The following is a 57,671-nucleotide window of genomic DNA, read 5'->3' as shown; positions in this document are numbered from 1 at the left end:
GGCACGATAGATATGTGCATCGCCGTAAGCAAAGGTAGTGTAGCTCAAGCCATAACCGAAGGGGAATAATGGTGCATCCTTGAAATAGCGATACGTTCTTCCCTTCATGGAGTAATCTTCAAAGTCGGGCAGCTGAGCGGTATTCTTATAGAATGTAATCGGCAGGCGGCCTGCAGGATTGTAGTCTCCGAAGAGGACATCGGCCACGGCTGTTCCGCCGGCCTGTCCCGGATACCATGCCTGAAGAATGGCTTCACATCTCTCGCTTTCGGGTGTGAGTGCTACGGCAGAGCCCGAATAGTTGACGAATATCACCTTCTTGCCTGCGTCTACCAGTGCTTTCACCAGTGAACGTTGAATTTCGGGCAATTCGATGTCTGTGCGGTCGCCTCCCTTGAATCCGGGAACCGTAACGGGCATTTCTTCACCTTCCAGTGCGGGGGAGATTCCTCCGGCAAAGATGACTACATCGGCATCTTTCACTTTATCGACAGCTGCTTGCAGATTTAAAGATGCATCGCCACCGGTATGCTCGCAGCCCGGTTCGTAAATCACCTGGCCGTCCGGTAATTTGGCGCGAATACCTTCCAATAAAGTGACGGTGTGGGCGGGGAAACCATTATAATTACCCCATTGCATTACTGAATCGTTGGCATTGGGTCCCATTACGGCTACTGTCAACTTCTTGTCCAGCGGGAGAATATTATCTTTATTCTGCAAAAGAACGATGGATTCTCGTGCCATGCGCAATGCCAGATCCTGATGAGGCTTACTGTTTACTACTGAATAGGGGATAGGCCAGGCATTGCTGCTATCCATTTCGCCGAGTTGGTATCTGGCAGTGAGCAGGCGTAGCAACGATGCGTCGATACGTGCTTCATCGATCAAACCTTCTTTTACGGCTTCCGTCAGATGTCCGAATTCCGGTCCGCATTCAAGGTCGGTTCCATTCAATACGGCACTGGCAGATGCATGCGCGGCATCGGGATGAGTCTGGTGGGCATTGGGACGATAGAAATCGGAGATTGCCCAACAGTCGGAAACTACCAGACCTTTATATCCCCACTCATCACGCAATATCTGCATCAGCAGGCGGTTGCTTCCACAGCAGGGGTCTCCTTCGAAGCGGTTGTAAGCACACATCACTTCTCTTACATTTCCTTTTTGCACAAGGTCCTTGAATGCCGGCAGGTAGGTTTCCCACAAATCACGCGGGTCGATATCTTTGGCATCGAAACTGTGGCGGTTCCATTCCGGACCGGAGTGCACGGCAAAGTGCTTGGCACATGCGTGGAGTTTGTCGTATTCGGCATCTTCGGGCCCTTGCAAACCTCTGACAACGGATACTCCCATGCGGCTCGTCAGATACGGGTCTTCACCGTAGGTTTCTTGTCCGCGTCCCCAGCGCGGGTCGCGGAAGATGTTTACGTTCGGAGTCCAGAAGGTCAATCCTTGATAGATCTTCAGACCGCCATTCTTGGCAAACTCTGCAGACTTGGCTCGAGCTTCATCCGATACGGCTGTGAATGTCTGGTAAAGCAAATCGTCGTCGAACGATGCACCCATGCCAATGGCTTGTGGAAAAACGGTGGCTATGCCTGCACGGGCTACGCCGTGCAATGCTTCGCTCCACCAGTCGTAGGCTTTAATGCCCAGTCGCGGGATGGCGGGTGAACTGTTTTGCATCAAGGCTACTTTCTCTTCCAGGGTGAGCTTCCCTAATAAGATTTGCGCACGTTGCTCTGCCAAAGTGCGTTGTCCGAATACAGCGGTACTACAATATAAGACCGCTGCCAATAGATAGAATTTCTTTCGATTCATGTGGTTTTTCTTTTGGTATAGTGGTTATGAAATATTTCTGCTGTAAATTTACTCTATAATTTGTATTTATGAAAGAATCTCTACCATATATCTTACACAAAAAAAGGCTGCATCAAAATGAATTTGACACAGCCTTCTAAAAGTTTTAACCCGATATTACAGTGGAACGTATTCTACAAACGCCTCCATTGCTTCGTAAGATGCAAGACCGAGACTATCATACAGTGCAGCCGTACCGCGGTTGCGGTCTTCACTCCGTTGCCAGAACAGACGTTCGTCATTGCCCAGGAACGGTGCGCTTTCCATCTGCGACTGGTGTTTCAGGATAGAATTACGTTTGGCACGCAATTCTTCCGGACTGATAGGCACAGCCATCTCGATATTTTCGATTTCCCATTCTGCCCACGCACCACGGTACATCCAGATGCGGCAGTCTTTCAGCCATTTGGCATCTTCTTCTTTCTCCAGATCGACGGCGGCAAATACGGCATCCGTACAAACGCGGTGTGTGCCGTGCGGGTCGGCCAGGTCACCGGCAACGAAGATTTGGTGAGGCTTCACTTCGCGCAGCAGGTTGCGTACAATCTCAACATCTGCTTCGCTGATAGGATTCTTCTGAATTCTGCCTGTTTCGTAGAATGGCAGGTCGAGGAAGTGTACATGATCCAGCGGGATGTTGTTATAAGTACAAGCGGTACGTGCTTCACCACGGCGAATCAGGCCTTTGATGGTCAGGATGTCGCGCGTATCCATATCACCGTCTTTCTTTTCTTTCAGGAACTTGCGGATTTCGGCATACTTGTCGCTGATAACCTGGTCTTCGCTGTTGTTGAAGAGCTGGTTGAATCCGTTGATGAAATGCATGAAGCGGGTTACTTCTTCATCGCCTACGGCAATATTGCCGGAAGTTTCGTAAGCCACGTGCACGTCATGCTTCTGCTCTACCAGGCGGCGGATAGTGCCACCCATGGAGATAACATCATCATCGGGATGCGGAGAGAAGACTACGATGCGTTTCGGATACGGTTTGGCGCGTTCGGGACGATAGGTATCGTCTGCATTCGGCTTGCCACCCGGCCAACCGGTGATGGTGTGCTGCAGGTCATTGAATATCTTGATATTCACGTTGTAAGCAGAACCGAACAGTGCCAGCAATTCGCTTAAGCCGTTTTCGTTATAGTCTTTGTTGGTCAGTTTCAGAATCGGCTTGCCGGTCAGTTGGCATAACCAGACGATGGCGCTGCGGATCAGTTTGTCGTTCCATTCGCAAGACGTTACCAGCCAGGGGCGTTGGATACGCGTCAGGTTGGCGGCGGCGGACAGGTCGATGGCGACGTGCGCATTGTTATGGGTTTGCAGGTAAGATGCCGGGATGGTATCGGTAACTGCGCCTTCCACACATTCTTTCACCATTTTGGATTTTTCTTCACCCCATGCCATCAGATATACTTTCTTGGCGGAGAGGATGGTGGAAACACCCATCGTGATAGAGCTGATAGGCGTGCTTTCGATGCTGCCGAACATCTTGGACGCTTCGTTGCGCGAATCGTTATCCAGCAAAATCAAGCGGGTGGTAGAGTTCAGGCGCGAACCCGGTTCGTTGAAACCGATGTTACCTACACGTCCGATGCCGATCAGGGCAGCATCCAATCCTCCGAAACTCTCGATGCGTTGCTCGTACAGACGGCAGTATTCGAAGATGGTATCTTTGGCGATGGTGCTGTCCGGGCTGAAGATATTTTGCTTATCGATATCTACATGGTCGAGCAACATTTCCTTCAAGGCGTTGAGGTTGCTGTTGATGGCATCCGGAGCCAACGGATAGTATTCGTAGAGGTTGAATACGATTACGTTACGGAAACTCAGTCCTTCTTCCTTGTGCATGCGGATGAGGGCGGAATATACGTTGCGGGGAGAATTACCGCCTGCCAGTGCCAATACACAGAAACGTCCGGCTTTCTGTTTGTCACGGATTAACTGTGCGATGTCAAGCGCAACCTGGTTGGCGCCTTCTTCGGCGGATTCATAGATATCTGTCGGAATTTTTTCCAGTCGGGTCAATACCGACCGTTCAAATGCATTCTCAGGTCGGTAGTACCTGGGGGAGACTCTGTTGAGAGTGATTTGAGAGCTTAGATTGGTTTTCATAAAATTTTGGTATTAATAAATGATTAAAGCATTTCGCTGTTCTATTGAACAACAAATATACGAAAAACAATGTTCATTCGTATACTTGTTGAAGATAATTTAAGAGATGGTATAAGTTTCCGGTACAAGTTTGCCCATTGCCCATACGGCTCTTATATTCAGTTTCTCGTCCATCACGATGATGTCGGCATCTTTTCCTTTTTGAAGAGAGCCTTTGCGGTCGTATACGCCCATGATCCGTGCCGGAGTTTCGGAAGCCATGCGCACGGCATCTGCCAGCGGAATATCGGCTTTCTGTACTACGGTGCGTATCAGGCGGTCCATCGTTGCAACGCTGCCGGCAAGGGCGGAGTGGTCGGCGAGTTTGCAGACTCCGTCTTCAATGATGACGCGCGGGTCGAAGGCTTCCTGACTGTCGCTTGCGGCACATGCCAAGGCGTCTGTTATCAGGCAGGTGCGTTCCACACCTTTTATTTTATAAACCAGTCGCAGGATGGTAGGAGGTACGTGAATACCATCGGCTACTACTTCGACAGTCATATCATCCAGTAAGTAGATGCTCTCTACCGTGCCTTCGTATTTGTATTCACGGCGTTTATGGAAACCGGGCATAGCATTGTAGAAGTGGGTGGCATGGGTATATCCGGCTTCATAGGCCGTACGGATGTCTTCGAACTCGGCCTGCGTATGGGCTACTGATGCCAGGATGCCTTTGGCGGTGATATACTTGCCGAACTGCATGGCTCCCGGCAGTTCGGGGGCAGCGTCCCAGCGCTTGATGCAGGACAGGTTCTCTACAATAGGAATATACTCGTTAGGGTCGGGATTCTTGATGTTTTCCGGAAGTTGTCCGCCTGCCATCGCCATATTCAGGTAGTGTCCTTCCAGGTGCAGACCGAGAATCGGGCTGTCCTTCTCTGCCATCAGTTTGGTGCAAGTCTCTGCGGCTTGTTCTATCATCGGGACTGTGGACGAGGAAAGGGTGGGGAAAATGCTGGTGGTTCCGTACTTCATGTGGGTTTTGACGGCTGCGCGGAAAGCATCTTCGGTGCATTCCATAAAGTCGCGTCCACCACCGCCATGGGCGTGGATTTCTACGCCTCCGGGCAGTACGTACATGCCTTTTACGTCTATTAATTGTGCACCGATTACGGCGAGGTCACAATTGGTCACTTCAAGAATCTTTCCGTCTCTGATAAGTACAGAGCCGTCTTTAAGCCATCCTTGTGGAGTCAGGATGCGCGCGTTGATAAGTTGGGTCAACATAGGATTTAGGGGTTAGAGTTATTAAATTAATCATGTTGTCTTTTGACGTTGTTTCAGAGGACAAAAATAGATACTTTTTAGGGAACATGCACTCCTTCTTTTTAGGTATTTTCATTAAATACTCTAAAAATGGATGTTTAATGTTTAAGTAACAGGGTTTCTACTGTTTTGAATTTGCTATGAACTTCTAACTTGTGCAAAGATATGGCATAAGGCAAAGGTAACTTTGCAAAAAATACCAATAAATAGCATTATGAGAACAATCGGAAATTATGATGTGAAAATTTTCACAGACAATGTAGAAAATGAAGCCATTGAGCAGATAAGACAATTGATGTCCATAGGAATTTTTAGTGATTGCAAAATTCGGATTATGCCGGATGTTCATGCCGGGGCCGGATGTGTCATTGGGTTTACCGGAGATTTAGGAGGTAAAGTCATACCCAATATCGTGGGAGTGGATATAGGTTGTGGTATCTTGGTACAACCGTTTTTATGTACCGGGCAGATTGACTTTCATACCTTGAATGAACAGATACTGCATCTGATTCCTTCAGGTAGAAATATTCGAGACGGAAAAACAGTTCCGCTACCTCAGCAATACATGGAGCGGTACAGCGAGGCCAAGCGTATTATCATGCAGTTGCGGTGCTATCGTGAGTTGAAGGAAACCAAGCGGCTCAATAAAGCTATTGGTACATTGGGCGGTGGAAATCATTTTATAGAGTTGGATAAGGATGACAACGGTCTGTACTATCTCGTAGTGCATACCGGTAGTCGTAACTTGGGTAAGCAGGTGGCGCAAGTCTATCAGAAATTGGCTGTGAAGTGCCAGTCCGGATGGGATGAGATGATAGAGCAGCAGAATCGGATTATAATGGAGTACAAGCAGGCAGGGCGGAAAGATGAGTTGCAAGAAGTAATCCGCAACTTACACAACTCCTTTAAAATGCGTAAACCTTCCATTCTTCCGGAACTTTCTTATTTAGAAAATGAGTTTCGTGAAGACTATCTGCATGATATGCGGCTTTGCCAGCAATGGGCACGAATCAACCGCCGCTTGATAGCCGATTTGCTGATGGACTTCCTCACCGGACAAGGCTATGTAGAGAATCGGGGCGAATCATTCGAAAGTGTCCACAACTACATAGGCGATGATAATATCATCCGCAAAGGAGCCATTTCCGCACGGATGGGTGAGCGGTGCATCATCCCTCTCAATATGCGCGATGGTTCATTAATCTGCATTGGTAAAGGTAATGAAGACTGGAACTATTCTGCTCCTCATGGAGCGGGACGAGTGATGAGTCGCAGCCGGGCATTCAAAGAGATAGATATGGAAGATTTCAAGCTGTCTATGGAGGGCATCTATAGCGAAACCGTTGTAGAGGATACCAAAGACGAATCCCCTATGGTATACAAGCCGAAGGATGAAATCCTCCGAAATATTCAGGATACTGTTACAGTGGTGAATGTCATCAAGCCGGTATTCAACTTTAAGGCAGCAGAATAGGACTCATTCATTTCGATATAAAATGAAAAATAGAAAGGCACGAATAAATCAGTCTACTTTGAAAGAAGATAAAGACATAGTCGAGTTTATGACTCAATTATATATAGATAGTTATCTCAATGCTTACAAAGTAATCATAACAGGTGGATGCAATTTTGAAGATTATGACTATATGTCTGAAAAGCTCAACGAACTGTTTTGGTGTTCGGATATTTTTGAGGAACACTCTATAAAAATCATTTCTGGGACGGAGAAAGGAACGGAAATGCTTGCCATGCGCTATGCTGACGAGCATGAAATGACAAAGGTTCTTTTCCCCGTCAATAGAAAAGAATATTCACAGATGGCCGTCATGCTTCGAAACAGGGATATGCTGACTATCGCAACGCACCTCGTTGTCTTTGGGGACAGCGAATCCGATGAGACGGGACTGATAATAGAACTGGCTAAAGAAAAGGGCATTCCGGTTTGGGTGTTTTAGTTCCTGATCACTTTTGCAGTTACCATATTGCGTGAACGTAAGCGTCATAGGGTTATGTACCACTCGTGTGAATTTTTTCAGGTTGTAACGTGAAATGAGGCTTGTGTAGCAGAACTCTGTATGATAAAGAGAATGATAACGAACAACTTTAATGGTATGAAATCAAAATTAAACAAAAAGACAGGCTGGCAGGAAAAAAGACGGAAAGAAAAAAGTAGCGAAGACTATGCCGATATAGGCGTGGGAAATGTATGGTCTACCGATATAACACTAGCTAAAATCATAGCCGACCACCTGAGGGCGTTTCTTAAAGCGACTCAAGGACCGGGCGCATGTCCAGGTGTATTAGCTTATCAATATGGTATAGAAAAAGGATATAACGAATGGCTTAATATAATCAGAAAGATGATATATGCCTTCGAGGAATATCAGCAAATCGAGTTCGCCTTTCCTGAATGCGATGATAGTAACAATGAGGAAGACAAGGCTTCAATCATTGCCGATTTCGAAGCTTCTCGCAACTATAAAAAGGAACGCATCAGGGAGGGGATGCAACTTTTCATTGATTATTATCCTTACTTGTGGGTATAAAAAAGGGGCATTAGAATTGGGCACAATTCGAACCTGGAAGGTAATCAATAGGAGGAATGTGTTCCTTTCTACACATTCCTCCTTTGGCAAAACTATATATCAGAAAGAAGTGGCTTCTTTATTCCTTAATTTACCACAAATTATTTAATTCTTGTTCATTAAAAGAGCCAAACCACTCATGGAGTTTATGCTTGGCTCTTACCTGCATTTCTGGAGTAACATTTGCCCAAACGGCGTGTAATGCCCAAATGAGAGCTGCTAAATCATCCGAATACCCAGCTACCGGGATTGCATCAGGAATTAAATCAATCGGCAAGATAAAATACCCTAAAGCACCGAATATTTTAGCCTTATCTGCCTTAGAAACAGTAGGGTCTTGTGACACATAATATAATAACAATACTACATAAATAACTTTTAAACCAGCTTTTTTGGCTACTTTCGCAATCTTGTCCCATAATTTAGAATCAGAATAATTATTCTGATAACTTTCATATCTTATTTTATTCATAATCATATGATTTTAGTTTATAATTTGTTACACTCTTTTGGCATTCTACAGTGCTGGCGCATGCCCTCCCTTATTGCTCCCTTTCGGATGTCTCGGACATGTGCCTCCTACCATCTGCATGATGGACGAAAACTCATGTCCACAATACTTACAGGTATATTTACTCTTTTCGCTGCCTTCGTACAGCTTGTGACGACCTTTGTTGGAGCCATCTGGATGGCGGGGGCAAGTGCCGCTTGTCAATGACTGCACTGTGGGAAACTTGTGCCCACAGTATTCGCAATAGAAATTTTTCTTTTCCATATCCGTATGATTATTAGGTTGAACGATGTTTATACATAATATATATGCTACGATGATTGCTGCCGTTTTCATAGAATTTCCCTCCTCATAAATGCTTGAATCACCTCATGCCAATATTCGGGTGTAAAGGCAGCGGATGGATGGGTGACAGGAAGCACACCGACTGTATGTCCTCCGGACAGTTGATACTCCCACGTCTCGAAAGAATCACCGTTGGCAAGTATCAAGTCAGGCAGTTGATGCCCGCGATTGGGCAGATTGTTATAAAGTCGTTGTCCCCAAGCAATCATACAATTCGGACGATATGCCTCCAATATCTCGAAGAAGGCACCTTCGGATACCGCAAACTCTTCCGCTGTAGGGGCTTGGCGAGCACTGCTGATGGGAACCTGTACATAGTTGTAGAAGAGAAGGCTATTCCATAAATGAATGCGTTCTGTCTCCGAGAGTGGTTTGCCTGCCAGAGCTCGTTCGAACTTAGTATAAGTATTCTTGTAAGGTTCATGTTCACTTTGGGGATCAATGAAGTCTTGAATGATGCTGATGGTCAGTTCGGGAACGGCATCTGCCGGATGGGCACAGTAGTGGCTTTCACCCAAAATCATGATTCGGATAGCATGGGAATAGCTTGTATCTGTAAGGGAAATTCCCTTTTGGTATTGCTCTCCCACCCAGGGAAGAAAACGGACATATTTCATGATACTGTTTGTTTAATTATTCAAAATTAGCTATTACTCTTATATCGGTCAAGTTCATAATGGTCATTTGGCCGAAAGGCGAAGGTAGGGGAGGAATAAGAAAAAAGGAACATGCACTCACTGTTTTCTTATTCATCTGGTTAGGTTCTGGAAAACCTGGAGTCTAAATAGGAAAAAGTAAAGCCCATGTCCCTTATGCAGGGATACGGAACATACTTTGACCAATTATTATAGACTCCTTTGTATAAATTTTCCAGATTTAACCAGGTCCAATAATCCGTCAGTCGGTTTCGCAATATGTCATCAGCCAGTGTCGGCCGTTGCCTGTGCACTTGTAGCTTTCTGCAAAATAAACAATTTTTTGCTGAAATACCAAGCAAACGAGTTGGTTTCATATTCATGGGCTTTATTTTTTCATATTTTGATGTATACATTGTATTCTTTGGGGCAAAGCTAAGAGAACGATATGCCATAACTTTGCATAAGTGTTGTGGAATGTTGAGGTACGCATTAGGTTATTGGGAGTATCGGGATGGAGTGATATACAACTTGCCATTTTTAATTCGTTTGACCATGGTTTACTTTTCGTTTAACCATGGTCAATCGAAAAGTAAACCAGGGTTAAACGAAAAGATAACCTAGGTGTTTCGATTTGAAAAGACCATTTTCGTATCTTATAAATCCTGCTTTAGAAGATTGTTCTTAGGGATTAGCAACGTTGTTATCGCTAAATGGGCATTTGGTGTGAATTCAGTGCATTGAAAGAATCTGTCGGACTCACATCGTTTTTGATGTGAGAATTGAGGGATGATAGAAAGATTTTCTTTACTTTTAGCCAAATTTTTATGAGATGAGTATACAAGACATGTTTAGGCGATACATCTGGCTGGTAGATACCATCTACCGCGTCGGGAGAATTACTTTTGAAGAAATCAACGAACGCTGGTTGCGTACGGAAATCAGTGGAGGGAAGGAAATACCTCTCCGTACTTTCCACAACGACAGAGCGGCGATAGAGAGTATGTTCGACATCAACATTGAGTGTGACAGACGTAACGGTTACTGTTATTATATAGAAAATGCAGATGACATGAAGCGTGGTGGAGTGCGTAACTGGCTCGTCAGCACTTTTACCGTCAATAATCTTATCAGGGAAAGCCACAAGTTGAAGCAGCGCATTCTGTTTGAAGAGATACCTTCAGGCAGGCAGTATCTGGTTTCGATCATCGAGGCAATGCGCGACAGCAAAGTGCTTGAAGTGACGTATCAGAGCTTTTATCGAAACGAATCCGCCACATTTAAGATAGAGCCTTATTGCGTAAAGGTTTTCCGCCAGCGTTGGTATGTGGTAGCTCATAATCGGCAATACGACCAGATACGGATTTATGCTCTGGATCGCATCTTGAATTTGGATATAAGTGAGGAGAAATTTCTTTATCCCGAGGGCTTTGATCCGCAGGTTTATTTTGCCGCCAGTTTCGGAATTATCGTGGATGAAGAGACGGACGTGGAACGTGTTTGCCTCAAGGTATATGGCAGACAAGTGATGTATATTCGTGCGTTGCCGTTGCATCATTCGCAAAAAGAGACAGAAACTACAGAAGAGTATTCTGTTTTTGAATATCTGTTGCGCCCCACCGATGACTTTTATCAGGAGGTGCTTTCGCACGGTTCCAAGGTCGAGGTGCTGGAGCCTGTGTGGTTGCGAAATGATTTGGCGGAAGAAATGAAAAATATGTTGAAACTGTATGTGAGCGGGATGATAACTCTATCATAAACTTTTGTGTTTTCTGCCAGCCATTGGCTGAATGTCTCCTTTACTTTGTACGCAAAATAACGTATTGCGGAAAACATTTAAATAAAGAAAAGCAAGCAGTTTTCGATATTTTATTCATTTCATAACGTTTTTCAAGGAAAGTTTCTTAGTTTTGCAGCAACAGAACTGAGAGAACGTAAATAAAACGTGATCGAAAGGTCTTAAAATATTATTGAACGTCGTGGACGTGTTACTCTGAAAGTCGAAGTCTGGTAAACATCGTTAATTGTCAAGAGTAAATAAGTCCAAGCACCGTTCATACCCTGATGGGCGTGAATCTGCTTGCTTATTTCTTTGACAAAAGGTTTACCAGAGCCTGACTTTCAAGGGATAAGTGGAAGTGTGGTTCACGCTTTTTTGTGATATCAAAGAGATATATTGAATGAATTTATATAATTGAAATTATGGCACTTTATCGAATTACTGTGAAAATACACGCCCGTTCTGCTAATATGGTAATTGAACCGGGTATGAGTGTTGAAATGGCTACGATGCTTTCGCATCCGGTTACTAATCTGCAAGCTGCAGAACAATTGAATAATATTTTTAAAGCTACTTTTGGAGTAGATTTGAAAAAGATGGGATGTCTGAATTCTGGATATTTAAAGGTGGACAAAATCAAATAAAAATATGGAAAAGTTCGATACACATGAAATAGAGTTAGCTTTCAATGATTTGATTGCTGAATTGGAAAAAGTAAAACATTTGAATGATATTGCTGAAGCTCATAAAAGCAATGCTGAGTTATTAAGTCAGAAACTCAAAGAATACTATGATTTTTCAAAAGCAAAAGATATATCTTTAGCAAATACTTTAAATAGCTATGTAGAGAGAATTGCTATTATTCAACATGAAGTTGAAGGGCAGTTGACGCTTCTTAAAGATAAAATATCAGAATTGACTGATTCTAATTTAAGGGTTGTAGCTTCGGTAGAGAAGAGTTCAACTAATATTGATTCTGTGTTAACTAGTCAGACTCAGATGCTAGATGCTTTGAAGAAGCAAGAAGTAAATTTTGCTGAAGTTGTCTCTATGTTAATAAAGTTGAAAGATAGCCATCATGAAGACTTTGCAGCTTTACAAGAAAAGATGGAAGAAAAAGAACGGAATGCCCAACAGCAAGTTCAGGGACTGTCAGAACAGATAGAGGTAATTAAAAAAGGAAGTATCACAAATCGTATTTTGACTGTTACAGTGATGGCGTTGGTTATAATATTGTTGGTTCTTAATATTATTGGATAGAATGACTGTTGATGAGTTATCTTATTTGGTTTCTTCTTATCTTATAGTTGCTGATGGTGAGATTAATGATAAGGAATTGCAGGTTCTCAATGGCAGGCATAACCCTTCTGCTACTTTGACTGATGAACAGGCTAAAATTTTTGCTGATGATGAAACTAAGATTCCTATCGATAGGTTGCTACTTCAGATGCAAAATGTAACAGAAAATAATGTTAGAACTCTTTTTAAAGAATTGTTTGCTGTTGCGTATGCTGATGGCTTTTATGATCAGAGGGAAAAGAATTTTATCAATAGTATTGCTGCAAAACTAAATATATCCCAGTCTCTGTTAGTGCTGATAGAAAATGAGGTTCAAAGTAGAATCCAAGATGAAATTTGGGAAACAAGTGAAAAGGAATTTTCGTGGACTGATTCTTTGAAAGCTGCCTTCAAGGCATTGATATATGAACTGAAAGAGGATAAAGATGATGGCGAGGAATATGAATTACTTTCAGGGACTCGTTTTGTGAAGAAAGTTGAGTCTATAGCAAAAAGCTCTCAAGAAGATTTGTCGCTTGCAGAAGATTATATGATTCGATATAACTCTTTATTAAGTAACTATTTCTCGGAATTGCAAAAGAATATTGATGAAATAGAGAAAGCGAAGCGGAAAGATAAAGAGGTGACCGAGTTCATTAAAGTTGTAGAGCAGTTGAGTGATTCTATTAAGCAGAATTTGATAGATTCATTAGCTGGAAATTTGGAGGTTCTTAATAAGAAGAAGCGTACCATCAATTATTTCACGATTGCATTTATGGGGCGGACAAAGGCAGGGAAAAGTACTTTGCATAAAGTCGTTACTCATGAAGAGGAGGATGATATTGGGGTTGGTAGGTTGAGGACTACTCGATATAATAGAAGTTGGTATTGGGAAAATATCCGAATTGTTGATACTCCGGGTATTGGTGCACCTGGTGGGAAGAGTGATACTGAAACAGCCAAAACTATCATTGATGAGGCCGATTTAATTTGCTATGTTGTTACAAATGACTCTATTCAGGAAACTGAATTTGATTTTTTGAAACAACTAAAAGAAAGGAGTAAACCGTTATTTATAATATTGAATATTAAAGAAAATCTGGAGCATCCCATTCGCTTGAAACGTTTCTTGAAAGAACCTTTAAAATGGAAAACTGATCAGGGGGATAAAAACATTCAGGGACATTTTGATAGGATTCGAGAGTGTATAGGTGATAACTATGATTTTAACTTTATAGAAATTATTCCATTACAATTGTTGGCTGCGAAGTTATATTTTTCAGATAGCGAATTTTCAATTGAGGATAAGCAAGCTTTAATGGAGGGTTCTAATATCAAAGAGTTTATTTATAAGATTAAGCAGTCGGTATACAGAACTGGCAGTCTTAAGAAAACGCAGAATATAGTTGACGGGTGTGGCTATCAGATTTCTCAGATTAGAGAAACTCTGAGTGGCAAACATGATGAAATCAGTGTCTATTCTCAAGCGCTTGAAAAGAAAAAGAATGAATTAAAAGGATTTATTGGGAAAGAACGGGTGAAAGTTGCGAACGAAATAAAGGGGCATATTATTAATGCTCATAAAGAACTGAGAAATAACGCTCGGGTATTTGCTGATAAATATTATGATAGGAAATCAGATCTTGAAAAGCTGTGGAAAGAGGATGAAGATAATAAACGTGTATATAAAACTTTAGATCTGAATATACAAACGTCTGTCGGAGAATTTGTTAAGAATGTACAGAATCGGATTGAGGAGTGTTTTAGTGATTTGGCTTTCCAAATAAATCAAAAAGATATAAACAGTTCTTTATCCGGTGAGGGAATAACAGATTGGAAATTTGGAGCTAGAATAGTAAGCTCTCTACTGACATGTGCTGCAGGTATTTGGGGTGGGGCAGCTTTATTTGCTTTAACGAATTTTTGGAACCCGGTTGGCTGGGGAATTGCTGCAGGAGTAGTTGTTGCTGCACTAGGTGCATTATTGGTTGGTATGTTTACTTCCAAAGATACTAAAATAAAAAAAGCGAAGGATAAATTGTCTGAAGCTTTAGGTAAAGAGCTTGATGCTAATGAAAATAAGATGCTTGAAGATGTGCTTGGGGAGCTTAATAAAAACATTGATAATATCGAAAGTAAACTGAGTAACAGCTTCTCTATTTTATTAGATAATACAAGCTATATACTAGGTGCGTTGAAATCCATTGTTACAGAATCGGAGAAATACGAAAAGATATTTGGTGCTATCTTTGCTTATCGATTATTGCAACAGTTAGGCAAACAAAATAGAAGCAGTATAAAAGATGTCGGCATTGACCTTATTATGCAGCAGATTTCAGCAAAGCGTGTTTATGAAAAATCAATGATGACTGTACAATGTCCTTACGCTGTTGATGCCGATGAGAATGCAAGAGCTAATGAATTAACTCAATTACAAATAACCTTTATATAAAAATATGGAAACTACAAATTTGAAAATAGCAGAATTAAGCAAGAAGTTGCAAGAGTTGGTAAAAAAGACATATGATCTTTTGGATCGTACGGGTAATGAGAATATCAAGGAAGCGCTAAACAAAGAATTATCTGAGTTAAGAGAACGCGTGGAATTGAAAATTGCTTTTGTCGGACAATATAGTTCTGGGAAGTCTACTATAATTTCGGCTTTGACGGGAAATAGAGATATTAAAATTGATGCCAATGTCGCAACAGATGTTGTTTCGGAATATAAATGGAATAACATTGTTTTAATGGACACCCCGGGAATCCTGGCTGGAAAGGTGGAGCAACATGACCAAAGAACAAAAGATGCTTTAAAAGAGTGTGATTTGATTGTTTATGTATTGACCAGTCAACTTTTTGATGATGTAATCTTTGAGAATTTTATAGATTTAGCATATACGCAGAAGTTGAATGATAAAATGTTGATAGCAATCAACAAGATGTCAATGGAAGCTGGAGATTTCGATACTCTGAGGCAAAATTACTTAAATTCTATTCATTCTATATTTAAAGAGCGTGGTTATGAATTTAATTTTGAAGTAGTTTTTATTGATGCTGCTGATTATATTGAGGGATGTACAGAAGAAGATGATGATTTTATTCAGCTAAGTAATTTTAATTCTTTTATATCTACTCTAAACTCATTTGTTGCCGATAAAGGACTGATAAAAAAACAGTTTGATACTCCTGTTCGAATTTTGAAAGGACATGTTGCCGATATTGCCGTTTCTCAGGTTGACCCTAATTTGAAGATTCAAGCAGAGCATTTTTCCTCACGCATAAGAAAAAGCATGAGGGACATGGAACGCTCTTTAGCGTTGAAGCTAAATCAGTTTGAATCAGATAGTATATCTGACTCGATGAATGTATCATCTAAAATCGGTGAGATTTCAGAAACTGAGCTGGAAAATGAAGTAAATGGACTTTCTCGTCAAATTGAAGATAGAACCACTGAACTATTGACGGATATTGAAGAAATGGTAAACCAAAATTATTCAGATCTAATGTCTGAGATGGAGAATTTTGGGAGCAGGGAGTCTTTATTACTGTTTGAGAAGAATTTGGATGCAAGAATAAATTCTCCTTCTATATCTTTAGAGGAAAGAAAAAATCTGGAAAAACAAAAGACTTTCTTAAATTATTTGTCCGAAGGGGGAGCGAAATTAGCTCAAATGTCTGGAGTAAATAGTTTGAATGGAGGTATTTCACAGGCTGCAGGTAGCCAAGCACACACTATGATATATAATGTCGGGAAATTCTTTGGACATAAATTTAAACCTTGGGAAGCAGTGAAGACAGCTAGTACCTTGGGTAAAGTGGCAAAGTTTGGTATTCCTGTTGTTACAACACTTGCTTCTATAGGTTTAGATTTATATGCTAAGAATAAGGAAGAAAAGAGAACGAAAGAAATTGCGGCTGCCAAGAACCAGTTAAACGCTGATTTACGCTCTAAAATCAAATCAATAAGATGTGAAATAGAGAAGAATTTTAATCTTAGTGTAATTACAAATTATAAAGATAAATTAGAGGAAGTGGATCGTATGAAAATGGAAATTTCGAATAGTATGAGTAAGAATGAGAATATTAAAAAGGCTCTTTTAGAATTGGATGCTGAATATGTAGATTTTATTGAAATTGTAGAATAAATATAAGAATGACTATGGTTCCTGATTTTTTATATTGTAATTCAGATTATCCTCTTCCTGCAGCAAGCCTCCGTATTGAGGCTTGCATTGTCAGTGACTCCGACTTACCCTCGGGCAGTGGTGGTATTAACGGTGAAAGATATACCTATGGACAATTGCGGCATCAGCCTATTATTCCGGAATTAATGCATAATATAAAGAATCTTCAGTTGAAACAGTATGCAACAGAATGTAATTCTCGCAATGCGGTAGAAGGATTCAGAATGTTTAAAGTAGAAGGTGAATATTGCTTTTGGGGATTAAGGGTAGGGCCAATTGTAAAAGTACCATCTGTTGCAGAACTGAGGCAAATCTTATTAAGTAATGCGATGACGGTCGAAGCTGTGAGAAAAAAGCAAGTATCGGCAGGGATGATTCGAGAAATAACTTATGCTCTGCTTCGGCAAGAAGTAGCCCATAGTTGTGGAATGTCTGATAAGGAAGCTGCGCTTGCCATTGGTAATCAGTTGGATTGTGCGCCTCATGAAGATATTTCGGGTTACATATTTATGGTGCCAAACTGGGCTCATAAGTGGTTCAGACATGATGGGTATGTCTCAAAAATGCTACGGGAACTATAGATTGTAAAAGTATTATTTAGTTAGAAAAGAAAAATACGTTCTGCCCGCCGTTGGCCGAACCTCCCTCTACCTTTGCCTCCATAAATGATTGAAACATTAACTAAAGGAACATTTATGGAAATTCTGAAAGGTTTGATTAAAAGCCTCATTAATGGAGGCATTGGTGCTGTGGTAGGTGCAGCTTTTGCTGCAGCCTTCGAGTGGAAAATATGGATATTTGCTGTAATAGGCTATATCCTAGGGTGGTTGCTGCTTTCCAAATCGTTTTGGGAAGGGGTAAATGAAGCCAAGGAAGAGCTGGCTGAAGAAGATAAAAAGAGAGCGACAGAGAGTAAAGCGAAAGGAGGCAGGCATGATAAGTAAAAAGAGCGTTGCAGAATGGAGCTCCATTATTCTATGTTTGCTCCCCTCGCCATTCGCCATTATGTTGCTTTTGATCGTAGCGGGGGAAATGCGTGATTCCTGGCACATCACTAACTTCCTGGCAATAATGATATGCGCAATCATCGGGCTGATTGCTCTGTTGTTTGCTTCCTGGATATTGGGTAAGTTTATCTATTTTATAATCAAGTAGAAAGGAGGAAATGATGAGAGGGTGTCTTACTACCGTAATATTCTTGTTTGCGTTAAGCGGCTTATCTACGTTAATGCTTACTATAGCCTTTTTCTTGATTGCCATTATCGATCCGGGCGCACCGAGCCCGTTTGAATTGCAATGGTACACAGTGGTCATATTATTGGTTTATATTATTGTATTTTTGAAATTAATTATAAAAGGAAGCCGTATGCTGAGTCATTCAATCTGTGACTTCCTGTTTGGAAAGGAGGATGAGCTATGATTTTTAAGTATAAATTTTGTCTATGGTTGATTGATACACTTAGTTCCCAACCACTGACCTTACCGGAAATTCAGAAGAAGTGGATGAATGCATCAGCCAATGAAGATGGAGAGCCATTGGCAGTACGTAGTTTCGGACGTTATCGCCGTTTGGCAGAATCGCTGATGTATGTAGACATTGATTGCGACAAGAGCACTAATTTGTATAGAGTGATACGACCGGAGAGTTTTAAAAACCGCGATTTGCAAGAATGGCTGTTGAGTGCTTTCCGGATATCATGTCTGGCAGAGCGGGTAAATCAGCATGAAGAAGTTATGATAGAACCGGCTCCTCCTGCTGCCGGTTTGCTGCAGGAAGTGATGGATGCTATTGACAAAGAGTATCCGCTCCGCTTTGTATATAAATCCCACTATCAGGAAGAGAAAAGTATAGAACTGATTCCTGCCTTTGTACGTCTTTTCAAACAACGCTGGTATCTCATAGGAGAAGTCAAGGGAAAAGGTCATCCTATGACGTGTGCATTGGAACGTATGAAGCAAGTGGAAACGTTGGAAGGCAAAAAGATAAAAATCTCTCCGAAACTGCGGAAAACACTGAAACCGGAGACTTACTTTGAACACTGTTTCGGCATCATCCGACAGTTTGAACCGATAACGATCCGTTTCCGTGCCTTTTGGCCGCAAGATGCTTACATAAAAGATGTACCTCTCCATTCCTCACAAGTGGAGGTTGCGCATACCGAAGATTATACGGACTTTGAGATTTTTGTGCGTCCTACTTATGATTTGAAGCAAGAATTGCTGTGGCATCGCGACAAACTGGCCGTACTTTCTCCTGAGTCGTTCCGACAAGATATGATATCCGTGCTTCGTGCCACTCTTGGTGGTTATGAAACGGGAGTAGGTCATGCCATTGATGAATAAGGCTGATATTTGTTCTTCAAAACATTTTATTCCTTATCTTTGTTCCATCTTTAAACTACTTACTTAAAAAAAGCATGCGTATGAAGAACTGGAGAATTGAGGCAATCATTATTTCTATTGGTATCATCATGCTGGGCGTGATGATAAAAAATGGTATCAACGACTTTAAAGACAAGGATCGTATTGTGAGTGTAAAAGGCCTGGCAGAGATGGAAGTGCCTGCTGATAAGGTGATCTGGCCATTGGTATATAAAGATATCGGCAATGATCCTGCTCTTCTTTATGTAAATATGGAGCAGAAGAATAAAGCTATCGTGACGTTCCTTGAAAAGAATGGTATTGCAAAGGACGAAATAGATATTGCTCCTCCGGAAGTAATTGATATGCAGGCCGAGCGTTACGGAAACCGCGATATACCTTATCGATACAATGCAACTTCCGTTATCACGGTCACTTCTAAAAATGTAGATAAGGTGCGGAAACTGATGTCCGAGCAGGCTGAACTCTTGAAACAAGGCATCGCCATCACCGGTGGTGATTATAAGTATAATGTATCATACGAGTTTACCGGTCTGAATGACATCAAGCCGCAAATGATTGAAGAGGCCACTAAGAATGCACGCGCCGCAGCCGAGAAGTTTGCCAAAGATTCAGATAGTAGCTTGGGGAAAATACGGAATGCCTCGCAGGGACAGTTCTCTATTTCCGATCGTGACGCTAATACTCCTTATATAAAGAGTGTACGCGTAGTCACTACTGTAAACTATTATCTGAAGAGATAAAGAAGCGGTCCGCATCTTTCCATGCGGGGAATTTCTGCCTGAACTCTTTGAGTGCAGTGAGATTGAGTGTGGCTGTAGCAACGCCTTCTTCATTATCGGGTACACTGGCCAGGAGTTCGCCTTTGGGAGAATAGATAACGCTGCCTCCACTATGTGGAAGTTTATGATTATCCGTACCAACACGGTTTACTCCGCAAACGTAGCTTATATTCTCCAATGCGCGGGCGGGCAATAAGATGTCCCATACTCTGCGACGGGGAACAGGCCAGTTGGCAACATAGATAAGAAGATCGTATTCATTGTCTACATTGCGGCTCCATACCGGGAAACGGAGGTCGTAACAGACGAGCAGAAGGATATTCCAGCCGCGATAGGATATGATAGGGCGTTTGTTGCCGGAGGTGAAATGTTCCGTTTCACTGCCCATGCGAAAAAGATGGCGCTTGTCGTAATAATAAGTATTACCTTCGGGGGTGAGAAAGAAAGCACGGTTGTAGTAAGATGGCTGCTCATCGGGTGAGGATGATGTTTTGCAAGCAATGTAACTGCCGGTAATGGCGAACTGAAACTCTTCAGCCCATCGGCGTAGCGTTGTTATAGTTTCTCCCGTCACCGGTTCGGCCAGATGTTCCGTGTCCATACTAAAACCGGTGGAAAATGTTTCCGGTAAAACAACAATCTCCGTTGTCCCGCGAAGAGTTTCTAACTTTTCGCGGAGGCGACGGAGATTTTCTTGTTTGTTTTCCCAAACGATGTCTGTTTGCAGAATACTTATGCGCATAACTTTCTTATTAAACTTCTCCTAAATCAAAGTTTTTGGGATTCTTTCCTCTGAAGTTCTTGTAATAAAGCTTTATTTCATGCATATCTTTGGCCATATCTCCACTGGGCATAATGGCTTTAGTGCATGAAATAGTTTTTGAGGGATAATCGATCCCGACGAGCACAATAGGCACTTGCGCCTTGAGTGCTATGTAATAGAAACCTTTTTTCCAATTAGGATTAGCCTTGCGGGTTCCCTCCGGAGTGATGGCGAGATGGAAGTGCTTGCTGCTTGCAAATTTTTCGGCCATCTGGTCCACTAAGGATGATTTGCGTCCCCGATTTACGGGAATACCGCCAACTGCCTTGAATATCAGTCCCAACGGAAAGAAGAACCATTCCTTCTTCATCATGAAGCTGGTTTTGCGTCCAATGGCTCCATAATACAATTTGCCGATAAATAAATCCCAATTAGAAGTGTGGGGTGCTGCACAAACTATGCACTTATCATAGTTTTCCACCGTCACATTTGTTTTCCAGCCTAAAAGGCGATAATAAATGAAACTATAAAGGGCTTTCTTCATTTTATTTCAATTTGCCCATTGCTTCAATAATTTCGCCTACTTTTGCGTTGAAATCAGAAAGGAATTTCTTGTAGAAACCTTTTACATTTCCCGGCTCGGTATGACTGATGCGGCTTACAAACTCATCTTGCATCTTCAGAATCTCTGCCATCAGCTCATCTGCTTTCTCTTTATCGGTTCCGGGGACATACATACTGTGGACAAGGCATTCTGTGAAAAGTTCGCCTGCAATATAGTTGATATTCTTCTTTAAATTCTTTCTACTTGCCATAATCTTTACATTTTAAATGAATACTGTGAATTATATCCGGTAAAGATACTGTTTTTTATTGTTACTATGGAAGAAAAGGACGTTTTTATGTGTTTTTAATGAGTGAGGGAGTGTGGAATTATTCTACAATTTGTGGATGCATTCTACAGGATAGTTAGGATTATCGGGGATAATATTAGGATTGACCTCTATTACTGTTGCTTGATATATAGTATGTTATGTAAAAAGTGGTTGCAGTATCAACATGTTTGGCATCTGATTTGTTATTTACAAATAGAAACAGGGTTAAATTTAATAAACGAACAAGCATGAAACTGGTTTTATCTAAAAAAGAAATGAAGCTAAGCAAGAAGAGGATACTGATAATAGCAGCCTGTCTGGTTGTATTGTTGGTAGGCTATTTTATTCTGACTTGGCCAAAGAAAGTCCAACCCGAAGCTCCTACCGTAATAGTGGAGCCTGCGGAGAAAGGCGATGTGGAGATATATGGCGAATATGTAGGCCGTATCCGGGCGCAGCAATTTGTAGAAGTACGTGCGCGTGTAGAAGGATATCTGGAGAATATGCTTTTTGCAGAAGGAAAGTATGTGACGAAGAATCAAGTCCTTTTTGTTATCAATCAGGATCAATACCGGGCTAAGGCTGATAAAGCCCGCGCACAATTGAAGAAAGATGAGGCGCAGGCGTTGAAAGCGAAGCGCGATCTGGAACGTATCCGCCCGTTGTATGCACAAAATGCTGCCAGTCAGTTGGATTTGGACAATGCCCAGGCTGCGTACGAAACGGCAGAGGCTTCGGTCGCTATGAGCCAGGCCGATTTGGATCAGGCGGAACTGGAGCTGGGATATACACTTGTCCGCTCTCCGCTGTCAGGACATATCAGTGAAAGAAATGTAGACTTGGGTACTTTGGTAGGACCGGGTGGAAAGTCATTATTGGCAACAGTGGTGAAGAGTGACACCGTATTGGTGGACTTCAATATGACGGCGTTGGATTACTTGAAAAGTAAGGAACGGAATATCGATATTGGTCGCCAGGATTCTACACGTTCCTGGCAGCCGAATATCACGATTACTTTGGCTGACAATGCTGTTTATCCTTATAAGGGTTATGTAGACTTTGCAGAACCGCAGGTTGACCCGCAGACCGGAACTTTCTCCGTACGTGCAGAAATGCCGAATCCTAACAGCGTGCTGCTTCCGGGGCAGTTTACGAAAGTGAAGTTGTTGCTGGATGTGCGCGAAGATGCGATTGCTGTTCCTCAAAAGGCAGTCACTATTGAAAAAGGTGGTGCTTACATCTTTGTGATGCGCCGGGACTCTACGGTTGAGAAGCGCTTCATCGAACTAGGACCTGAATTTGGCAATAATTGGGTGGTTGAGCGCGGCTTGGCTGCCGGTGAACAGGTGGTGACGGAAGGTTTCCATAAGCTTACTCCGGGTATAAAAGTACGTGCGCAGGCTGCTGTTCCTAAAGAAGACGAAGAACAGAAATCAAAGGAGAACAACCCTTCAAAGTAATGATGTTATGAAAGTAAGTTTCTTTATAGACCGCCCGGTATTCTCGGCGGTGATATCGATTGTGATTGTAATTATCGGTATCATTGGCCTGACGATGCTGCCGGTGGACCAATATCCACAGATAACGCCGCCCGTGGTGAAAATCAGCGCTTCCTATCCGGGAGCAAGTGCGCTGACGGTTTCGCAAGCGGTGGCAACCCCTATTGAACAGGAAATAAACGGTACTCCGGGGATGATTTACATGGAGTCCAACAGTTCCAACTCCGGAGGCTTTTCGGCAACGGTTACCTTCGATGTATCAGCCGACCCCGATCTGGCTGCCGTAGAAATACAGAATCGTGTGAAGCTGGCAGAAAGCCGTCTGCCTGCCGAAGTTATTCAGAACGGTATTTCCGTAGAAAAGCAGGCTCCCAGCCAGTTGATGACGCTCTGTCTGACTTCCAGCGATCCTAAGTTCGACGAAATCTATCTGAGTAACTTTGCTACTATCAACGTACTCGACCTGTTGCGTCGTATTCCCGGTGTGGGACGTGTTTCCAACATCGGTAGCCGCTACTACGCCATGCAGATATGGGCACTTCCCGATAAGTTGGCTAACTTCGGGTTGACCGTGCAGGACTTGCAGAATGCCCTGAAAGACCAGAACCGTGAATCTGCTGCCGGCGTTTTGGGACAGCAGCCGGTGAAAGGACTTGATATAACGATTCCTATCACAACCCAAGGACGTCTGAGTTCTGTGAAACAGTTCGAAGACATCGTGGTCCGTGCCAATTCTAACGGGTCCATCATTCGCTTGCGCGATGTGGCGCGTGTTTCTCTTGAAGCTTCTTCGTATAGTACGGAGAGTGGTATCAATGGTGAGAATGCTGCTGTTCTCGGCATTTACATGCTGCCCGGAGCAAATGCGATGGAAGTGGCCAAGAATGTGAAGGAAGCTATGAAAGAGATTAGTGCTAATTTCCCGGAGGGAATGAGTTATGAGATCCCTTTCGATATGACTACGTATATTTCCGAGTCTATCCACGAAGTGTATAAGACTTTGTTCGAAGCACTGATTCTGGTTGTGCTGGTAGTATTTCTTTCCTTGCAAAGTTGGCGTGCAACGGTGATACCGATTGTTGCGGTGCCTATTTCCCTGGTTGGTACCTTTGGTTTCATGCTTATTTTCGGTTTCTCGCTGAACATGCTGACTTTGCTCGGATTGATTCTTGCCATCGGTATTGTGGTAGACGATGCCATCGTAGTGGTGGAAAATGTGGAGCATCTTATGGAGACTGAAAAGCTCAGCCCTTACGAAGCAACCAAGAAGGCGATGAACGGATTGGCAAGTGCTTTGATAGCTACTTCGTTGGTACTCTGTGCCGTGTTTGTACCGGTAAGCTTCCTGAGTGGAATTACCGGACAACTGTATCGTCAGTTTACCATTACCATTGCAGTGTCCGTATTACTTTCCACGGTAGTAGCGTTGACGCTTAGTCCCGTCATGTGTTCGCTTATCTTAAGACCTGATAGCGGTAAGAAGAAGAACATCGTTTTTCGTAAGATAAATCAATGGTTGAATCTGGGCAATCATAAATATATAGGTGTCATCAGCCGTGTCATCAAGAATCCCCGTCGCTTGATGAGTGCGTTCGGGTTGGTACTGGTTGCCATTTTTATTATACACCGTCTGGTGCCTACCAGCTTTTTGCCTACAGAAGACCAGGGATATTTCAAGATAGAGTTGGAATTGCCCGAAGGCGCTACGTTGGAGCGTACCCGCGTAGTGACCGACCGTGCTGTGAAATACCTGGAGAAGAATCCGTTTGTGGCTTATGTACAGAACGTAACGGGGAGCAGTCCGCGTGTAGGAAGCAGTCAGGCCCGTAGTGAATTGACGGTTATTCTTAAACCGTGGGAGGATCGCAAAAGCATTTCCATTGATAAAATAATGGAGAATGTGGAGAAGGATTTAAAAGAATATCCTGAGTGTAAAGTCTATCTTTCCACACCACCGGTCATTCCGGGGCTGGGTACTTCGGGTGGTTTTGAATTGCAGCTCGAAGCACGTGGAGAGGCTACATTCGATGACCTGGTGCAGGCAGCAGACACGCTGATGTACTATGCCCAGAGAAATAAAGAACTGACGGGACTTTCATCCTCTTTGCAATCCGAAATCCCCCAGCTTTATTTCGATGTAGACCGTGATAAAGTGAAGATGCTGGGAGTACCTTTGGCTGATGTGTTTTCTACGATGAAGGCTTATACCGGTTCTGTCTATGTAAACGATTTCAATATGTTCAACCGTATATATAAGGTGTATATTCAGGCGGAAGCTCCTTATCGTGAGCACAAGGATAATATCAACCTGTTCTTCGTGAAGGCGAAAGACGGAGCGATGATCCCGCTGACTTCGTTGGGAAATGCATCTTATACCACAGGGCCGGGCAGTATTAAGCGCTTCAATATGTTTACCACTGCCGTCATTCGTGGTTCTGCCGCTCAAGGCTATAGTTCCGGTCAGGCCATGGAGGTTATGGAACAGATTGCGCGAGACCACTTGCCGGATAATATCGGACTGGAATGGAGTGGCCTTTCATATCAGGAGAAAAAGGCCGGCGGACAGACAGGATTGGTGCTGACATTGGTTTTCCTTTTCGTATTCCTCTTCCTGGCTGCCCAGTATGAAAGTTGGACGGTGCCTATCGCCGTGTTATTGTCGTTGCCGGTTGCTGCTTTAGGGGCATACTTGGGTGTGGCGATATGCGGATTGGAAAATGATATTTATTTCCAGATAGGCTTGGTGATGCTGATGGGACTGGCAGCAAAGAATGCCATCCTTATTGTCGAGTTTGCCAAGGTGCAAGTCGATAAAGGCGGAGATTTGGTACAATCAGCCATTCATGCAGCCCAGCTTCGTTTCCGGCCTATCCTGATGACTTCTCTTGCCTTTGTATTGGGCATGCTTCCTATGGTATTGGCAAGCGGACCGGGTTCGGCAAGTCGTCAGGCCATCGGTACGGGTGTCTTCTTCGGAATGATATTTGCCATTGTGTTCGGTATCGTGCTCGTGCCATTCTTCTTTGTCATGGTTTATAAGACAAAGGCAAAAGTGCAGCATAAGATTAAGAAAGACTGAATTTAAAGAACAACATCATGAAAAAAAGAAATATATATATCCTCTTGTTATTGAGCATGTTTGTTTTTACATCCTGCAAGATAGGAAAAAGCTATGTCCGTCCGGAAATGTCATTGCCGGATAGCTTGGCACAGCAACAAGACAGTATGAGCATTGCCGATGAACAGTGGCAGGTGGTTTATACGGACAGCACCTTGCGCAGTCTGATAGCACGTACGCTTGAATATAACAAGGATATGCTTATTGCTGCGGCACGTGTCAAGGAGATGGCGGCACAGAAGCGTATCAGTGTTGCCAATCTCTTGCCTCAACTCACCGGAAAGGTGGATGCCGAACGGGAAGTTGAGAATTATGGCGGACATAGCCGTGATGTGGGCAATACTTATGAAGCCAAAGCACTTCTTTCCTGGGAAATAGATCTTTGGGGAAACCTGCGATGGAAGCAAGTGGCTGCCGTGGCCGATTATTTGAAAACGGTAGAGGCCCAGCGCGCTTTGCGTATGACGATTGTTGCCGAGGTGGCGCAAGCCTATTACGAATTGGTAGCCCTCGATACGGAACTGGAGATTGTCCGCCAGACACAGAAGGCCCGCGAAGAAGGTGTCCGTCTGGCGCGTATTCGTTTTGAGGGTGGACTTACTTCGGAAACCTCCTACCAACAGGCACAAGTAGAGCTGGCACGTACTGCGACGCTTGTACCGGACTTGGAACGTCGCATCTCTTTAAAGGAGAATGACATTGCTTTCCTTGCCGGTGAATTTCCTACCCGCATCCGCCGTGTCAACTTCTTGCAAGAACTGGATGTGCCGGAATCTTTGCCGGTCGGGTTGCCTTCCGATTTACTGGAGCGCCGCCCCGATATTCGTGCAGCGGAACAGCAGTTGAGGGCAGAACATGCAAAAGTGAAAGTGGCCTATACCAATATGTTTCCCCGCCTCGCCCTTACCGGACAATTCGGGTTGGAAAGCGATGTACTTTCCAACTTCCTGCAATCGCCTTATTCACTGCTGAACGGTGCAGTGCTGACTCCGCTTTTCGGTTGGGGAAAGAACCGTGCCGCACTGAAAGCCCAGAAAGCTTCTTTCGAAGCTGAAGTGCACAATTATGAAAAGACAGTACTGAATGCATTCAAGGAAGCCAAAAATGCAATTGTCGATTTCAATAAGATAAAGGAGGTCTACCAGCTTCGCGCCAAGCTCGAACGCTCTGCCAAAGGCTACGTAGACTTGGCGCAACTGCAATATATCAATGGTGTCATCAACTACATGGATGTGCTCGATGCGCAACGTGGCTACTTTGACGCGCAGATAGGCGTAAGCAATGCTATCCGCGATGAACTCATTGCAATGGTAAATGTGTATAAAGCTTTGGGAGGCGGCTGGCAGACAGCAACGGATGCTGTGGAATAAGGAGAGGGCTCCTTTTTATATTCTTCAATCTTAAGTATCTATATTTCTCGCTTAATACTATGATTATTTAGAAAAACTCATTAATTTTGTCCAATCATCTTTAAAGATAGAGAACTGCTTCTGAGATGATAATGGGCTATTTGTGAGAGACGAGAATAAATAGAAGATATACAATAACTCGGTTAGGGAGAATATCTACACTTAAATGATTGAAGAACATGAAAAGAACTGCACTGCTGAGTCTCCTGTTGGCTTTCTGGCTGTTACCATTATTTGCATTCCCCAATTTTACTTTTAAGAAATATCAGGTAGAAGACGGACTGTCGCACAACACTGTATGGTGTGCGTTGCAGGATAGTCATGGCTTTGTATGGCTGGGTACGAACGATGGTTTGAATTGCTTTAACGGTTTGAACAGCAAGATATACCGGAATGTATTGAATGATAAGTTTTCGCTTGGGAACAACTTTGTACAGGCACTCTTCGAAGACGAGAACCAGGATATTTGGGTAGGAACCAACTCCGGACTTTATATCTATGACCGGAAGCACGACCGCTTCTCCCATTTCGATAAGAAGACTCCTTATGGGGTTTTCATCAGCAGTGAGGTCAAAAAGATTATAAAGTCCGGGAATGGATTGGTTTGGATTGCGACATTGGGACAGGGCCTGTTTGTCTACGATCAGGAGAAAGACTCGTTACACCAGAATAGCCTGCAAGCCTCTTTTATGTGGGATGTCTGTGAGAGTGGTTCAAACATCTATTCCTCTTCCTTGCAGGAGGGGCTGCTTTGTTTTGACAAAGAGGGGAATTTTATACGTTCGTACCCATTGATGGCAGCCGGCAACAATCCGGATAATTATCGCATTCACTGCCTGCTGCCGATAGCTGGTAATATATGGTTCGGGGCAGGGAGTAACTTGCTGTATTGCCTGAATGAGAACTCCGGGAAGTTGGATTACTACAATGCGTCTGCATTCAATTTCGGTGCTATCAACAGCCTTCTAAGTTATTCGGATACCGAATTGTTGTTGGGTACGGACAACGGGCTCTACCTTTTTAATATTGTTGCCAAGACTTTTGTCCGCATTGATAATCCCAGTGACCCGCGGAGTCTTAGCGACCAATCCATTAACGCAATGATGCGCGATGTGGAAGGGGGCATTTGGATATTAACCAATCTGGGAGGTGTCAACTATCAGGCGAAGCAAACGAAGCGCTTCGACTATTATCCTCCGGTTTACCATGAGGGAATGGTATATGCGGGTAAAGTCATCGGGCCTTTCTGCGAAAACAGGGATGGGAACATTTGGGTGGGCACCCGCAATGGCTTATGCTTTTTCAATACTGCTACCCAGCAACTGTCCCGTTACGAGATAGGAGGGCATGTCAATCTGAAGTATGATATACGTTCTTTGTTGCTGGATGATGACCGGCTGTGGATGGGTACTTATAGCGAAGGGCTGAAGGTATTGGATATTAAGACGGGGAAACTGAAGTCGTACAATCACCAGAAAGATATTCCCAATACTATTTGCAGTGACGATGTGTTGGCATTGTACAAAGACCGGAGCGGTAATATCTTTGTCGGAACCAGTTGGGGCTTGTGCCAGTATAATGCAAAAGAGGATGATTTCTCGACGATTACTACTATAGGCTCCATGATATCTGTTGTCGATATAACGGAAGATCTGTATGAGAATCTGTGGATTGCTACTTCCAGCAGCGGGGTATTCCGTTATAGCATGCACGACGACCACTGGAAACACTATCTGCACGAAAGTTCCGACTCTACCACCATTACTAATAATTCGATAATCACTCTGTTCGAAGACAGGAAAGGTACTATGTGGTTCGGAACGAATGGAGGCGGGCTTTGCTCGTTCAATGCCGATACCGAAACCTTTGTGGACTTCGATCCCACCAGTACGCTCCTGCCCAACCGGGTCATTTACTCCATAGAAGAAGATAAAACGGGTGATTTCTGGATCTCCGGCAATACCGGGCTGGTTACGATCAATCCGGTTACGAAGCAGCATTTCCGCCGGTTTACGGTGGACGATGGCTTGCAGGGAAATCAGTTTACGGCACAGTCTTCCTTGAAAACAGCCGACGGCAAGCTTTACTTTGGAGGTATCAACGGTTTTAATGCATTCGTTCCCGAGCAGTTTACGGACAATCAGTATATCCCTCCGGTTTACATCACAGACATCCGCTTGCCATACCTTGCTGACGAGCGTGCCATGAAGGAGAAACTGCATTTGGAAGAGCCTCTTTATCGGGCGAAGACCATCACCTTGCCCTACGAGTACAATAGTTTTTCAATCAACTTTGTGGCCCTCAGCTACGAAGACCCATTGAAGAACAAGTATAGCTATCGGCTGAAGGGAGTAGATAAGGACTGGGTTACGAGCCCGAATCTCAATATCGCTTCGTACACGAATCTTTCTCCGGGAAAGTATGAGTTCGAAGTGCGCGGCTCTAACAATGACCATTTGTGGAATGAGGAGAATGCTTCGTTGCTGATTGTGATTACACCTCCCTGGTGGCTTTCTGTTTGGGCTTATTGTTTGTACGTCTTGTGTCTGTTGGGAGTGGCTTGCTACATAGCTTGGCGTTGGAATAAATTCGTCAAGATGAAGTACAAACGGCGCATGAAGGAGTATCAGATAACGAAAGAGGAAGAGGTGTATAAGTCGAAGATCAGCTTCTTCGTCAACCTGGTGCACGAGATCCGTACGCCGTTGAGCTTGATTCGCCTGCCGCTCGAAAAGCTGCTTGAGGAGAGAAGAGGGGAACGCGATGCCAGGTACCTCTTGGTGATTGACCGCAATGTGAACTATCTGCTGGGCATCACTAACCAGCTGCTCGACTTCCAGAAGATGGAAAGCGGAGGAATCCGGCTGAATCTGAAGCGATGTAACGTCAGTGAATTGGTGAAGGTGGTGTATGAGCAATTCTCCGGTTCGGCCGAGCTGAATAAATTGTTGATAACGCTCGATATTCCTAAAAAGGAAGTGTATGCGCAGGTGGACTCGGAGAATGTGTGCAAGATTATCGTCAACCTGATAGGCAATGCAGTGAAGTATGCCCGCACCCGCATTGATGTCCGTCTGGTTGCGGTGGAAGATGGTTTTAAGATATTGGTGGAAGACGATGGACCGGGTGTGCCGGATGCTGAAAAGCAAAGGATTTTCGAGGCGTTTTATCAGGTGAGAGATGCCAAGCCCGGAGTGGAGGGAACCGGGATAGGACTCGCTTTCTCCAGGTCGCTGGCCGAACTGCATCACGGCACACTGACGGTGGCCGATAGTTCGTATGGCGGTTCTTCTTTTGTATTGTCGTTGCCGGTGGGGGAGAAGAGCACCGAAGAAGCCTCACAACTTCCGGAGCTGGTAAATGTGCCGGAGACTGAAGATGCAGCCTTGGAAACGACGGAATATTCGGCCCGGAAGTTCACCGTGCTGCTGGTAGAGGATAATGTGGAGCTGCTGAACCTGACCCGGGAGTCGCTCAGTGCCTGGTTCAAGGTGCTCAAGGCGCACAATGGGCGTCAGGCATTGGAGGTGCTGGCCAAAGAGGTGGTCGATGTAATCGTCAGTGACGTGATGATGCCCGAGATGGATGGCATGGAGCTGACGGAACGGGTGAAGTCGGACATCGACTACTCGCACATTCCGGTGATTCTGTTGACGGCCAAGACGACGCTTGAGGCGAAAGCGGAAGGATTCGATTGCGGGGCGGATGCGTTTGTAGAGAAGCCTTTCTCCATCCGCCAGCTGCACAAGCAGATTGAGAATCTGCTGAAGTTGCGCCAGGCATTCCATAAGATGATGACTACTCTGTCCGGCACTGCGCCCGGGACGCTGGCAACCGAGTTTACGCTTTCTCAGCGGGACTGCGATTTCATTGCCAAGGTGCAGGCAGCAATAGGCGAGCAGCTTTCGGATGAGAACTTTTCGGTAGATACACTGGCTGAGGCATTGAACATGAGCCGTTCCAATTTCTATCGGAAGATAAAGGCGCTGTCCGGTATGGCGCCTAATGACTACCTGAAGACGATACGTCTGAACAAGGCTGCCGAATTGCTGAAGAGTGGAATGCGGATTATAGAAGTTTGCGAGCAGGTGGGCTTTAACTCTTCGTCGTATTTTGCCAAATGCTTTAAGGCGCAGTTTGGGGTGCTGCCTAAGGATTATCCTCCGGCATCCTGATGGGGCGGTTCGTTACATTAACGTGAGTTCGATATAAGATGATTGACTCATATTGATGATAGAAATGAATGAAATGATAAACATGAGTATCTCAAACTCTCCCGCCTGAAAGGGGGAGTACCCCGTAGGGGGGAGGGGGTCCTACATAAGCAGAGAGTAACTTTGCAATACATAAGCCCCCTGCGGATGTAAAACCCCTCCGCCCTACGGGCACCTCCCCTTTCAGGCGGAGGAGTTTGAGATACTCTTGCTCATAACCTGTACGGATATGAGTCAATCATCTTATATCGAACTCACGTTACATTACCTCCGCCGAGGAAAATCGGGGCTAACCGCACGTTACATTACCTCCGCCGAGGAAAATCGGAGCCAACCGCACGTTACATTACCCCCGCCGGGGAAAATCGGGGCCAACCGCACGTTACATTACCCCCGCCGCGCAAAATTGGAGCCAACCGCACGTTACATTTGCTCCGCCGGGAAAAATTGGGGTCAACTGCACGTTACATTTGCCCCGCCGGAGAAAATTGGAGCCAACTGCACGTTACAAAGGCTCCCCCGGGAAAAATAGGGGTCAACCGAACGCCTCTTCTCCTCCCCGGCAAAAATAGAAGCCTCCGAACCGGCACTTTTCCTTCCTCCGAGAAAATCTGGAAGAAAAGTGTCGGCCCGGAGGCTCGCTTTTTGGGAGAGAGCGAAGCGTTTACAGTTCGCTGATCTCCGAATACAGTTCTATCATGCAAGAGTTCTCCAACAGGCTCTTGAATCGGTCTTTGCGATTGCCGGACCAGTCGTTGTTCAGCAGCCCGTTTTCATCGCGCGTATATCTCCAGGCATAATCGGCATTGGCAATCATCGCCTTCACGTACGTATCGTCCTTGTCCACCTGGTAGAGGGCTTTCAAGCCGCGGAACAGGATGACGTTGAACCACGGGCTGGAGGGGTAGAACAACATCTCCCCCCGGACGGTGGGCTGCGGCTTCAGGAAATGCTGATGGGCTCCGCGCGCCGTCTGCTGGGCGTCTGTCAGGTACTGTTTGTCGCCGGTGGCTTGGTAGAGCAGTACGCCGGCCTGAATCATCTGCCCGCTGTTGTACGTGTATTTGGCATAGCCTATCTTTCCTTTCAGGTTCACGTTGTCCCAGTAGACGAAGTCCGACGGGTCGCGCAGATTGTCGCGCGTCCAGCGGTAAGTCTCTTTGGCCTGCTCCAGATACTTCCGGTCTTTCGTAATGTTGTAGAGCTTCATGCAAAGCACGGTAGCGGGCGCGTTGGAGCAGGTGTTCTTCGACGTCTTCTTCTGCTCGCACCAGTAGATGCCGCCTCCCAGCTCGTCGGACCAGCCGGAGTAGATGTAATCGTGCAGGGCTATGGCCTTACGGAGGTACTCCTGGTTGCGGGTGGCCACGTAGTAGTCGCAAAAGTCGATGGCAACCCAGTCGTTGTCGTCGTAGTAGCGGTCGTTCTTCCCGGCAAAAGCGGGGTAGGACTGGTAGCACTCAGGCAGGCGGGTACTGTCCCAGTAGCGGTCCAGTCCGGGCTTGATTTGCCGGTCCATCAGCTTCTTGTACTTCTTCTCGCCCGATGTCTTGTAGAGTGAGACGCATCCCGACACCATCGCCGAGTAGGGCCAAAGGAAAGAAACTTCCTGCTGGGTGACTTCGTTCCCCGTGTCGGCCGTATAAGTGATTTGTTGTTTGGGGTTGCGCGGATAGGTCTCCATCAGCAACCCGTACTTCTTCACTTCGTAGAGTGAAAGGATGCGTTGTAGCAGTGAATCCGCCCGCTGCTGATACAGCTTCCCTCCCAGCTGGGCCGAGAGGAAAAGGGGTATCAGGAGTAGGGTGGAGGTTATGAAAAACTTTCTCATCTTGTTATAGGGTTATTTAATGTTGCTTCTTATGATGCTATTGTCGTTTTAAGGTATTTATTCTCTTGTATTGGGGAAAGCCGATACCCTCAGTCTCGCTGCTCCCATCGGTATCAGTGTGATTTCTTCTTTCTCGCCTTTCGGTGCATCGGCTTCGGGGAGCTCGCTGCACAGACCGTACTGGTCGATAGTCCATGAAGGTATCTTCCGTCCGATAGCTTTTACCTCAATTGGTGCGCTTTCCACGGTGAAGGGGAAGTTATCGGCAGGCCATGCCTTGTGCACCACCTGGAAGTTCTTCAGCGGTTGGTTCTTGTCCAGCACCAGGGCATAGTTCCAGGGCGACTTGGCATAGATTTCATACGTCGGCCACTGGCTTGCGTCGGCACCTTCCTGCCATTGGGAGTCGCCGATGGCAGTCTCCTTGCTGTCCTTCTGCACGTAGTCTTCGTCTATCTTCAGCGATAGGGTGAGCGGGCCGTAATCCACGCTTACACTGTTCTTGTTCACCTGCCAGGTGCGTATGGACAGCTGCATGGGCAGACGGATTTCAACCTGGTCGTTGTCCTTCCATTCGCGACGGATGCAGGCATACTTGCTGGCTTCGGGATTGGAGGCTACTTCTTTTCCATTGATAAGGATTGTGGCATTCTCCGTCCACGACGGTATTCTCAGATAGAAGGGGAAAGTGGTTGCCGCCGGTGTATTCACGGTGAAGCGGATGCTTTCCTCGAACGGATAGTTCGTCTCTTCGTGCAGGGTGATTTCATTACCTTCGGTTCCTACCTTCACCGTTGCATTGCAGGCGGCGTAGAGGGCGGCGGCTACTCCGTTGTCGGGAGTGGCGAGTATCAGATGCTCGGCATAGTAGGGCCATCCCTGTGCATGGTTGTGCTGGCAGCAACGGCTGCTGAAGGGGTTCATTGCCAGGAAGGGACCGCGGTTGTCGATACCCGGATGATGGTTCTTTGCATCACTGATGGTCTGGTTGGGCGAAGTGATGTAACGCAATGCTTTGAAGTCCGGCATCACGGCAGCGGGATAAGTGTTGAATGCTACGTCCTCGCAATTCTCGGCCCACGACGGGTCGCCGGTCATGCAGAGCAGCAGTTCGTCCGAAGCCATCTGTTCTACCATTCCGCAAGTCTCCACACCCTGGCGCGGGTCGATGAATCCCATGCGGGCGTTCTCGTCGGCTCCGAACATACCGCCGGGCACTTGGCCGAAGGTACGGCGAATCAGGTGCTGTACGTTATAGGTGGCGTTCAGCATAGCGGAGTCTCCGGTCAGCATGTAGTAGGTGGCGGGTTCGCGGAAACATTGGGCTATATTTACGTTGTGCCAGTTGGGCAGCCAGGAAGGGCGTGTCCAGTCTGCTGTGTTACGGTGTATCTTCTTGGCAAGCTCCAGCAGGAAGTCGTCGCCGGTGCGGTTGTAGAGCCAGTATACGCTCAGCAGGTTGTCGCCGCCGCGGCTGTTCTCCCAGTAGTCTTCCAGGAATTGTTCGTCGGGCACGGTCAGTTGCCATTTAAAGTAGTTGGTCATCAGGCTGAGGACGCGCGGGTCGTTGGAGTGCTCGTAATAAGATTGCAGGCACCACAGCATAATCATCTGCGCCCAGAGTTCGCGCTTTCCGTTCCGTTCGTTCACGGGGCCGAAGTACCCGTCGGGCTGCTGGCTGGCGAAGGCGCCTTCAATCCATACTTTGGCTTCGGCTATCATTTGGGGATCGTTCAGTATATAGGCCAGGTTGCCGTAACCTTTCAGCCAGTAGGGCACTTCTTCCCAGCCGTGGTCGCCGCCGGTAGTGAGCCAGGCGTTGTTGTCTTTGGCAAGCCAGGCGCTGATTTCGTTCAAGTGTCCGGTCAGTCCGTTCTTTTGCAGTTCCAGGTATTTCTTCAGCCATCCTTCGGGGCGGATGCTTCCAACCGGGAGTTTCAGGAAGTTCATCGGCTTCAGCGGTTGGCGGTTTCCTACATAACTGATGTTGGTTTGTGAACAATCGGGGCGATTGACGATGGTTACTTCCGACGACAGAGGGTCGGTGGTACAGGAAGCTGCCAGTAGTCCGGTAGTAAGCAGAACGCCGGCAAGTCTTACTTTCAAGTTTTTCATCTTTTGAAGTGTTTTTACGATGGTTATTAAATATAGTTCATTTCGAAATGGGGAGTAAATGAGAATTTACGGAGTATCCCAAATTCCTCCGCCTGAAAGGGGAGGTGCCCGTAGGGCGGAGGGGTTTCACATCCGAAGGGACTTGCACAAAGTTACTTTCTATTTATGTAAGACCCCTCCGCCCGCAAGCGGGCACCTCCCCTTTCAGGCGGAGGAGTTTGAGATACACTTGTTATCACACGACGCTAAATTGTCATTTACATCCGTCACAAAGTTGGCGAATTTCAGAAAGAGAAGCGTAACACATACCATTCAATAAATAGCAATTGCTAACCAATTCTCCCCTTAATACCCGTCCTGAGCCGCCCTGAACATAAAAAAGAGCAGATTCTTTTGTTTCTTGAATCAATATTGCTCTTATGTCTGATAAAAAAGTTCTTTCTTTGTAGCATCTTAAAACATCGAACTATGAGAACATGCCTGTTATTGATTACTTTATTCCTCTGCTTCTCTTGCGGAAACAAAAGCAGCAAGAAAGAAGATGCAGGGGCTGAGCCGGGTACTTATGTGAATCCTCTGTTTTCAGAAGGGACCGATCCCAGTGCTGTTTTCCACGACGGCACCTACTATTATACGCATGGCACGGAAGACAAGATCATGCTTTGGGCCACGTCCGACATCACCGACATGGAGCATGCCACCTGCAAAGTAGTGTGGAAACCGGAGGACCCTTCCATGGCCTCCCATCTGTGGGCACCCGAGATACACCGTATAGATAATAAGTGGTATATATACTATGCTGCCGACGACGGCAACACGGACAATCATCAACTGTATGTACTGGAGAACACTTCTCCCGACCCGATGCAGGGAGAATTTAAGCTGAAAGGCAGCATCATGACCAACCCCGAATGGAACTGGGGCATACAAGCCACCACCTTCGAACATCGCGGAGAGCACTACCTGCTATGGTCGGGCTGGCCCAAGCGCCGCAGCAATGCCGAAACCCAATGCATCTACATTGCCCGGATGAAGAATCCCTGGACGCTGGATACCCCGCGTGTGATGATTTCGAAACCGGAATATGAATGGGAACGTCAATGGGTGAACCCCGACGGCAGCCGCACGGCCTATCCCATCTATGTGAACGAAGGTCCGCAGTATTTCCACTCCAAAGATAATAAGAAGATAATCATATATTATGCAGCCAGTGGCTCGTGGACGCCTTATTACTGCCTGGGAATGCTGACAGCCGATGCCGACAGTGACTTGCTGGACCCGTCATCATGGACCAAACATCCCACTCCGGTATTCCGGCAGGTGCCCGAGAATGAAGTCTACGGTCCGGGAGGGATTTCGTTCATTCCCTCACCCGACGGCACGGAGTGGTACATGCTCTACCATGCCCGGAAGGTGACGAACGGCGATACCGGTAGCCCCGAAACCCGCTCGATACGATTGCAGAAGATAGGCTGGGATGCGGAAGGAATGCCGGACTTGGGAACGCCGGTCGCGCTGGATGTCCCATTGCCCAAACCATCGGGAACGCCGGTGAAATAGGTCAGTTTATTAGGAAATGTTTTTTAGATAGACAAGTGGAAATCCGCCTGTCAGGGAGATTATACGCCTTTAACAAACAGTTTAATATAAAGTTTATACAATGAAGAAGAGTATTTTAGTTACAGTTTTAGCCGCCGCACTGGGCGTCTCGGCACAAGCACAGTGGCATCCGGCGGGCGACAAAATCAAAACCTCGTGGGCTGAACAGGTGAACCCCGAGAATGTACTTCCCGAGTATCCGCGTCCTGTGATGGAGCGCGGCGAGTGGAAAAATCTGAATGGCTTGTGGAACTATGCCATCACCGAGAGAGGCGCAGCGCCCTCTGCCTACGAAGGTCAGATATTGGTTCCGTTTGCCGTAGAATCGAGCCTTTCGGGAGTAGGCAAGACGTGCGGACCGAACAAGGAACTCTGGTACCAGCGTACCTTCTCCGTACCTGCTGCCTGGCGCGGCAAGCGGGTGATGCTGAACTTCGGTGCAGTGGACTGGAAAGCGGATGTATGGGTGAACGACGTTAAGGTAGGCGAGCACACCGGCGGATATACCCCTTTCTCGCTCGACATCACGGCTGCCCTTGCCGCCAAAGGCGATAACCAACTGGTAGTAAAGGTATGGGACCCCACCGACCGCGGTCCTCAGCCGCGCGGCAAGCAAGTGAACCGTCCCGAGGGCATCTGGTACACCGCCGTCTCCGGCATCTGGCAAACCGTATGGATGGAACCGGTGGCCGATAATCATATCACCAGCCTCCGCACCACGCCCGACATCGACCACAACCGGCTGACGGTAGACGTAGCTACCAGCACCTGCTGCCCCCAAGGCGTAGTAGAAGTGAAAGTATTCGACGGCAAACAACTCGTAGCTACCGGCAAGGGACTGAACGGACAAACTATCGACGTCCGTATGCCTGCCAATGCCAAGTTGTGGAGCCCGGCTTCTCCCTTCCTCTACACGATGGAGGTAGTACTGAAGGAGAACGGTCGGGTGACCGACAAGATAGACAGCTATACCGCCATGCGCAAGTACTCCACCCGTCGCGACGCCGACGGCATCGTGCGCCTACAACTGAACAACCGGGACATCTTCCAGTTCGGTCCTCTGGACCAGGGTTGGTGGCCCGACGGACTCTACACCGCTCCCACGGACGAGGCGCTGGTGTATGATATCAAGAAGACCAAAGACTTCGGCTTCAACATGATTCGCAAGCACGTCAAGGTGGAACCGGCACGCTGGTACACCCATTGCGACCAGATAGGCATGATCGTTTGGCAGGACATGCCGAGCGGCGACCGCGAACCGGAATGGCAGATGTACAACTACTTCACCGGTAGCGAACTGAACCGTTCGGAGGAATCGGAATATCACTACCGCAAGGAGTGGAAAGAGATTATGGACTGCCTGTACAACTATCCGTGCATCGGCGTATGGATTCCCTTCAACGAACGTTGGGGACAGTTCAAGACCGAAGAAATTGTGGCATGGACCAAGAAGCACGATCCGAGTCGCCTGGTGAACCCTGCCAGCGGTGGCAATCACTTCCCTTGCGGCGACATCCTGGATTTGCACCACTATCCCAATCCTTCGCTCGACTTCTACGATGCAGGCCGTGCCACAGTGCTGGGCGAATATGGCGGTATAGGCATGGCGCTCGAAGGCCATCTGTGGGAGCCTAACCATAACTGGGGATATGTGAAGTTCAACACTCCCGAAGAAGTGACCAAGGAGTATGTGGACTATGCCAACCAACTCTACCGCCTCATCCCGCGTGGTTTCTCGGCTGCCGTCTACACCCAGACCACGGATGTGGAGATGGAAGTGAACGGACTGATGACCTACGACCGCAAGGTGATCAAGGTAAATGAAGAAAAGGTAAAAGCTATCAATACGCAGATTTGTAATTCTTTGAATAGATAATAGGTATCGACGAAAGGTAAGTTTTTGGGTAAATCGTTGTTGCAGGATAACGATGTTAGTAAGAAAGATGTGTCGCGCAGGCGGCATATAGTGAATGAAAGGATGTGCCAATCTAAGGGCACATCCTTTTTCTTTTATGTGCAAGAAGATGTAAGATATATAAAAGGATAGTTTCGTGTGCAAAAGGACAGCAATTACGCCTTTTTGCTATCACAGGTGTGTCGCTATGAGGGGAGAAGCAGAGAATCGTTGCATAAACAGCAGAATAGATATGCAGGAATATTGTATATTATGCGGGGAATATACGAAATGCTGCGGCAGAAAGTATGTTTTGGGTGAACAGACTATATGTTTCAGGTGAACAGACTATATGTTTCGGGTGAACAGACTATATGTTTCGAGTGAACAGACTATATGTTTCGGGTGAAAAGACTATATGTTTCTTACGGGGGAAGTATAGATACACCGGTTTCAGGGGAAAAAGAGGGGAAAAGAAGAGGATGGGAGAGCTGGTTTGAGAGCATCGAAAGATGGAACGGAAGTGTCGGATTGAGAGAGAAAATAAGACTGAATGTGCGTTAGGATACTAAATGATAGAAATTAGTGTCGGAGTGAACGTAATTCGGGAGAATATGTTTTATTCGGCTTCCGGGCTAATGCGCGAGAATGGGATATTTCTGCTTTGCCCGGCATCGGTAGGGAAACAGGACAGGGAGAAGGCGTCTGAAATACAAAGTGTCAGTTTGGTACTTTGCAAACAAAGAAACGAGGACATGTCAAAACTCTGACACGCCCTCGTTCCCATATTGTGAACCAATTGAAACTCGGTTTTATGAGCAAGTGCGATTAATATACTTCCAGCTCGTAGATACGGGTATCCCTTCCGCCTACACTCTGTGTGGGGCGGGTTACGAGCAGGCGTAGGTAGCGCACGGGTGCTTCGGTATTCAGCGGACGGGCGATGACGTTGGCATGATTGCCGTCTATCAGGTCGAGGGTTGTCCACTCATCGTTGGCGTTGGCTTTTCCTTGCAGGAAACAGGCGTTGGTGATATACGAATGGTCTTCCTGTCCGGCATTTACCATCTTCCAGCCTTTGAGATTCTTCGCTTCTCCCAGGTCAAAGTCCACGTAGTTGGGAGTTTGCGAAATGTCGCACCATTTGGTGTTCGTGTCGCCGTCTATCATGAATTCGGGCTTTTCCTTGTCATTGGTGAAGCCGGAGTAGCCTGTGATGCGGGCGCCCTTCAGCAGATTCTCGCCTGTAATGGCTTGGCTACCGGCAGCGGAAGCGACGTTGCTACGGTTGGCAGTGCGGAACAGAGTAGAGGCAGGCGTGGCGGCAGGCTCGTCTTCCTGCGTCAGCGTGGCGGCAAACAGTACCACTTTCTCGTTGCGGGGCAGGATGACGGAAGTAGCTCCCTTCGGAATGTCCATGCCGAACTTGAACATATAAGTGAATTCATGAGCCTGGTCACCATCCGCTGCGTGGCGGTGCGTACCTACGTATGCTATTTCGGCTTCCTTCAGATAACCTTCCGTATGTCCCTTATGTCCCCATTGGCCGATGAAGCCGGTGTAGGACGGAACCACGAACGTAGCCGTCTGCTTGCCTGCGCGGAACTCGGCGGTATTGTCGCCTTCGGTAGAGGCGGCGAGGAAGTAGAGGCGGTTGTATCCGGCGGGCAGTTGCAGGGTATCGCCCTTGCAAGTCATTCCGTTGGCTACCTCTTTCTCGCCCAGGCGGAAGAGTACGCGATCGGTGGTCAGCTCGTCGGGCAGCAGCTCGGCGGCAAAGGAATAACCCGATTCAAAGTCGCCCTCGCCGCGGAACGCGTTGTATGAGGCGCACTTGCGGTCGAAGCGAAGAGGCAGCACGGTCTGCTTTAGCTCATCGGTAGCATAGCCGGACGGCGCGAGGCGTACTTTGAAGGTCTTGACGGAGTAGGGGGCGATGCTCACTTTCAGCTGGTTGCCGTCGAAGCGGGCGTTGCCGATGGTCTTTTCCGTACCGTTTGCTTCGGCGGCGGCGAGGATGTTTCCGGCAAAGGTGATCGTGGCGTTTTGTGCCTTCTCGCCTTGGGTTTCGTAGACGCGTACTACGTACTCATCCGATTCTTCCGCCTTCTTCAGTGCTTTAATCAGCACGTTGCGGTTGCTCGATGAGGCAAATGAGAAGCTGCGTCCGGCTGTGCCGCGGTGCTTGGCGGTGCGGAAGGCTTTCAGGCGCTGGTTCAGCATCTCGGCTTTCTCCACGGTGGCGGGTTTGTCCAGCGCTCCCCGGTGGGGCACCAGGCTGTAGGTGAAGGTGTGGAAGCCGAAGTCCTGACGGTTCTGGTACGTATAGTTGTTGCGCGTGGCGGGTGTGTGTATCAGGGTGAGGCGCAGGGTGTTGTCGTTGGGCTTGTCCCAGCCGTACTTGCTGTCGTTCATCACGGATACGCCGTAGCTGCCGTCGCGGTCGGTCAGGTCGGCCCACTGCTGTGCATATACTTCGTAGGCGGTCAGGGTGTTGTTGGGGCGTTGCACGCTGCCTATGCCCAGGTCGTAAGTGGCCTTCTCGTTGGCAATGCTTAGCGGGAACTCGGCTTTCAGCAGGGTGTTGGTCGATTGCCAGTCCACTTCGCTGTAGAGGTCGATGCGCTCTGCGCGGCTGCCTTCGTAGAGGCGGATGTATTGGCGGAAGACGGATTCACCGTAACGCTTCTCCACGCACAGTGTCTTGCGCAGGTCGCCGTTCTCTACCAGCGTTACTTTCACGTCGTCGGTGATGGACACCGGTTCGCGGTCGGTGGTCTCTTTCATTATCTCCCACGCGGGCCAGTTGAAGGACTCGTTCTTGGTGAAGAGAGCCAGGCGGATGGCTTTGCCTGCTTTCACCAGTTCCTTGCCTGCCTGCTTGTCCGTCAGGGAAGTGATGTCGCCGTTCTCGTCCAAAGTCAGCTTGTAGAGGGAGTTCTCCAGGGTACGGGCACTGACGGGTGCCTGCTCTGCGGCGCTTCCGGAAGTGCGGATATCATAAACGGCATATCCCGTTGCCGGAACGGTGGCGTCTATCAGTATCCGGGCCTTTCCGTCTTGGTAGCCTGCGATTTGTGCGGCTGCCTTCTTGCCGTTGGCATCGTAGGCGGTGACGCTTTTCGGAGCTTTCGGCAATTCTATTTCTACTTCGGCAATGTCCGAAACGGGGAATCCCAGTGCGTTATATAGTACGACGGGGATGCCGCTTACGCGTGTGTCCAGCGCCCGGCCCACTCCGTCCACCGAGGCGGTGAGTACGCCGGAGAATTGCTTCAGGGAAATCAGTTCATCGTTCCAGGAGAACTCGTAGGCGCGCGGAATGCTGGTACCCGTCAGGTCGTCGTGGAACTGATGGAAGATGAAGCGCTTCCAGGCTTCGTTGAGCGTATGGCCGGGGTAAGCGGCGCGGTTCATCCATTCGGCGGCTACGGCAGCCCGTTCGGCGGCATCGCCCAGGTTTTCGTTCTGGCGGTTGTAGAGCTTCATGGCGGCTTCCGAGGTGTAGCAGCCTGTTCCGTGGACATCCATCAGCAACTCGCCGTCGAAGACGGGCAGCTCGGGATGGCTGTTATAAGGAAGGTAGTCTTTGAACAACTGGTCGCTGGTGGCGCTGATAATCTCTACCGGGCCGTTACCTTTCAATCCCTTCTCTACCGAGCGTACGGAGCCGATGGTGGGTGAGCCGCCTATGTCTCCCGTACCATAATAACGGTAAACGGTGTTGAGCGGCGTGCGCCCTGCAAGGTTTTCCAGCTCTTTGCTTTCGGACAGGTCTGTGTCATTCCAACGCTTGCCATAGTCGTAGCCGTGTGCCAGCATGATGGTCGAACCGTCGACTCCTTTCCACAGTCCGATGGTGAAGGGGTGCTTGCTTTTGCCGTAGAAGGGGTTGATACGCCAGTCCAGCTTCTGCGAGGAGAACCCTATCAGTCCGCAATGGGCGGCAACCGTGGGGAGCGTCCAGCCGAATCCGAAGCAGTCCGGCAGGAAGATGTCCGTGCTTTCCACGCCGAATTCCTTGCGGTAGTATTGCTGTCCCAGCATAATGTTGCGGATGAACGACTCGGTGGAAGGCACCAGTGCGTCGGTGGCATCCCAGCTACTGCCGGAAATGTGCCAGCGTCCCTTCTTGATGAACTCTTTCATTTCCTCGTACTGGTCGGGATAATACTCCTTCATCCAGGCGTACTTTACTCCGCCCTCAAAGTTGAATACATAGTTGGGGTACTTCTTCAGCAAGAAAAGATTCTGGCTGATGGTGTTCCATACGTACTCCTTGATGGTGGTTTGAATGTCCCAGTTCCACTGGGTGTCGAGATGTGCATCTGCCACCATATAGGCTTTCGCTTTCGGTTTATCCGGTACGGTGTCCTGGGCGTATGTGGCTCCTCCGGACAGCATTGCGGCAGATAGCAGCATGGCAATGTGTAATTTCATGTGCAGCTGTTTTATTTGTTAATAAATAAGATTGTATGTTACAAAGGTCATCAATTCACGGGTAAGAGTATGAAAGAATCTGTTCAATAAACAAAAGAATCTGTTCAGAGTTGCCCCTGGACTATCTGTGGCCGATATTTAATGAATGGAAAGAATAGTTTCTTTTGTTTATTGAACAGATTCTTTCACACGGTTAATAAAGAATAACCTTCCTTTGCACTGTCTCTAATTTATGAAGCAAATACTATGGAACGCATCCCCCTGCCTACCTTATTATAAAGCAGCGATTGATGATGTACGATGCTTTTATACTTTAGACTCTTTTGAATAAACCTATAATTAAATTTATGTACTATGTGTAAAAAGGAACAATTGTTTTGGCTCACAAGTCGTAGCAAAATGTGGAGCATACCGTGTATGGTTGCTTTCTCGCTCTTGCCAAGTACGTACAGTTTCGCCAGTGCGGGCAATCCTGCTACGGAGACTGTATTGACAGTAAATTCGGTTCAACAGCAACGTACCGTGAAAGGTGTGGTTGTCGATGTTAATGGTGAGCCGGTGATTGGTGCTAATGTGAAAATGGTAGGAAGTACCACCGGTACCATTACCGACATCGACGGTGCATTTACGTTGGCAGTCAACGGAAATGCCACTATCGAAATCTCTTTCATCGGTTATCAGACCCAAAAGGTGACTGTTGGAGCGTCCAACACGATTAACGTTACCTTGAAGGAAGATGCTAAAGTGCTGGATGAGGTTGTTATTACCGGTTTCGGTATGTCTCAGAAGAAAGCGTCATTAACGGGTGCAATTACTGCTATTAAATCAACAGACATTGAGCGCTCTAATTCTACTACTTCGGCAGGCGCGTTGATTGGTAAGATTGCCGGTATCAATACCCGTCAGACGGACGGACGTCCTGGTGTGGCTGCAGCCTTGCAAATCCGTAACATGGGAGATCCGATATATGTAATTGATGGTGTTGTTTCCGATGGCGGACAGTTCAACCAGATTAATTATAATGACATTGAATCGATTTCAGTACTTAAGGATGCTTCTGCAGCAATTTATGGTATGCGTGCAGCTAATGGTGCAGTCGTTGTTACTACTAAAAAAGGACATCGTAACGAACGTAATACAGTTGCAATAAATGCTTATTATGGCTGGCAGGACAATTCACGTTTTATCAAGCCGTCTAAAGCTAAAGATTACGTCACTGCTTATGTAGCAGCCGAAACCTGGGCTGGTAAGAGTGATACCGACCGTAGATACAACAGATCGGAATATGATAAGTGGATGGCAGGTACAGAGAAAAACTATCAAGGTTTTGATTGGGCGGACTACATTTGGAATACGGCTCCCCAGTATTATGTTAATGCCAGTTTCTCCGGCGGTTCTGATAAAGCCAATTATTATACTTCTGTTTCTCATGTGGGACAGGATGCTACAATACGTAATTATGAAGGTTTTAACCGTACCAATATTCAGATGAACATGGATATGAACGTTAACGAGCGCTTTAAGATTGGTGCTACCGTCAATGGTCGTATAGAAACGAAGAAGAATCCGGGTATTCCGGGTGACGATGATTATTGGTTGCCGCGTTTTGCCACAATGAAGAACTGGCCTACTGTAGGACCGTATGCCAATGGTAATCCTGATTATCCTTCAAAACCGTCAACGGATGACAATACTAACTTTGCTATTTTCAATAAGGAGACTGCCGGTTATCTGTCTGATGTATGGCATGTAATCCAGATGCAGGCTACGGCTGAATATGAGTTATTGAAAGGTTTGAAAGCTAAGGGTATGGTCGGCTATTATTTTGCTTATTGGAAGAAAGATGTTCACGAATATCCGTATAAGTTATACGATTATAACGAAGCCACTGATGAATATACAACTATCGTTAATATGGGAAACCCTTATCGTCAGCGTATCCGTGAGGAGGTGGAAGATCAGTTCTCCAACTTCCAGTTGAATTTTGACCGTAAGTTTGGTAAGCATTATGTCAATGCAGTGGCTTCTTTTGAAGCAAGTCAGCGCAAACGTCCTAAACAAGAGGTACATTCTATTCCTGTCGCTGATAATATGGACTTGATTCGTTTCCCGGAAATGGATACTTACAATGATACCGGTAACAATAAGGAAGCCCGTATGGGTTGGTTAGGTCGTCTTAACTATGCATACAACGATAGGTATTTGGTTGAGTTTATCGGACGTTGGGATGGTTCGTGGAAGTTCAGACCGGGACACCGTTGGGGGTTCTTCCCTTCTTTCTCTTTGGGATGGAGAGTTTCAGAAGAAGACTTCTGGAAGGAAAGCAGCTTTGCTGATATCTTCTCTAATTTGAAGGTTCGCGGTTCTTATGGTGTAATGGGAGATGACAATGTAGCTGATTATAGTGCATTTGATTATTTGCCGGGCTATACTTATGCTGATGGCGGTGCTGTTATTGACGGTAAATGGGTGATTGGTTCAGGAACGCGCGGATTACCCAATGAGACTTTGTCATGGATGAAGGCGAAGACATTGGATATAGGTGTGGATATGGGATTCTTTAATAATCGTTTGAATGTACAGTTTGACTATTTCCGTCGTTTGCGTACAGGTATCTCAGAATCACGCTATGATGTGTTGATTCCTTCTGAAGCCGGCTTTAGCTTGCCGAAGGAGAATTTGAAATCGGATATGCATAAAGGTTTTGATGCGTCTGCCATCTGGTCTGATAATATTAATGATTTCCACTATAGTGTAGGTGGTAACATTACTTTCTCTCGTTTCTATGATTGGGAACAGTACGACACTCGTTTCAGTAACTCTTGGAATGTATATCGTAACAGTATCTGGCATCGTGTCGGCTATGTCAACTGGGGTTACAAGGCTATCGGTCGTTTCACCGATTGGGAACAGATTGCTACTTATCCGGTGGATATAGATAAAAAAGGTAATAGAACGGTTGTACCCGGTGATATCATTTATGAAGATGTGAATGGTGATGGTGTTATTAATAGTATGGACGAACGTCCTATCGGTTATCGTGGTGACGGTACTCCGACTTTGAACTTCGGTATCAATTTGTCGGCCGCATGGAAAGGTTTCGATATTGCTATGGACTGGACTGGTTCAGGTATGACTTCATGGCATCAACAGTATGAAACGGCACGTCCGTTCCAGAATGATGGTAATAGTCCTTCCGAAGTATTTAAGGATGCATGGCATCTGGCAGATATATGGAATGCCGAGAGCGAACTGATTCCCGGTAAATATCCTCTTATCCGTTTGGATAATGCTGAAACAAGTGCTTATGAGAAGAGTACATTCTGGTTGCATAATGTGACTTACATCAAATTGCGTAACTTCGAATTGGGATATACTTTGCCGAAGGTATTGGTGAATAGAGTAGGTATTAACAACTTACGTTTTTATGTGTCTGGTACCAACCTGCTCACCATCAGTAAAGTTCCTATTATTGACCCTGAGACCGCCGCATCTAATGGTTTGGATTATCCGACTTCGCGCGTAATAAACATTGGTGTTAATCTTAAATTTTAGTAGAATGATGAAAAGAAAATATATCTTAGTTGCTTGTACGGCAGGTATGCTGGCGTTGAGCAGTTGTAGTGGCTTTCTGGATACTAAACCAGATACTATTTTGACTCAGGATGTCGTTTATGGTGATCCTAATCTTGTGAAGTCTGTATTGGCAAACTTTTACGGGCGTATTACCTGGGGACAGCGTATTGATGCTCATGATGATTTGGCTGTACTGGATGAGGCTATAACTTTTGATACAAAAAGTGACGAAACCATTGATCGTAATTTGTGGCGTCCGTTTGACTATACTCTGATTCGGAATTTGAACCAATTCTTAGTAGGCGTTAAGGAAAGTACTGAGATTGATGAGGCAACTCGTAATGCCTATATCGGAGAGGTACGTTATATCCGTGCGTGGACTTACTTCTGTATGTCACGTGGATTAGGTGGAATGCCGATCGTTGGAGACGAAGTCTTTGGCTATACGCCGGGGATGGATATAACCACTATCCAGATACCTCGTTCGACAGAGGCAGATATGTATGATTACATCATCAAGGAATGCCGCGAAGCTGCTGAGTTGATGTCTAAACAGACAAATGAACATGCTGCCCGTGCTAATTACTGGGTTGCTAAAATGTTGGAAGCCCGTGCTGCAATTACTGCCGGTTCACTTGCCACTTATAATACTGAAGCACAGCATCCCGGTTTAAGAACTGCCGGTGGAGAAGTCGGTATTCCGGCATCCAAAGCAAAAGAGTATTATGAGATAGCATTGAAAGCTGCCAAAGAGGTGATTGAAGGAGCTGCCGATGGAACTCCCTCTCCTTATAAGTTGATGACAACTAATAATAGTACCGTTGAGGCATTGGCTGATAACTTCTATAACGCTGTTTGTGAAAAGAACGGTAATACTGAGGTTATCTGGACACGCGATTACATCTATCCGGGACAGACTCATCAATATACAAAGAATCTGTTGCCCAAGAGTATTGCACAGGATAACGGTAGCAGCCGTATTTCAGCTCTGCTAAACTTGGTAGAGGCTTATGAACCAATTAATGCTACGGAAGAACAACGCGGAACGGCTGTTCCTTTCAATGTAGGCAGTCTTGAAAATCCTGTTTTCTATAACAATCCTACTGAACTGTTCTTGGAACGTGACCCTCGTTTGACTGCAACGATTCTTTATCCGGGTTCTGTATTTGATGGCAAGCCGATAGAGATGCAGGCTGGTCAATTGAATAAGAATGGAAATTCTTGGGTAGAACAGATTGGTCGCCGGAGCACTTATGATGCAAATGGTAAGTTGATTACAGCTAATGATGGTCCCTCGGGCGATGGTAATGAACGCGAAATAAACCGTACAGGTTTCTATATTCGTAAGTATCTGGATGCAACTCCGTCTGCTGGTACTATTGGTCGTGGCTCAGAAATGTGGAATGTTTACTTCCGTATTTCAGAAGCATATCTGATTGCAGCAGAAGCCTCTTGGGAGTTAAGCCGTAATGATGTAGATGTAGATGCTTTGAAGTATATCAATGCTGTCCGTAGCCGTGCCGGTATTCAGCCTTTGACGTCTATCGATCATGAAAAGATTATGCATGAGTTCCAGGTGGAATTTGCTTTCGAAGGTCATCGCTGGTGGGATTTGAAGCGCTGGGTAGAAGCAGATAAACTTTGGACGGGTGATGAAAGAAACAAAACTTCACAGCGTAGAGGCTTGTGGCCCTATTTGGTGGTAGCTCCGGGCGATGCCAATGATGGTAAATGGGCATTTATAGAAAAAGACATGCAAGTTTTGGATTTGTACCGTAGACCGTTGAAGTGTACCGATGTTCAATATTATTCTACATTAGACAATGGTTGGCTGAACAATAATCCGAAGTTAGTGAAGAATCCATTCCAATAATCTAAAGAAGATAATGAATATGAAAACAATATCTAAAATATTTTTAATGACAGTTTTGTCGGCTTTGGCGTTGGCAAGTTGTACAAAAGATAACTATGATGCACCTACATCCTTTATAAAAGGCCGTGTGGTTTATCAGGGAGAGGCTTTGCAGCTACGTGGCAATGACGCCGTAAAGTTAGATTTATACCAGCGTGGTTATGAGAAACACGACCCCGTGGAAGTATTTGTTAATCAGAATGGAGAGTTCTCTATCTGCATTTTTGATGGACAATATCAGTTGATTACAAGATCCGGTAATGGTCCTTGGTCGTCTGCCGGACGTGATACGATAGAAATAAATCTGAAGGGACATGCTACGCAGGATGTAGAAGTTATGCCTTATTATCTGGTGGAAAATGCTCAGATGACTCTGAACGGTAATAAAGTCGATGCCTCGTTCACTGTAAACAAAATAGCAGGTACAAATATTGACCGCGTATTTATTTTGTTGGGAACCACTCAGTTCCTCAGTGATGCAGAGCATAACGTAGACCGTTATGACGAAACCGATAACTTGAGTGAATTTAATGAAACCGGTAAAGTCTATACTTTTGCTTCCAGAGATTACACTGACAACAAAATGTTCCAAACAGCTCTGAAGAGGGGAACTTTGTTCGGTCGTATCTGCCTGTGGCCGCAAGGATCAGACCAGGGTATCTACTCTAAGGTATTCCGTTTGAAATAAATAACATCTGTTTTAAATAGGGAAAGGGTGTCGGCTTTTCCGATGCCCTTTCTTCTTTTGATGATATTCTTAAACTATACTACCATGAACAAGTTGTTATTATCCATAGCTCTTCTTTTTTGCATTTCTGCTAATGCGCAGCAATACTCCAACCCAGTCGTCAACTACAGCCTGCCGGACCCTACCGTTATCAAGGCGGATGATGGCTATTACTACCTCTATGCAACAGAGAATATAAGAAATCTTCCGATTCATCGCTCCCGGGATTTAGTGAACTGGACGATGGTCGGCACTGCTTTTACGAAAGAAACCCGTCCCACCTTTGAGCCCAAAGGAAATTTGTGGGCTCCCGATATAAATAAAATAGGTAACAAATATATCATGTATTATTCAATGTCCGTTTGGGGTGGGGAATGGACTTGTGGCATCGGTGTGGCCGAAGCCGATAAACCGGAAGGACCTTTCACGGATAAAGGGAAATTGTTCCGGAGTAATGAAATAGGTATTCAGAATTGTATCGACCCATTCTACATAGAAGACGGCGGCAAGAAGTATTTGTTCTGGGGAAGTTTCCACGGGATATATGGCGCCGAACTGACCGATGACGGGTTGGCGTTGAAGAAAGACAGCCGTCCGGTGCAGGTAGCCGGTGATGCTTACGAGGGTACATACATACATAAACGCGACGGGTATTACTATCTGTTCGCTTCCATCGGCCGCTGCTGCGAAGGACTGAACAGCACTTATACGACGGTTGTCGGCAGATCGAAGAACCTGTTCGGCCCCTATGTGGACAAGAAGGGAAAGCCGATGATGGAGAATCATCACGAAATCCTGATCGGGAAGAATGAAGCATTCGTAGGACCGGGACACAACTCCGAGATTGTGACCGATGATGCGGGTGCCGACTGGATGTTCTATCATGCCGTGAGCGTTGCCAATCCCGAAGGCAGAGTTCTGATGATGGATCGTGTGGACTGGCAGAAGGGATGGCCCAGCGTGGCAGGAAGCACTCCGTCACTAAAAGCAGATGCCCCGTTCATAGCAAAGGAGGAGGCTACTGCCGCCCTCGATGCCTTCAACGCAGCCTTTTATAACCCGGAAATGAAACTGTATGCCATCTCCTCGGACGGGAAAGGGCGTGCCGCTATATGGGTGCAGGCCATTTATTGGGATATGGTGATGAACGCATACAAGCGTACCAAGTCCCCCGAATATCGTCGGCTGATGGAAGACATTTACCAGGGCGGATACGAACAGTACGATAAATACAACTGGGATAATAAGATAGAATGGTTCATCTACGACGATATGATGTGGTGGATTATCTCGCTGGCACGTGCCTACGAGATTACCGGCGAACCGAAATACCTCGCTCATGCCTCTTCCGGCTTCTATCATGTCTGGAAAGAATCGTACGACAAGGAACGGGGAGGAATGTGGTGGAACTTCAAGCACGACGGCAAGATGTCCTGCATCAATTACCCCACGGTAGTAGGCGCCATGACGCTTTATAACATCACTCACGACCCGGATTATCTGGAAAAGGCAAAAGAAATCTATGCCTGGTCGCTCGGCGTCTTCTTCGACAAGAAGAACGGACGCGTGGCGGACAATATGCACTATCACTTCCAACGGCAGAACAGCATGGACATTGACTGGACGACACAACTTTACAATCAGGCTACCTTTATCGGTTCCGCCGTGATGCTTTATAAAGCAACGGGCGAAGAGTCTTATCTGAAAGAAGCCATCCTGGCTGCCGACCATGTGCGCCGCGAAATGTGCGATGCCGACGGCCTTCTGCCTTTCAAGAACGGAATAGAGCAGGGGATTTACGCAGCCATCTTTGCACAATACATCATACGTCTGATAGAAGACGGCAACCAGCCCCAGTATCTGGAGTGGCTGCGTCGTAACATCGATACTGCCTGGCAGCACCGCGACAAGAAGCGTAACCTGACGTTTAAGAATGCCGCCGTGCCCTGTCCCGACGGAGTAATGGAGAGCTATGATGCAAGCGGATGCCCGGCGCTGATGCAGGTGGTCGCGAAGCCGGAATCTTGCGCCGCAACTACGAAATGATGCCCGGACACCTCCACGGGAGCTCCAGCGGACCCTTCTTTGACGACGGACACCTCCACGGGAGCTCCAGCGGACCCTTCCTTGACGACGGAAGCCTCCACGGGAGCTCTCGGGGACCCTTCCTTGACGACGGAAGCCTCCACGGGAGCTATATTGTTAACGAATGTTAACGCGGTGGCGCCAAAAGAGCTCTATTGCTAACGGCTGTTAATGTGACAGCGCCAAAAGAGCTCTATTACTAATAGATGTTAGCAACGACGGCGTCGCGGGAGTTCCGTTCCCCATGAAATTATTAACTGTAAATATAAAAAATGTAACCTTTGAGATTATGAAACTAAGATTATCCACTCTGCTTCTGGGCGCAACGGCTGTATTGAGCAGCTGTGGAGCACCTGAAAACATCGCCAGCGAAAAAAGTGAGCTGCGCGCACCGGCCTACCCGCTGGTAACCATCGACCCATACACCAGCGCATGGGCCTTCACCGACAATTTGTACGACGGATCTGTGAAACACTGGACCGGCAAGGACTTTCCGCTGATTGGCGTGGTCAAGGTAGATGGTGAAATCTATCGCTTTATGGGAACAGAAGAACTGGAGCTAACTCCGATTGTAAAGACCTCCGAACAAGGACAGTGGCGCGGCAAGTATACCACCAAGAAACCCGCAGACGGCTGGCAGAATGCCGGCTTCAACGATGCCGCCTGGAAGGAGGGCGAAGGAGCCTTCGGAACGATGGAAAATGAAGGCACCGCACGTACGCAGTGGGGCGAAGAATGCATCTGGGTACGTCGCAACGTCGATATACAGGACGACCTGCAAGGCAAGAACGTATACCTGGAATATTCGCACGATGATGATGCCGTGATCTACGTGAACGGTGTGAAAGTGGCCGATACCGGAAACGCGGCAAAGAAACACGTACGCACCAAGCTGTCCGACGAAGCCGTAGCCACCCTGAAGCAGGGCCAGAACCTGATTGCAGCATCTTGCTACAACCGCGTGGGCAATGGCTTGATAGACTTCGGTCTGCTGGTAGAGCAGGATAATACCCAATACTTCCCCCAGACTGCCGTGCAGAAATCGGTAGACGTGCAAGCCATGCAGACGAAGTACGCATTCACTTGCGGTCCGGTAGACTTGAACTTGACATTCACCGCCCCGCTCTTCATGGATAATCTGGACCTGATGTCCCGTCCCGTGAACTACCTGACGTACGAAGTAGTAGCCAACGACGGTAAGAAGCACCAGGTAGAGTTCTACTTTGAAGCCGCTCCGCAATGGGCGCTCGACCAGCCTTACCAGGAAGCAGTGGCCGAAACCTTTACTGAAGGCGACATGGCTTATCTGAAAACCGGAAGCCGCAACCAGGAAATCTTGGGCAAGAAAGGCGACGACGTACGCATTGACTGGGGTTACTTCTATATGGCAGCCGACAAGGCAAACAGCACCTGCGCCACCGGCGACGGAAAGGCCATGAGAAAGAGCTTCATCGACGGAGCGCTGGCTACATCGGCAACCGAAGGACATGACAAACTGGCGCTGGTATACACGCTGGGCGAAACCCAAAAGGCCGAAGGCCACTTGCTGCTGGGGTACGATGATATCTACTCCATCCAATACTTTGGCGAAAACCTGCGTCCCTACTGGAACCGCAACGGCAGCGAAACTATTCTGTCGCAGTTCCAGAAAGCCGAGAAGGAATATAAGAGCCTGATGAACAAGTCTGCCGCCTTCGATGCCAAACTGATGAAAGATGCTACCGAAGCCGGTGGACGCAAATATGCCGAACTCTGTGCACTGGCTTACAGACAAATCATTGCTGCCCACAAACTGGTAGAGGCTCCGAACAAAGACTTGCTGTTCTTCTCGAAAGAAAACTTCAGCAACGGTTCTATCGGTACGGTGGACATCACTTACCCTTCTGCCCCCATATTCCTGCTCTATAATCCCGAACTGGCCAAAGCCCTGATGAACCACATCTTCTATTACAGCGAAAGCGGAAAGTGGAACAAGCCCTTTGCCGCCCACGATGTAGGTACTTATCCGATGGCAAACGGTCAGACCTATGGTGGCGACATGCCGCTCGAAGAGTCCGGTAACATGCTTATACTGACTGCTGCCATTGCCGCCATGGAGAAGAATGCCGACTATGCACAGAAGCATTGGGACGTACTGACTACCTGGACCGACTACTTGGCAGAGTATGGGCTCGATCCGGAGAACCAATTGTGTACGGACGACTTTGCCGGACACTTTGCACACAACACCAACCTGTCTATCAAAGCCATCCTCGGTGTTGCTTCGTATGGTTATCTGGCCGATATGCTGGGCAAGAAAGAGGTAGCCGAGAAATATACGCAGAAAGCCAAAGAAATGGCTGCCGAATGGGTGAAGATGGCCGATGACGGCGATCATTACCGCCTGACCTTCGACAAACCCGGAACCTGGAGTCAGAAGTACAACCTGGTATGGGACAAGTTGATGAACCTGGGTATATTCCCCGAAACTGTTGCACAGAAAGAGATCCTCTACTACCTCGGTAAGCAGAACAAATATGGTCTGCCGCTGGACAATCGCGAAACGTATACCAAGACCGACTGGATTATGTGGACAGCCACCCTGGCTCCGGACAAGGCTACTTTCGAGAAGTTCATCGACCCGGTCTACCTGTTCATGAACGAAACCACTACCCGCGTACCGATGTCCGACTGGGTATTCACCGACAGCCCCACGCAGCGCGGCTTCCAAGCCCGTTCCGTAGTAGGCGGATACTATATCAAAATGCTTGAAGGGAAACTGAATAAATGAAAAAGATAGCACTATTATTGATAGGTGTGCTGGGTGTTTCGTTCAGTGCTTTGGCTAAAACTGTAACCGAACCGGTGGACTATGTCAGTCCGCTGGTCGGCACACAGTCCAAGCATGCCCTGTCTACGGGAAACACATATCCCGCCATCGCCCTGCCCTGGGGAATGAACTTCTGGGTGCCGCAAACCGGAAAAATGGGAGACGGCTGGGCCTATACGTACGATGCCGACAAGATAAGAGGCTTCAAACAGACACACCAGCCCAGTCCGTGGATCAATGACTACGGACAATTTGCCATTATGCCCGTCAGCGGCAAGATGGTATTCGATGAAGACCAGCGTGCCAGTTGGTTTTCGCACAAGGCGGAGATAGCCAAACCCTATTATTATAAGGTATACTTGGCCGATCATGACATCACCACCGAGTTTGCACCGACCAGCCGTGCTGCCATCTTCCGCTTCACCTTCCCCGAGAGCAAAGACTCTTATGTAGTGGTGGACGCACTGGACGGCGGTTCGTACCTGAAAGTGATTCCCGAAGAAAACAAGATCGTCGGTTATACCACCAAGAATAACGGCGGCGTACCCGAGAACTTCAAGAATTACTTCGTACTGGTATTCGACAAGCCGTTTACTTTTACGGCGGCAGTCAGCAACGGCAATATCCGTCCGGGAGAGTTGGAAGCCAATGACAAGCATGCAGGCGGCATCATCGGATTCTCCACCAAGAAAGGGGAGACGGTGAACGTACGCGTAGCTTCTTCTTTCATCAGCCCCGAGCAGGCGGAACAGAACCTGAAAGAACTGAAAAAGGATGACTTGGAAACGGTAGCCGCCAAAGGCCGCCAGGAATGGAACAAAGTGTTGGGACGCATCGAGGTGGAGGATGACAATTGGGATCATCTGCGCACGTTCTATTCGTGCCTGTACCGCTCGGTTCTGTTTCCCCGCAGCTTCTATGAACTGGATGCCCAAGGCGCACCGATACACTACAGCCCTTATAACGGGCAGGTGTTGCCGGGTTATATGTTCACCGATACCGGTTTTTGGGATACTTTCCGTTGCCTGTTCCCGTTCCTGAATCTGATGTATCCTTCTATGAACGAGAAGATGCAGGAAGGACTGGTCAATGCATATAAAGAAAGCGGATTTCTGCCGGAATGGGCAAGCCCCGGACACAGAGGCTGCATGGTGGGCAATAATTCCGCTTCCATCGTAGCCGACGCTTATCTGAAAGGGCTGAAAGGATATGACATCGAAACCCTTTGGGAGGCGGTTCAGCACGGAGCGAATGCCGTTCATCCGCAGGTCTCTTCTACCGGAAGACTGGGATATGAGTACTATAATAAGCTGGGGTATGTGCCCTACAACGTCGGCATCAATGAGAATGCTGCCCGCACGTTGGAGTATGCTTACGATGACTGGTGCATCTACCGGTTGGGTAAGGCGCTGCACAAGCCGGAAGCGGAGATTGCCGTTTATGCCAAGCGTGCCATGAACTACAAGAACCTCTACGACAAGGAGCACAAACTGATGCGTGGCAAAAATGCCGACGGACAATTCCAGTCGCCCTTCAATCCCTTGAAGTGGGGAGACGCCTTTACCGAAGGAAACAGCTGGCACTATACGTGGTCTGTCTTCCACGATCCGCAGGGACTGATAGACCTGATGGGAGGAAAGGACGGGTTCAACCAGATGATGGATTCCGTATTTATCCTGCCGCCGGTATTCGACGACAGTTATTACGGTGGTGTAATCCACGAAATCCGCGAAATGCAGATTATGAATATGGGGCAGTATGCACATGGCAATCAGCCCATTCAGCACATGCTCTACCTGTACAACTACTCCGGCGAGCCTTGGAAAGCTCAGTACTGGATACGCGAGGTGATGGATAAACTCTATACACCCGCACCGGACGGTTATTGTGGCGATGAAGACAACGGTCAGACCTCGGCATGGTATGTGTTCTCGGCGATGGGCTTCTATCCGGTTTGTCCGGGAACCGACCAGTATGTGCTGGGTACTCCCTATTTCAAACAGATGAAGCTTCACCTTGAGAATGGAAAGACGGTCACTATCAGCGCACCGGACAATGACGGAACGAATCGCTATATCAGTTCGATGACCGTCAATGGTAAACCAACATCCCGCAATTATCTGACTCATGAGGAACTGACCGGCGGGGCAAAGGTGATGATGAAAATGTCGTCTCGGCCCAACAAGCAGAGAGGCACACGTGAAACGGATTTCCCGTATTCATTCTCAAGGGAGGTGAACAAATAAGTATCTGATAAAATTTGATATACGATGAAGAAAGTAGTAATGTGGGCACTCGGTGCCCTTTTGGTAGCCGCTTGCGCCGGAACGAAGGTGGAGGTTACCGAGTCCGGTCTGCTGAAGAGTAATTTCCAGACTGAAGTGAATGGAAAGAAAACCGACTTGTACGTACTCCGCAACAAGAATAATATGGAAGTATGTGTTACCAACTTCGGCGGACGTATCGTATCTGTGATGGTTCCCGACAAGGATGGGAACATGCGCGATGTAGTGCTTGGCTTCGACTCCATACAGGACTATATCAGCCAGCCGTCGGACTTCGGCGCCAGCATCGGCCGCTATGCTAACCGTATCAATCAGGGACGGTTTACGCTCGACGGTGTGGAATATCAGTTGCCGCACAACAATTACGGGCACTGCCTGCACGGAGGCCCCAAAGGCTTCCAGTATCAGGTGTATGATGCTTTGCAAACAAGTCCGCAGAAGTTGGAACTCACTTACCTGGCTAAGGATGGTGAGGAAGGTTTTCCGGGAAACATCACTTGCAGGGTCTTTATGGAACTGACCGATGACAATGCCATCGACATCCGCTACGAAGCGGAGACAGACCGTCCGACTGTCGTCAACATGACCAACCATTCTTATTTCAACCTCGACGGAGACGCTGCCAGCAATGCCGATCATCTGCTGACGGTTGATGCCGATTATTACACTCCGGTGGACAGTACCTTTATGACTACCGGCGAGATTGCACCTGTAGAAGGTACTCCGATGGATTTCCGTACACCTACTCCGGTAGGATTGCGCAT

Annotated in this window: 38 protein-coding genes (2 of these 38 cut by a window edge); 26 read left to right on the top strand and 12 right to left on the bottom strand. The window is 46.7% G+C overall.

Annotated elements, in window-relative coordinates; genetic code table 11:
- The 3 genes from AAE250_RS13675 to nagA form a co-directional block, all read right to left on the bottom strand.
- Positions 1 to 1,821, bottom strand: partial view of a glycoside hydrolase family 3 C-terminal domain-containing protein gene (locus tag AAE250_RS13675; RefSeq protein ID WP_294602163.1) — the 5' portion only. 318 nt of this gene lie to the left of the window's left edge; 1,821 of the gene's 2,139 nt are visible here — the first part of the coding sequence; its start codon is at positions 1,819 to 1,821; its stop codon lies beyond the left edge, outside the window.
- Positions 1,822 to 1,977: 156 nt separating this feature from the next.
- Positions 1,978 to 3,969: a glucosamine-6-phosphate deaminase gene (locus AAE250_RS13670; protein ID WP_294602160.1), complete on the bottom strand. Its 1,992-nt coding sequence runs from the start codon at positions 3,967 to 3,969 to the stop codon at positions 1,978 to 1,980.
- A 99-nt stretch (positions 3,970 to 4,068) separates the two neighbouring features.
- Positions 4,069 to 5,235 carry an N-acetylglucosamine-6-phosphate deacetylase gene (gene nagA, locus AAE250_RS13665; protein ID WP_294602157.1) on the bottom strand — a complete coding sequence of 389 codons (1,167 nt, stop codon included), beginning with the start codon at positions 5,233 to 5,235 and terminating at the stop codon, positions 4,069 to 4,071.
- 253 nt (positions 5,236 to 5,488) lie between these two features.
- Here nagA and AAE250_RS13660 point away from each other — a divergent pair, with 253 nt between their 5' ends.
- The 3 genes from AAE250_RS13660 to AAE250_RS13650 all read left to right on the top strand — a co-directional run bounded on the left by AAE250_RS13660 (position 5,489) and on the right by AAE250_RS13650 (position 7,820).
- Positions 5,489 to 6,748, top strand: a complete 1,260-nt coding sequence (locus AAE250_RS13660; protein ID WP_294602155.1) for an RtcB family protein — start codon at positions 5,489 to 5,491, stop codon at positions 6,746 to 6,748.
- Between the two features lie 22 nt (positions 6,749 to 6,770).
- A complete protein-coding gene (locus AAE250_RS13655; protein WP_342289051.1) occupies positions 6,771 to 7,229 on the top strand; it encodes an SLOG family protein in 459 nt (152 codons plus the stop codon).
- Between the two features lie 156 nt (positions 7,230 to 7,385).
- Positions 7,386 to 7,820, top strand: coding sequence for a hypothetical protein (locus AAE250_RS13650; RefSeq protein ID WP_294602149.1), 435 nt, complete (start codon positions 7,386 to 7,388; stop codon positions 7,818 to 7,820).
- Positions 7,821 to 7,950: 130 nt separating this feature from the next.
- Here the strand turns inward: AAE250_RS13650 and AAE250_RS13645 are convergent, their stop codons facing one another.
- From AAE250_RS13645 to AAE250_RS13635, 3 genes are all read right to left on the bottom strand, one after another.
- Positions 7,951 to 8,331 (bottom strand): YkvA family protein, encoded by a 381-nt coding sequence (locus tag AAE250_RS13645; protein ID WP_294602147.1) that lies wholly within the window; start codon positions 8,329 to 8,331, stop codon positions 7,951 to 7,953.
- A 45-nt stretch (positions 8,332 to 8,376) separates the two neighbouring features.
- On the bottom strand, positions 8,377 to 8,634 hold the full coding sequence (locus AAE250_RS13640) for a hypothetical protein (RefSeq protein ID WP_294602144.1): 258 nt from the start codon (positions 8,632 to 8,634) through the stop codon (positions 8,377 to 8,379).
- 68 nt (positions 8,635 to 8,702) lie between these two features.
- A complete protein-coding gene (locus tag AAE250_RS13635) occupies positions 8,703 to 9,332 on the bottom strand; it encodes a hypothetical protein (RefSeq protein WP_294602141.1) in 630 nt (209 codons plus the stop codon).
- An 850-nt stretch (positions 9,333 to 10,182) separates the two neighbouring features.
- On the opposite strand from AAE250_RS13635, the gene AAE250_RS13630 reads away from it, so the two are divergent.
- From AAE250_RS13630 to AAE250_RS13585, 10 genes are all read left to right on the top strand, one after another.
- Complete coding sequence (locus tag AAE250_RS13630) at positions 10,183 to 11,109, top strand: helix-turn-helix transcriptional regulator (protein WP_294602139.1); 927 nt, start codon at positions 10,183 to 10,185, stop codon at positions 11,107 to 11,109.
- Positions 11,110 to 11,552: 443 nt separating this feature from the next.
- On the top strand, positions 11,553 to 11,774 hold the full coding sequence (locus AAE250_RS13625; RefSeq protein WP_294602136.1) for a DUF6140 family protein: 222 nt from the start codon (positions 11,553 to 11,555) through the stop codon (positions 11,772 to 11,774).
- A gap of 4 nt (positions 11,775 to 11,778) precedes the next feature.
- Positions 11,779 to 12,390, top strand: coding sequence for a hypothetical protein (locus AAE250_RS13620; RefSeq protein WP_294602133.1), 612 nt, complete (start codon positions 11,779 to 11,781; stop codon positions 12,388 to 12,390).
- 1 nt (position 12,391) lies between these two features.
- Entirely contained in the window at positions 12,392 to 14,860 is a 2,469-nt protein-coding gene (locus AAE250_RS13615) for a GTPase (RefSeq protein WP_294602130.1), read from the top strand.
- A gap of 4 nt (positions 14,861 to 14,864) precedes the next feature.
- Entirely contained in the window at positions 14,865 to 16,553 is a 1,689-nt protein-coding gene (locus AAE250_RS13610; RefSeq protein ID WP_294602128.1) for a GTPase, read from the top strand.
- Positions 16,554 to 16,567: 14 nt separating this feature from the next.
- On the top strand, positions 16,568 to 17,173 hold the full coding sequence (locus tag AAE250_RS13605) for a hypothetical protein (protein ID WP_294602126.1): 606 nt from the start codon (positions 16,568 to 16,570) through the stop codon (positions 17,171 to 17,173).
- Positions 17,174 to 17,287: 114 nt separating this feature from the next.
- Positions 17,288 to 17,536, top strand: a complete 249-nt coding sequence (locus tag AAE250_RS13600; protein WP_294602123.1) for a hypothetical protein — start codon at positions 17,288 to 17,290, stop codon at positions 17,534 to 17,536.
- A complete protein-coding gene (locus tag AAE250_RS13595; protein WP_294602122.1) occupies positions 17,526 to 17,747 on the top strand; it encodes a hypothetical protein in 222 nt (73 codons plus the stop codon). Before AAE250_RS13600 ends, AAE250_RS13595 begins: the two co-directional genes overlap by 11 nt.
- A gap of 261 nt (positions 17,748 to 18,008) precedes the next feature.
- Positions 18,009 to 18,935, top strand: a complete 927-nt coding sequence (locus AAE250_RS13590; protein WP_342289050.1) for a WYL domain-containing protein — start codon at positions 18,009 to 18,011, stop codon at positions 18,933 to 18,935.
- Between the two features lie 80 nt (positions 18,936 to 19,015).
- Positions 19,016 to 19,717, top strand: coding sequence for an SIMPL domain-containing protein (locus tag AAE250_RS13585; RefSeq protein ID WP_294602118.1), 702 nt, complete (start codon positions 19,016 to 19,018; stop codon positions 19,715 to 19,717).
- On the opposite strand, the gene AAE250_RS13580 is transcribed toward AAE250_RS13585, so the two are convergent.
- The 3 genes from AAE250_RS13580 to AAE250_RS13570 are packed head-to-tail and all read right to left on the bottom strand — an operon-like array spanning position 19,689 to position 21,334.
- Positions 19,689 to 20,498: an amidohydrolase gene (locus AAE250_RS13580; RefSeq protein ID WP_294602115.1), complete on the bottom strand. Its 810-nt coding sequence runs from the start codon at positions 20,496 to 20,498 to the stop codon at positions 19,689 to 19,691. The two genes, AAE250_RS13585 and AAE250_RS13580, sit on opposite strands and share 29 nt — an antisense overlap.
- A gap of 10 nt (positions 20,499 to 20,508) precedes the next feature.
- Entirely contained in the window at positions 20,509 to 21,063 is a 555-nt protein-coding gene (locus AAE250_RS13575; protein WP_294602112.1) for a lysophospholipid acyltransferase family protein, read from the bottom strand.
- 1 nt (position 21,064) lies between these two features.
- Positions 21,065 to 21,334 carry a hypothetical protein gene (locus tag AAE250_RS13570; RefSeq protein WP_294602109.1) on the bottom strand — a complete coding sequence of 90 codons (270 nt, stop codon included), beginning with the start codon at positions 21,332 to 21,334 and terminating at the stop codon, positions 21,065 to 21,067.
- A 308-nt stretch (positions 21,335 to 21,642) separates the two neighbouring features.
- Between AAE250_RS13570 and AAE250_RS13565 the strand changes: the two genes are divergently transcribed.
- The 4 genes from AAE250_RS13565 to AAE250_RS13550 all read left to right on the top strand — a co-directional run bounded on the left by AAE250_RS13565 (position 21,643) and on the right by AAE250_RS13550 (position 31,595).
- Positions 21,643 to 22,854, top strand: coding sequence for an efflux RND transporter periplasmic adaptor subunit (locus tag AAE250_RS13565; RefSeq protein ID WP_294602106.1), 1,212 nt, complete (start codon positions 21,643 to 21,645; stop codon positions 22,852 to 22,854).
- A gap of 7 nt (positions 22,855 to 22,861) precedes the next feature.
- On the top strand, positions 22,862 to 25,972 hold the full coding sequence (locus AAE250_RS13560) for an efflux RND transporter permease subunit (protein ID WP_294602104.1): 3,111 nt from the start codon (positions 22,862 to 22,864) through the stop codon (positions 25,970 to 25,972).
- A 17-nt stretch (positions 25,973 to 25,989) separates the two neighbouring features.
- Positions 25,990 to 27,381 carry an efflux transporter outer membrane subunit gene (locus tag AAE250_RS13555; RefSeq protein WP_294602101.1) on the top strand — a complete coding sequence of 464 codons (1,392 nt, stop codon included), beginning with the start codon at positions 25,990 to 25,992 and terminating at the stop codon, positions 27,379 to 27,381.
- Positions 27,382 to 27,599: 218 nt separating this feature from the next.
- Positions 27,600 to 31,595 carry a hybrid sensor histidine kinase/response regulator transcription factor gene (locus AAE250_RS13550; protein WP_294602099.1) on the top strand — a complete coding sequence of 1,332 codons (3,996 nt, stop codon included), beginning with the start codon at positions 27,600 to 27,602 and terminating at the stop codon, positions 31,593 to 31,595.
- A 703-nt stretch (positions 31,596 to 32,298) separates the two neighbouring features.
- Here AAE250_RS13550 and AAE250_RS13545 read toward each other — a convergent pair.
- Positions 32,299 to 33,465 carry a glycoside hydrolase family 76 protein gene (locus AAE250_RS13545; RefSeq protein WP_294602096.1) on the bottom strand — a complete coding sequence of 389 codons (1,167 nt, stop codon included), beginning with the start codon at positions 33,463 to 33,465 and terminating at the stop codon, positions 32,299 to 32,301.
- Between the two features lie 57 nt (positions 33,466 to 33,522).
- On the bottom strand, positions 33,523 to 35,580 hold the full coding sequence (locus AAE250_RS13540; protein WP_294602094.1) for a beta-L-arabinofuranosidase domain-containing protein: 2,058 nt from the start codon (positions 35,578 to 35,580) through the stop codon (positions 33,523 to 33,525).
- Between the two features lie 468 nt (positions 35,581 to 36,048).
- Between AAE250_RS13540 and AAE250_RS13535 the strand changes: the two genes are divergently transcribed.
- Complete coding sequence (locus AAE250_RS13535; protein ID WP_294602969.1) at positions 36,049 to 37,140, top strand: glycoside hydrolase family 43 protein; 1,092 nt, start codon at positions 36,049 to 36,051, stop codon at positions 37,138 to 37,140.
- A 100-nt stretch (positions 37,141 to 37,240) separates the two neighbouring features.
- Entirely contained in the window at positions 37,241 to 39,055 is a 1,815-nt protein-coding gene (locus AAE250_RS13530; RefSeq protein ID WP_294602966.1) for a glycoside hydrolase family 2 protein, read from the top strand.
- A gap of 846 nt (positions 39,056 to 39,901) precedes the next feature.
- Here the strand turns inward: AAE250_RS13530 and AAE250_RS13525 are convergent.
- The gene (locus AAE250_RS13525; protein ID WP_294602963.1) at positions 39,902 to 43,513 is read right to left on the bottom strand and encodes a glycoside hydrolase family 38 N-terminal domain-containing protein; all 3,612 of its coding nucleotides are present in this window, start codon (positions 43,511 to 43,513) and stop codon (positions 39,902 to 39,904) included.
- A gap of 354 nt (positions 43,514 to 43,867) precedes the next feature.
- On the opposite strand from AAE250_RS13525, the gene AAE250_RS13520 reads away from it, so the two are divergent.
- From AAE250_RS13520 to AAE250_RS13485, 7 genes are all read left to right on the top strand, one after another.
- Positions 43,868 to 47,068 carry a SusC/RagA family TonB-linked outer membrane protein gene (locus AAE250_RS13520; RefSeq protein WP_294602961.1) on the top strand — a complete coding sequence of 1,067 codons (3,201 nt, stop codon included), beginning with the start codon at positions 43,868 to 43,870 and terminating at the stop codon, positions 47,066 to 47,068.
- Between the two features lie 7 nt (positions 47,069 to 47,075).
- A complete protein-coding gene (locus AAE250_RS13515; protein WP_294602972.1) occupies positions 47,076 to 48,962 on the top strand; it encodes a RagB/SusD family nutrient uptake outer membrane protein in 1,887 nt (628 codons plus the stop codon).
- A 19-nt stretch (positions 48,963 to 48,981) separates the two neighbouring features.
- The gene (locus tag AAE250_RS13510) at positions 48,982 to 49,689 is read left to right on the top strand and encodes a DUF3823 domain-containing protein (protein ID WP_294602959.1); all 708 of its coding nucleotides are present in this window, start codon (positions 48,982 to 48,984) and stop codon (positions 49,687 to 49,689) included.
- A gap of 84 nt (positions 49,690 to 49,773) precedes the next feature.
- A complete protein-coding gene (locus AAE250_RS23645; RefSeq protein ID WP_446715757.1) occupies positions 49,774 to 51,774 on the top strand; it encodes a family 43 glycosylhydrolase in 2,001 nt (666 codons plus the stop codon).
- Between the two features lie 328 nt (positions 51,775 to 52,102).
- Positions 52,103 to 54,583: a glutaminase domain-containing protein gene (locus AAE250_RS13495; RefSeq protein WP_294602956.1), complete on the top strand. Its 2,481-nt coding sequence runs from the start codon at positions 52,103 to 52,105 to the stop codon at positions 54,581 to 54,583.
- On the top strand, positions 54,580 to 56,868 hold the full coding sequence (locus tag AAE250_RS13490) for a GH92 family glycosyl hydrolase (protein ID WP_294602953.1): 2,289 nt from the start codon (positions 54,580 to 54,582) through the stop codon (positions 56,866 to 56,868). Before AAE250_RS13495 ends, AAE250_RS13490 begins: the two co-directional genes overlap by 4 nt.
- 24 nt (positions 56,869 to 56,892) lie before the next feature.
- On the top strand, positions 56,893 to 57,671 hold the 5' portion of the coding sequence (locus tag AAE250_RS13485; protein ID WP_294602950.1) for a galactose-1-epimerase. The gene runs 346 nt beyond the window's last position; the window shows 779 of its 1,125 coding nt (coding positions 1-779); it begins with the start codon at positions 56,893 to 56,895; the stop codon falls past the right edge of the window.

The organism is Bacteroides sp. GD17, assembly GCF_038448625.1.
In the GTDB taxonomy this organism is placed as follows: domain Bacteria; phylum Bacteroidota; class Bacteroidia; order Bacteroidales; family Bacteroidaceae; genus Bacteroides.
This window is presented reverse-complemented; position numbering and strand designations above follow the sequence as displayed.

What these genes read in the sequence shown, in the direction of transcription:
- AAE250_RS13615 (WP_294602130.1), top strand. Translation starts at nt 12,392, where the DNA reads ATGACTGTTGATGAGTTATCTTATTTGGTTTCTTCTTATCTTATAGTT.
- AAE250_RS13590 (WP_342289050.1), top strand. Translation starts at nt 18,009, where the DNA reads ATGATTTTTAAGTATAAATTTTGTCTATGGTTGATTGATACACTTAGT.
- AAE250_RS13575 (WP_294602112.1), bottom strand. Translation starts at nt 21,063, where the DNA reads ATGAAGAAAGCCCTTTATAGTTTCATTTATTATCGCCTTTTAGGCTGG.
- AAE250_RS13520 (WP_294602961.1), top strand. Translation starts at nt 43,868, where the DNA reads ATGTGTAAAAAGGAACAATTGTTTTGGCTCACAAGTCGTAGCAAAATG.
- AAE250_RS13640 (WP_294602144.1), bottom strand. Translation starts at nt 8,634, where the DNA reads ATGGAAAAGAAAAATTTCTATTGCGAATACTGTGGGCACAAGTTTCCC.
- nagA (WP_294602157.1), bottom strand. Translation starts at nt 5,235, where the DNA reads ATGTTGACCCAACTTATCAACGCGCGCATCCTGACTCCACAAGGATGG.
- AAE250_RS13560 (WP_294602104.1), top strand. Translation starts at nt 22,862, where the DNA reads ATGAAAGTAAGTTTCTTTATAGACCGCCCGGTATTCTCGGCGGTGATA.
- AAE250_RS13595 (WP_294602122.1), top strand. Translation starts at nt 17,526, where the DNA reads ATGATAAGTAAAAAGAGCGTTGCAGAATGGAGCTCCATTATTCTATGT.
- AAE250_RS13495 (WP_294602956.1), top strand. Translation starts at nt 52,103, where the DNA reads ATGAAACTAAGATTATCCACTCTGCTTCTGGGCGCAACGGCTGTATTG.
- AAE250_RS23645 (WP_446715757.1), top strand. Translation starts at nt 49,774, where the DNA reads ATGAACAAGTTGTTATTATCCATAGCTCTTCTTTTTTGCATTTCTGCT.
- AAE250_RS13580 (WP_294602115.1), bottom strand. Translation starts at nt 20,498, where the DNA reads ATGCGCATAAGTATTCTGCAAACAGACATCGTTTGGGAAAACAAACAA.
- AAE250_RS13605 (WP_294602126.1), top strand. Translation starts at nt 16,568, where the DNA reads ATGGTTCCTGATTTTTTATATTGTAATTCAGATTATCCTCTTCCTGCA.
- AAE250_RS13635 (WP_294602141.1), bottom strand. Translation starts at nt 9,332, where the DNA reads ATGAAATATGTCCGTTTTCTTCCCTGGGTGGGAGAGCAATACCAAAAG.
- AAE250_RS13530 (WP_294602966.1), top strand. Translation starts at nt 37,241, where the DNA reads ATGAAGAAGAGTATTTTAGTTACAGTTTTAGCCGCCGCACTGGGCGTC.
- AAE250_RS13670 (WP_294602160.1), bottom strand. Translation starts at nt 3,969, where the DNA reads ATGAAAACCAATCTAAGCTCTCAAATCACTCTCAACAGAGTCTCCCCC.
- AAE250_RS13555 (WP_294602101.1), top strand. Translation starts at nt 25,990, where the DNA reads ATGAAAAAAAGAAATATATATATCCTCTTGTTATTGAGCATGTTTGTT.
- AAE250_RS13620 (WP_294602133.1), top strand. Translation starts at nt 11,779, where the DNA reads ATGGAAAAGTTCGATACACATGAAATAGAGTTAGCTTTCAATGATTTG.
- AAE250_RS13550 (WP_294602099.1), top strand. Translation starts at nt 27,600, where the DNA reads ATGAAAAGAACTGCACTGCTGAGTCTCCTGTTGGCTTTCTGGCTGTTA.
- AAE250_RS13490 (WP_294602953.1), top strand. Translation starts at nt 54,580, where the DNA reads ATGAAAAAGATAGCACTATTATTGATAGGTGTGCTGGGTGTTTCGTTC.
- AAE250_RS13625 (WP_294602136.1), top strand. Translation starts at nt 11,553, where the DNA reads ATGGCACTTTATCGAATTACTGTGAAAATACACGCCCGTTCTGCTAAT.
- AAE250_RS13540 (WP_294602094.1), bottom strand. Translation starts at nt 35,580, where the DNA reads ATGAAAAACTTGAAAGTAAGACTTGCCGGCGTTCTGCTTACTACCGGA.
- AAE250_RS13630 (WP_294602139.1), top strand. Translation starts at nt 10,183, where the DNA reads ATGAGTATACAAGACATGTTTAGGCGATACATCTGGCTGGTAGATACC.
- AAE250_RS13655 (WP_342289051.1), top strand. Translation starts at nt 6,771, where the DNA reads ATGAAAAATAGAAAGGCACGAATAAATCAGTCTACTTTGAAAGAAGAT.
- AAE250_RS13645 (WP_294602147.1), bottom strand. Translation starts at nt 8,331, where the DNA reads ATGAATAAAATAAGATATGAAAGTTATCAGAATAATTATTCTGATTCT.
- AAE250_RS13565 (WP_294602106.1), top strand. Translation starts at nt 21,643, where the DNA reads ATGAAACTGGTTTTATCTAAAAAAGAAATGAAGCTAAGCAAGAAGAGG.
- AAE250_RS13570 (WP_294602109.1), bottom strand. Translation starts at nt 21,334, where the DNA reads ATGGCAAGTAGAAAGAATTTAAAGAAGAATATCAACTATATTGCAGGC.
- AAE250_RS13515 (WP_294602972.1), top strand. Translation starts at nt 47,076, where the DNA reads ATGAAAAGAAAATATATCTTAGTTGCTTGTACGGCAGGTATGCTGGCG.
- AAE250_RS13610 (WP_294602128.1), top strand. Translation starts at nt 14,865, where the DNA reads ATGGAAACTACAAATTTGAAAATAGCAGAATTAAGCAAGAAGTTGCAA.
- AAE250_RS13525 (WP_294602963.1), bottom strand. Translation starts at nt 43,513, where the DNA reads ATGAAATTACACATTGCCATGCTGCTATCTGCCGCAATGCTGTCCGGA.
- AAE250_RS13545 (WP_294602096.1), bottom strand. Translation starts at nt 33,465, where the DNA reads ATGAGAAAGTTTTTCATAACCTCCACCCTACTCCTGATACCCCTTTTC.
- AAE250_RS13585 (WP_294602118.1), top strand. Translation starts at nt 19,016, where the DNA reads ATGAAGAACTGGAGAATTGAGGCAATCATTATTTCTATTGGTATCATC.
- AAE250_RS13650 (WP_294602149.1), top strand. Translation starts at nt 7,386, where the DNA reads ATGAAATCAAAATTAAACAAAAAGACAGGCTGGCAGGAAAAAAGACGG.
- AAE250_RS13510 (WP_294602959.1), top strand. Translation starts at nt 48,982, where the DNA reads ATGAAAACAATATCTAAAATATTTTTAATGACAGTTTTGTCGGCTTTG.
- AAE250_RS13535 (WP_294602969.1), top strand. Translation starts at nt 36,049, where the DNA reads ATGAGAACATGCCTGTTATTGATTACTTTATTCCTCTGCTTCTCTTGC.
- AAE250_RS13600 (WP_294602123.1), top strand. Translation starts at nt 17,288, where the DNA reads ATGGAAATTCTGAAAGGTTTGATTAAAAGCCTCATTAATGGAGGCATT.
- AAE250_RS13660 (WP_294602155.1), top strand. Translation starts at nt 5,489, where the DNA reads ATGAGAACAATCGGAAATTATGATGTGAAAATTTTCACAGACAATGTA.